At 53.7% G+C, this 50,069-nt stretch carries 48 protein-coding genes, 1 tRNA gene and 1 pseudogene; 29 read left to right on the forward strand and 21 right to left on the reverse strand.

The window, feature by feature from the left end; all coding sequences use genetic code 11:
* Positions 1–48: 48 nt before the first annotated feature.
* The 4 genes from P1S59_08635 (at position 49) to P1S59_08650 (ending at position 5,201) form a co-directional block, all read left to right on the forward strand.
* A complete protein-coding gene (locus P1S59_08635; protein ID MDF1526318.1) occupies positions 49–2,178 on the forward strand; it encodes an adenylate/guanylate cyclase domain-containing protein in 2,130 nt (709 codons plus the stop codon).
* A gap of 61 nt (positions 2,179–2,239) precedes the next feature.
* Complete coding sequence (gene lnt / locus P1S59_08640; protein MDF1526319.1) at positions 2,240–3,823, forward strand: apolipoprotein N-acyltransferase; 1,584 nt, start codon at positions 2,240–2,242, stop codon at positions 3,821–3,823.
* A gap of 53 nt (positions 3,824–3,876) precedes the next feature.
* The gene (locus tag P1S59_08645) at positions 3,877–4,752 is read left to right on the forward strand and encodes a hypothetical protein (protein ID MDF1526320.1); all 876 of its coding nucleotides are present in this window, start codon (positions 3,877–3,879) and stop codon (positions 4,750–4,752) included.
* Complete coding sequence (locus P1S59_08650) at positions 4,647–5,201, forward strand: hypothetical protein (GenBank protein ID MDF1526321.1); 555 nt, start codon at positions 4,647–4,649, stop codon at positions 5,199–5,201. Before P1S59_08645 ends, P1S59_08650 begins: the two co-directional genes overlap by 106 nt.
* Before the next feature lie 47 nt (positions 5,202–5,248).
* Here P1S59_08650 and P1S59_08655 read toward each other — a convergent pair whose 3' ends face one another.
* Positions 5,249–5,722, reverse strand: coding sequence for a cyclic nucleotide-binding domain-containing protein (locus P1S59_08655; GenBank protein ID MDF1526322.1), 474 nt, complete (start codon positions 5,720–5,722; stop codon positions 5,249–5,251).
* A 407-nt stretch (positions 5,723–6,129) separates the two neighbouring features.
* Here P1S59_08655 and P1S59_08660 point away from each other — a divergent pair, with 407 nt between their 5' ends.
* Positions 6,130–6,372, forward strand: coding sequence for a hypothetical protein (locus P1S59_08660; GenBank protein MDF1526323.1), 243 nt, complete (start codon positions 6,130–6,132; stop codon positions 6,370–6,372).
* A gap of 121 nt (positions 6,373–6,493) precedes the next feature.
* Here the strand turns inward: P1S59_08660 and P1S59_08665 are convergent, their stop codons facing one another.
* A complete protein-coding gene (locus P1S59_08665; GenBank protein MDF1526324.1) occupies positions 6,494–6,745 on the reverse strand; it encodes a hypothetical protein in 252 nt (83 codons plus the stop codon).
* 483 nt (positions 6,746–7,228) lie between these two features.
* Between P1S59_08665 and P1S59_08670 the strand changes: the two genes are divergently transcribed.
* Positions 7,229–8,257 (forward strand): aldo/keto reductase, encoded by a 1,029-nt coding sequence (locus P1S59_08670; GenBank protein MDF1526325.1) that lies wholly within the window; start codon positions 7,229–7,231, stop codon positions 8,255–8,257.
* 615 nt (positions 8,258–8,872) lie between these two features.
* On the opposite strand, the gene P1S59_08675 is transcribed toward P1S59_08670, so the two are convergent.
* The gene (locus P1S59_08675) at positions 8,873–9,382 is read right to left on the reverse strand and encodes a CIA30 family protein (protein ID MDF1526326.1); all 510 of its coding nucleotides are present in this window, start codon (positions 9,380–9,382) and stop codon (positions 8,873–8,875) included.
* A 153-nt stretch (positions 9,383–9,535) separates the two neighbouring features.
* Between P1S59_08675 and P1S59_08680 the strand changes: the two genes are divergently transcribed.
* From P1S59_08680 to P1S59_08690, 3 genes are all read left to right on the forward strand, one after another.
* Positions 9,536–9,994 carry a heme-binding protein gene (locus tag P1S59_08680; GenBank protein MDF1526327.1) on the forward strand — a complete coding sequence of 153 codons (459 nt, stop codon included), beginning with the start codon at positions 9,536–9,538 and terminating at the stop codon, positions 9,992–9,994.
* A gap of 7 nt (positions 9,995–10,001) precedes the next feature.
* On the forward strand, positions 10,002–11,357 hold the full coding sequence (locus P1S59_08685) for a deoxyribodipyrimidine photo-lyase (GenBank protein MDF1526328.1): 1,356 nt from the start codon (positions 10,002–10,004) through the stop codon (positions 11,355–11,357).
* A 71-nt stretch (positions 11,358–11,428) separates the two neighbouring features.
* A complete protein-coding gene (locus P1S59_08690) occupies positions 11,429–12,400 on the forward strand; it encodes a DUF523 and DUF1722 domain-containing protein (GenBank protein MDF1526329.1) in 972 nt (323 codons plus the stop codon).
* Positions 12,401–12,774: 374 nt separating this feature from the next.
* Here the strand turns inward: P1S59_08690 and P1S59_08695 are convergent, their stop codons facing one another.
* The 13 genes from P1S59_08695 to radC all read right to left on the reverse strand — a co-directional run bounded on the left by P1S59_08695 (position 12,775) and on the right by radC (position 25,823).
* Complete coding sequence (locus P1S59_08695) at positions 12,775–13,083, reverse strand: hypothetical protein (GenBank protein MDF1526330.1); 309 nt, start codon at positions 13,081–13,083, stop codon at positions 12,775–12,777.
* A gap of 287 nt (positions 13,084–13,370) precedes the next feature.
* Positions 13,371–14,135: a c-type cytochrome gene (locus tag P1S59_08700; protein MDF1526331.1), complete on the reverse strand. Its 765-nt coding sequence runs from the start codon at positions 14,133–14,135 to the stop codon at positions 13,371–13,373.
* A gap of 966 nt (positions 14,136–15,101) precedes the next feature.
* Positions 15,102–15,177 (reverse strand) — tRNA-Phe (locus P1S59_08705).
* A 284-nt stretch (positions 15,178–15,461) separates the two neighbouring features.
* On the reverse strand, positions 15,462–15,854 hold the full coding sequence (locus P1S59_08710) for a hypothetical protein (protein MDF1526332.1): 393 nt from the start codon (positions 15,852–15,854) through the stop codon (positions 15,462–15,464).
* Positions 15,855–16,102: 248 nt separating this feature from the next.
* Positions 16,103–16,924 (reverse strand): ABC transporter permease, encoded by an 822-nt coding sequence (locus tag P1S59_08715; GenBank protein ID MDF1526333.1) that lies wholly within the window; start codon positions 16,922–16,924, stop codon positions 16,103–16,105.
* Positions 16,921–17,850 carry an ATP-binding cassette domain-containing protein gene (locus P1S59_08720; protein MDF1526334.1) on the reverse strand — a complete coding sequence of 310 codons (930 nt, stop codon included), beginning with the start codon at positions 17,848–17,850 and terminating at the stop codon, positions 16,921–16,923. The genes P1S59_08715 and P1S59_08720 overlap by 4 nt, the downstream gene beginning before the upstream one ends.
* Positions 17,851–17,941: 91 nt before the next feature.
* The gene (locus tag P1S59_08725; protein ID MDF1526335.1) at positions 17,942–18,616 is read right to left on the reverse strand and encodes an endonuclease III domain-containing protein; all 675 of its coding nucleotides are present in this window, start codon (positions 18,614–18,616) and stop codon (positions 17,942–17,944) included.
* A 377-nt stretch (positions 18,617–18,993) separates the two neighbouring features.
* Positions 18,994–19,539 carry an RDD family protein gene (locus tag P1S59_08730; protein MDF1526336.1) on the reverse strand — a complete coding sequence of 182 codons (546 nt, stop codon included), beginning with the start codon at positions 19,537–19,539 and terminating at the stop codon, positions 18,994–18,996.
* 132 nt (positions 19,540–19,671) lie between these two features.
* Entirely contained in the window at positions 19,672–20,400 is a 729-nt protein-coding gene (locus P1S59_08735) for an RsmE family RNA methyltransferase (protein ID MDF1526337.1), read from the reverse strand.
* A 90-nt stretch (positions 20,401–20,490) separates the two neighbouring features.
* The gene (locus P1S59_08740; GenBank protein MDF1526338.1) at positions 20,491–20,688 is read right to left on the reverse strand and encodes a 4-oxalocrotonate tautomerase family protein; all 198 of its coding nucleotides are present in this window, start codon (positions 20,686–20,688) and stop codon (positions 20,491–20,493) included.
* A gap of 165 nt (positions 20,689–20,853) precedes the next feature.
* Positions 20,854–21,732, reverse strand: a complete 879-nt coding sequence (locus tag P1S59_08745; GenBank protein MDF1526339.1) for a 50S ribosomal protein L11 methyltransferase — start codon at positions 21,730–21,732, stop codon at positions 20,854–20,856.
* 309 nt (positions 21,733–22,041) lie between these two features.
* Complete coding sequence (ptsP, locus tag P1S59_08750; GenBank protein ID MDF1526340.1) at positions 22,042–24,354, reverse strand: phosphoenolpyruvate--protein phosphotransferase; 2,313 nt, start codon at positions 24,352–24,354, stop codon at positions 22,042–22,044.
* An 875-nt stretch (positions 24,355–25,229) separates the two neighbouring features.
* Positions 25,230–25,823 (reverse strand): DNA repair protein RadC, encoded by a 594-nt coding sequence (gene radC, locus P1S59_08755; protein ID MDF1526341.1) that lies wholly within the window; start codon positions 25,821–25,823, stop codon positions 25,230–25,232.
* A 125-nt stretch (positions 25,824–25,948) separates the two neighbouring features.
* Here radC and P1S59_08760 point away from each other — a divergent pair, with 125 nt between their 5' ends.
* The 10 genes from P1S59_08760 to P1S59_08805 all read left to right on the forward strand — a co-directional run bounded on the left by P1S59_08760 (position 25,949) and on the right by P1S59_08805 (position 35,094).
* A complete protein-coding gene (locus tag P1S59_08760) occupies positions 25,949–26,380 on the forward strand; it encodes a secondary thiamine-phosphate synthase enzyme YjbQ (protein ID MDF1526342.1) in 432 nt (143 codons plus the stop codon).
* Between the two features lies 1 nt (position 26,381).
* On the forward strand, positions 26,382–26,828 hold the full coding sequence (locus P1S59_08765) for a hypothetical protein (GenBank protein MDF1526343.1): 447 nt from the start codon (positions 26,382–26,384) through the stop codon (positions 26,826–26,828).
* Between the two features lie 522 nt (positions 26,829–27,350).
* Complete coding sequence (locus P1S59_08770) at positions 27,351–28,904, forward strand: anthranilate synthase component I family protein (protein ID MDF1526344.1); 1,554 nt, start codon at positions 27,351–27,353, stop codon at positions 28,902–28,904.
* Between the two features lie 111 nt (positions 28,905–29,015).
* Positions 29,016–29,603 (forward strand): aminodeoxychorismate/anthranilate synthase component II, encoded by a 588-nt coding sequence (locus P1S59_08775; GenBank protein ID MDF1526345.1) that lies wholly within the window; start codon positions 29,016–29,018, stop codon positions 29,601–29,603.
* Positions 29,593–30,630, forward strand: a complete 1,038-nt coding sequence (gene trpD / locus P1S59_08780) for an anthranilate phosphoribosyltransferase (GenBank protein MDF1526346.1) — start codon at positions 29,593–29,595, stop codon at positions 30,628–30,630. The genes P1S59_08775 and trpD overlap by 11 nt, the downstream gene beginning before the upstream one ends.
* On the forward strand, positions 30,627–31,409 hold the full coding sequence (locus tag P1S59_08785; GenBank protein ID MDF1526347.1) for an indole-3-glycerol-phosphate synthase: 783 nt from the start codon (positions 30,627–30,629) through the stop codon (positions 31,407–31,409). Before trpD ends, P1S59_08785 begins: the two co-directional genes overlap by 4 nt.
* Positions 31,410–31,785: 376 nt before the next feature.
* Positions 31,786–32,442 (forward strand): phosphoribosylanthranilate isomerase, encoded by a 657-nt coding sequence (locus P1S59_08790; GenBank protein MDF1526348.1) that lies wholly within the window; start codon positions 31,786–31,788, stop codon positions 32,440–32,442.
* Positions 32,426–33,649 carry a tryptophan synthase subunit beta gene (gene trpB / locus P1S59_08795; GenBank protein MDF1526349.1) on the forward strand — a complete coding sequence of 408 codons (1,224 nt, stop codon included), beginning with the start codon at positions 32,426–32,428 and terminating at the stop codon, positions 33,647–33,649. The genes P1S59_08790 and trpB overlap by 17 nt, the downstream gene beginning before the upstream one ends.
* 204 nt (positions 33,650–33,853) lie before the next feature.
* The gene (trpA, locus tag P1S59_08800; GenBank protein MDF1526350.1) at positions 33,854–34,648 is read left to right on the forward strand and encodes a tryptophan synthase subunit alpha; all 795 of its coding nucleotides are present in this window, start codon (positions 33,854–33,856) and stop codon (positions 34,646–34,648) included.
* Positions 34,649–34,863: 215 nt separating this feature from the next.
* Positions 34,864–35,094 (forward strand): cytochrome b5 domain-containing protein, encoded by a 231-nt coding sequence (locus P1S59_08805; GenBank protein ID MDF1526351.1) that lies wholly within the window; start codon positions 34,864–34,866, stop codon positions 35,092–35,094.
* Between the two features lie 240 nt (positions 35,095–35,334).
* Here the strand turns inward: P1S59_08805 and P1S59_08810 are convergent, their stop codons facing one another.
* The gene (locus P1S59_08810) at positions 35,335–38,115 is read right to left on the reverse strand and encodes a bifunctional transaldolase/phosoglucose isomerase (GenBank protein ID MDF1526352.1); all 2,781 of its coding nucleotides are present in this window, start codon (positions 38,113–38,115) and stop codon (positions 35,335–35,337) included.
* A gap of 264 nt (positions 38,116–38,379) precedes the next feature.
* On the opposite strand from P1S59_08810, the gene arsS reads away from it, so the two are divergent.
* From arsS to P1S59_08825, 3 genes are all read left to right on the forward strand, one after another.
* Positions 38,380–39,345, forward strand: a complete 966-nt coding sequence (gene arsS, locus P1S59_08815; GenBank protein MDF1526353.1) for an arsenosugar biosynthesis radical SAM protein ArsS — start codon at positions 38,380–38,382, stop codon at positions 39,343–39,345.
* 358 nt (positions 39,346–39,703) lie between these two features.
* On the forward strand, positions 39,704–40,399 hold the full coding sequence (locus P1S59_08820) for a TVP38/TMEM64 family protein (protein ID MDF1526354.1): 696 nt from the start codon (positions 39,704–39,706) through the stop codon (positions 40,397–40,399).
* A gap of 50 nt (positions 40,400–40,449) precedes the next feature.
* Positions 40,450–41,979: a mercuric reductase gene (locus P1S59_08825; protein MDF1526355.1), complete on the forward strand. Its 1,530-nt coding sequence runs from the start codon at positions 40,450–40,452 to the stop codon at positions 41,977–41,979.
* 39 nt (positions 41,980–42,018) lie between these two features.
* On the opposite strand, the gene P1S59_08830 is transcribed toward P1S59_08825, so the two are convergent.
* Together P1S59_08830 and P1S59_08835 are read right to left on the reverse strand one after the other, a co-directional pair.
* Entirely contained in the window at positions 42,019–42,384 is a 366-nt protein-coding gene (locus P1S59_08830; GenBank protein MDF1526356.1) for a four helix bundle protein, read from the reverse strand.
* Complete coding sequence (locus P1S59_08835; GenBank protein MDF1526357.1) at positions 42,377–42,496, reverse strand: four helix bundle protein; 120 nt, start codon at positions 42,494–42,496, stop codon at positions 42,377–42,379. The genes P1S59_08830 and P1S59_08835 overlap by 8 nt, the downstream gene beginning before the upstream one ends.
* Before the next feature lie 62 nt (positions 42,497–42,558).
* Here P1S59_08835 and P1S59_08840 point away from each other — a divergent pair, with 62 nt between their 5' ends.
* The 3 genes from P1S59_08840 to P1S59_08850 all read left to right on the forward strand — a co-directional run bounded on the left by P1S59_08840 (position 42,559) and on the right by P1S59_08850 (position 45,815).
* Entirely contained in the window at positions 42,559–43,995 is a 1,437-nt protein-coding gene (locus P1S59_08840; GenBank protein MDF1526358.1) for a TIGR04283 family arsenosugar biosynthesis glycosyltransferase, read from the forward strand.
* A 342-nt stretch (positions 43,996–44,337) separates the two neighbouring features.
* On the forward strand, positions 44,338–45,639 hold the full coding sequence (locus P1S59_08845) for a DUF2867 domain-containing protein (protein ID MDF1526359.1): 1,302 nt from the start codon (positions 44,338–44,340) through the stop codon (positions 45,637–45,639).
* On the forward strand, positions 45,621–45,815 hold the full coding sequence (locus tag P1S59_08850; GenBank protein ID MDF1526360.1) for a DUF2867 domain-containing protein: 195 nt from the start codon (positions 45,621–45,623) through the stop codon (positions 45,813–45,815). Before P1S59_08845 ends, P1S59_08850 begins: the two co-directional genes overlap by 19 nt.
* Before the next feature lie 46 nt (positions 45,816–45,861).
* On the opposite strand, the pseudogene P1S59_08855 reads toward P1S59_08850, so the two are convergent.
* Positions 45,862–46,665: pseudogene (locus P1S59_08855) on the reverse strand (methyltransferase domain-containing protein).
* Between the two features lie 193 nt (positions 46,666–46,858).
* Between P1S59_08855 and P1S59_08860 the strand changes: the two are divergent.
* The 4 genes from P1S59_08860 (at position 46,859) to P1S59_08875 (ending at position 49,414) form a co-directional block, all read left to right on the forward strand.
* Positions 46,859–47,080: a hypothetical protein gene (locus P1S59_08860; GenBank protein MDF1526361.1), complete on the forward strand. Its 222-nt coding sequence runs from the start codon at positions 46,859–46,861 to the stop codon at positions 47,078–47,080.
* A 520-nt stretch (positions 47,081–47,600) separates the two neighbouring features.
* Positions 47,601–47,825 carry a zinc ribbon domain-containing protein gene (locus P1S59_08865; GenBank protein ID MDF1526362.1) on the forward strand — a complete coding sequence of 75 codons (225 nt, stop codon included), beginning with the start codon at positions 47,601–47,603 and terminating at the stop codon, positions 47,823–47,825.
* 124 nt (positions 47,826–47,949) lie between these two features.
* The gene (locus P1S59_08870; GenBank protein ID MDF1526363.1) at positions 47,950–48,951 is read left to right on the forward strand and encodes a hypothetical protein; all 1,002 of its coding nucleotides are present in this window, start codon (positions 47,950–47,952) and stop codon (positions 48,949–48,951) included.
* Between the two features lie 109 nt (positions 48,952–49,060).
* Complete coding sequence (locus P1S59_08875) at positions 49,061–49,414, forward strand: hypothetical protein (GenBank protein MDF1526364.1); 354 nt, start codon at positions 49,061–49,063, stop codon at positions 49,412–49,414.
* Between the two features lie 332 nt (positions 49,415–49,746).
* Here the strand turns inward: P1S59_08875 and P1S59_08880 are convergent.
* Positions 49,747–50,069, reverse strand: a 323-nt coding sequence (locus tag P1S59_08880) for an integrase (GenBank protein MDF1526365.1), incomplete at its 5' end; no start/stop codon positions are given.

Genomic DNA, 50,069 nt, shown 5'->3' on the forward strand with positions numbered 1-50,069 from the left:
TCCGCTGCCATGGAGGAGGCATTTACTACAGGGGTTTTACGAATTTAAATGACTGGCTTTACGGGGAAGGGGACAATAAGGAGAGAAGACGCTTTTACCATCATTGTACAGAATAGCCCTATGGACATCGCGAAGGCGCTCCTTGATTTCGGATTGACCTGGCTTCTCGGACTCCTTTTCTTCTTGATCGGGGCCATCGTCTTTTATATGAAACCGGGTACCGAGTCATCCCGGGCTTTCCTGTTGGCGCCGTTTACGGTGGGGATCTTCCTCATTTTTACCTACACCAGCAAGTTAACACCCGATTGGCTGAACATCATGCTCATCTTCAGCTCGACCTTTATTCCAGCAACAGTATTTCACCTCGCTGCGATGTTTCCAGCGGAACAAAAATGGGTCAAAAAGCGCAAATGGATCCTGGTAATTCCGTACTCCATAGCTGCTACACTTTTCATTGCATTGGTAATATCCACAGATATATATACCGATGCTCCCAACTATCTGCTCGACTCAACGGAAATATTCAGGGGCATTGCGTTGCTTTTCTTCCTGGGGTCCATATTATTGGCGGTCATCAGAACGAAAGAACCTCTGCCCCGGACCAGGGCTATTGCTGTTTCCTTCGGGTTACCTGCGCTGATCGTGCCGACTGTACAATTGTTTTCTGGTGTTTTCTTTGACATCAGGATCGTTTCTCATCCGTTATATTACATGCCGTTTTACGTGTTTTTCCCCCTCGCCACCGCTTATGCCATCATCAAACACAACATCTTTGACGTGGATGTTTTCATAAGAAGAACCGTTGGATACAGCCTGATGACCCTGTTTGTGGGTTTGTTATTTGTAGCCATGGCGGTATCAGTGAGACCCATTACCCTGCTCTTCCCCGCGATGGACAAAATATCGGGGCTCTACCCTGTCCTCTTCGCTCTGTTTGTTGTTTTCTTTTTCCGTCCCATTCAAGGCAGGCTGCAGCGGGCTGTCAATAGGCTCTTTTACCGTGAAAAATACGATTACAAAGGTGCTGTGACCACCATCAGTAATGAACTGACCACGGTCCTCGATCTCAATAAAGTCATCATTATGATCATCCATGCAGCCCGTGACGTTATGTCCATAGATTCGGCAGGAGTGATCCTTCTCCAACCGAAAGTAGGTGAATGTCCTGCCCTGTTTGTCCACGACCCCCCGGCAGGCGATAAAGAAGAGAAGATCGAAGATATCTGCTTCGATCTGAACGATCCCGTAATATCCCTGTTGAAAGAGGAGAGGAAACTGGTCACCCGTGATGACCTCCTGGAGAATCCGAAATACAGTGAGGTCAAGGATGAATGTCTCCATCACCTGGATAAGATGAGGGGCTTTATGGCGTTGCCGTTGGTTTTCCAGGATCGCTTGATCGGTATTCTGATTCTGGGACTTAAGAAATCAGGACGGTTCTACAACTTGGAAGACATGGATCTTTTAATCACTCTGGCAGATCAGGGAGCCATCGCCATCGAAAACGCAAAGCGGGCCGAGAGTATGAAGAGCGAGGAAGTCGTGCGGGCTAACCTTGCCAGGTACCTGTCCCCACAGGTGGTGGATCAGGTTATCAGTAAGAACGTAAAAATGGACCTGGGTGGAGAAAAAAAGGTCGTGACTGTACTGATCTCGGACATTCGTGGTTTTACCAGGCTCACGGAAACTCAGCCTCCTGATCGTCTCGTAACTATTATCAATGGGTATTTTACCGAAATGGCGCAGGTTATCTTCGATAACCAGGGATCGTTGGACAAATATATCGGTGATGCCATCGTTGCGAGTTATGGAAGCCTCATAGAGGTCGACAACCCCACAGCCCAGGCAGTCAAAACAGCAATAGATATGATAGATCGAATGACCCGACTGAACAGGAAGTGGGCTGAGGAGTTCGACGGATTGCACATGGACATAGGAATCGGTGTTGACACGGGCGAGGTTTTCCTCGGGAATGTGGGGTCCCCGGATCGAATGGAGTTTACCGTTATCGGTTCGGCCGTCAACAACGCCCAGTTTTGTTCAGATACGGCGGGACCCAACGAGATCCTTCTTTCGGAAACGGCTGCTGCTGCCCTGGGCGCCAAAGTCGGCGTGCGGGAACTGGATGAGTTCCCTGGACAGCCGGATGCACTGAAGATACTGAAAGTGGTGAGGTGACAACTTCAACAGAAAAGCGGCCGCATCTCTTCCCTTCGTTGTAAGAGCCCCTGGGGCCGGGATGAAACATATGCTCGTGGTTGCAGTCCTGTCCATGGTGAGTGCCGCACTGCTCATCCTGTCCTCTCCCGGTTATGGATACTCCTTTCTAGCCTGGGTCGCCTTGGTCCCGCTGCTCATTGTCATAAAAAGTTCCAGGCTTTCGGAATCGTTCATTTATTCCCTGTTGGCCGGACAGCTCTTCTACTTCGGACACCTTTCCTGGATGTACAGCATCGATGGAATCTCACCTGTCATCTTCGCGCTGCTGGGGCTTGTCAATGCCTGGCTATTCGGCCTCTTCGGATTTGCAGCCAGCCTCCTAAAAAGAGAGCGCGCTTTTGACGTCATCCTGTTTCCAGCATTGTGGGCGCTGATCGAGTACCTTCACCACCACCAAGGTTTCCTCTCCCTCACCTGGGGGACCCTCGCCTACACTCAGTATGAGGTTCCCGCTGTGAACTGGATCGCCTCTTTAACGGGTATTTACGGCATCTCTTTTCTCATCGTGTTCGTAAATGCATGTATCGCTCATGCCATTATTAGTCTTAATTTTCAAACTATTGCGAAGGAAAACCAGGGGGGTGCCCAATTCGCTTTCCCCGGTGTCAGAGCACTTTTGCTGCCTGCTGTTGTCATGGTTCTGATCCTTGCCATAGGTATGGTCAGGACTTTCCCTGATGACATTTCTGCCGGCGATTGCATCAAGGCGGGCCTCGTCCAGGCAGGGCTGCCGGGATACAGCTCTTCTACTGATGATGAAAAGAGGGAGGCGTTAAGGCGCCTGAAGCAGTTAAGCCTGGCAGCTGCTGCAGAGCACCCGGCATTCATTGTGTGGCCCGAAACGGCAGTTCCCGGGAAGATCCCTTACGACAGCATCATGGTCAAAATGTTGTCCCGTATTTCCGACGAGTCAGGTGCTTCTCTCCTTGTGGGAGCCGCGGGTTACGATAAGTTCCAGTCCAGCGAAAGGCAGCAGACCGGCATAGCAAACTCCGCTTTTCTCTTTAAACCTGGTGAGAGGATAGTAGGGCGATATGAAAAGATCATGCTCGTACCGTTCAACGAATATCTCCCACTGCGGGGAAAGATAACATGGCCTCGATGGATCGTGGGGTCCAACTGGAAAAATGCCCAACCCGGGAGCGAGATGACCATCCTGGAGGCGGATGGCCTGAGGTTTGGCGTCCAGATCTGCTGGGAAAACCTCTTCCCCGATCACTTCCGGAAGGTTTCAGCTCAAGGGGTGGATTTTATGGTCAGCATTACCAACGAATCTTTCGTCAAAGCTCCTGCCGCCAGGGAGCAGATGCTGGCTTTTAACATTTTCCGTGCCATCGAGAATCATGTCTCCATCCTGCGTGCGGCTTCAACGGGTATTTCAGCGATGATAAGTCCGAAGGGGGAAATAACAGCAATGATTAAGGATGAGCACGGCAAGCCTGAATACGGCGCTGGAATGCTTGTGGATAAGGTTCAGGCCACCTCCCAACGCTCCTTCTACAATCGGCACGGTGACTGGTTCGTTGTTGCACTCGCCCTGCTCATGTGTGTATATTTTTGTTTCTTACTTGGGGAAACACTTTTCAGACTTAAAAACAGGTGATCAGGCTTTTACGGCCTTTGTTGTATTCGTACCCCTGACTGGGGTTCGTTATAATGATCATGGAGAATCCGTGGGGGATCGGTCCGTGGTCGGGTGCGTGGGAGGGTAAAATAGGGAAGCGACGTTTTAACTGTGTGCTGGCTCTGGGATTTTTTGTGTCTTTGGGGATAGGTGGTGCGGCTCTTGGGGATTCGGCCATGGTCCTACCGAAGGGAGTGTCCTCAGTCAACGTCATCTATTACAACTACTTTGACATCGACGAAAGGTACGACCCCGACGGAGATGCAGAGGACATCGCCGCCAACTACAATGCCGACCTTAACAGCACAGTATTCCCTTCACTGGCTCTCCTGGAGGCTTCGGCGGGTGGTCCTCTGCCCGACGGATCTGCCACCCTGGGACAATCCCTGGTCGATTTCACCCTTAAATACAGGTGGTGGGAGATCGCCTATGCATACGGGCTTTCTGACCGGCTGACCCTGGGAATCCTTATTCCTTACAACAACTCTAAAAACAACGTCAATGCCGTCATCGACAGCACAACAGCTACAGTAGGTGTTATCCCCGTAGTGCCATATCTTGTTCCCACACCCCTCGTAGGGGGGCCAGGGACGCCTTTGACCACACAACAACACAACAGGTCCAGGACCTTCTTGGCGCAGGTCTGGACGCGGACGGCAACGGATCGGTGGATATCCCCGGTTTCGGTTACGATCCCGTCGAATCCTGGTCCGATGGCGGTATCGGAGACATCGAACTCCTGGCTAAGTACAAATTGTATGATGATAATGATTGGAGGCTGGCTTTTACTGGCGGTATCCGAATGCCAACTGGAGACGTTGACGATCCGGACAACCTGGTCGACGTCCCCTTCGGTGACGGCACCACCGATCTCATCCTCCGGTTCCATACGGACTACACAGGTGTAGATAAACTTTTCCTGAACGCTACCTTAAAATACGATATCCAGCTTTCCAGTGAGGAGATTAAAAGGGTCCCGGACGATGTCAACCTCCCACTTACGGCCAACAAGGAAAAGGTTGATCTGGATCTTGGAGATGTCCTTGACCTGGAACTGATGGGAAAATATTCCCTGTCCAGGGAGTGGTCTATTGGGCTCAAGTACAGGTACACGGCCAAGGGCAAGGACAAGGTGGACGGGAATTCCGGATTCGCATACTCCTCCCTGGAGGCGGAGACTGACTTTACATCCCACATGGGCTTTCTCCTCGTGGGGTATTCCACAGTGGGGAAATATATGGATGAGAAGACCGGGATTCCCTTTGACCTGAACCTGGCCTACCGGGACAGGTTCGCGGGGACGAACAACGTGACTGTTTCCCAGTTCATCTCTGTTGATTTCAGTCTGTATTTTTGACGCTGATCAGGGAGGATATTAGGAAAGGCAGGCGGTACTCAGACAGGCTATTCCGACGGCTCGGGCGGGTCCTCGCCGTGGATGCTCTCGCAGGTGACGAGGCGCTCGGTAAGGGTTCTGGCGCGGCGGCTCATGGCCTGAAAGATGGAGAAGATGAGGGAGGCGTCATCGTAGATGGCTCTTATCAGCCGGGTCCGGTCGATCTGCAGGATGCTCGTTCGCCCGTCCGCGGTGGCAGTGGCGTAGCGGGGCATGATCTTGTCGTCGGCAAGGGCGGCGATGCCGAAGGCCTCCCCGGGCCCCACCGCCGCGATCTCGACCTCTCTGCCGTTGGGCAGAGTCGTGACCAGGCGGACCTTCCCTGTCTGAACAATGTAAATGGCGTTGTCCATGTCCCCTTCGCGGAAGATAGCCTCCCCGTGAGCATATTCCCTGCCCAGGAGGTCCGCACCTGAATGATTGCTATCAAAACTGGAGTGTTCCACATGTTCTCCATGGACGTCGGCAGACCGCTCGGACATACCGTTTTCTTGCAAGCTTAACTGCTGACATTTTACATGAATTTATCCAATTCGCTAGCAACGTGTCTGTACATCCGTACAGCATTTCCCCTCCCAGGGGTGTTGCATAAATACTTCACTGCAGTTGGGAGTGTTGCAAATATGTAACACTTGACACCCCTCCCATCCCCATTTTCCGACCACGGATGACCCCCTGGTTATCAGGTTTAATATGGATTTTCTTTTACAAAAGCCCCATTTTAAAAGGCCCAGAGCCGGTAACCTTGTAGCGCACCGTTGTCTGGCGGTTGCCACCGCTGAAACGGCACGCATATTGCTCTATACTTCAGATTAATAGGTGAATGAAAACATTCTGCGGAGGCAATTCGCCAGCAGGTATATAGATCGGGGGAAATGTTATGCACAGCGTGAAAAATTATTTGGTTGGATTAAAAAGGTCCATTTTTCACCGGGGCGAAGATTTTGCTCTTGAGGGCGGGATCTCCTTCGGGCCGGGCAGCGGTGACCCCAAGGGCAATTTCTATAACCCCAGACTCTCCTTTTACTGGGAGCAGCCGGATTCAGTCCAGTTGGATGAAGGCTCCAGTGAGGGAAAGCGGATCCTGAGCAGCTGGTTCTCGAAAATGAGTAAACTGAGAAAGACCGCCTGAGAGAACTTCTAGCGCACTTTAATTTCAGATCACAAAAAGTACGTTGTGATTAACAAGCAGGGCCCCTACCTTCCGGTAGGGGCCCTGCTTGTTTGTTTATGATTACTGGTTATTCGAAGCTTTATTCGAGAGGCGTTGTGCCTTCCTCTTCGTAATTCCAGTTCATGCGGCGCTGGAACTCAAGAGCGATCCAGTTCTTGGTGTCCGCGTCGAGTTTCTTGGTGACCGTTCCTTTGTCTGATCCACACGTTTTTACGCGTGCCTCAAGTTCCTTATCGTGCCACTCCTTGGCATCATGTTTTACATCCTTCATGATGTCCTCTTTGGTGCGCCTGTAGTTCATTCCCGGGATGATCAAGTGATCGTATTCCATGATTCTCACTCCCTTCAACCTCTCCTGCTTTAACGACTCCAAACTATGAAAAGAATTGTTCTTCTCGCTCTTTAAATTTAACTCCTACTGACTCGATTACAACAGTATATAATGAATTAATAATATATGGGGTTTCCTTTTTTATGGAAAGGCAGGTACCGAGGGATCCCGCCGTTGTCGGGACCAAACAGCTGGACAACTGTGAAAGCTGAAAACCCAATCTGGTAATCGCTTATGCGGAAATTCAAAAACCAGTTGAATTTGTTGTTTTTCTTCCTGAGTTCCTCTTGATAAGCTACTAATCTGAGGTAGAATTATGTGTGCCCCAGTTTGGGGAATCCCATCCTGAATCCCATCGTTTGCGCTTTATCCAAATGCCCGATCGTTTCGGCAGATCTGCCATTCACACGGGGGTGCTTGATGAAGCGGCTATTTGTTTTTTTGGCAATTCCGTCAATATATTAAAAACAGGAGAGTCAGACCATGAAATACAAACAACTTGGAAGAACAGGGCTGCTCGTTTCGGAACTGTGTTTCGGGACCATGACCTTCGGCGGGAAAGGTTTCTGGAAAGCCATCGGACAGTTGCCCCAGGCCGCTGCCAACGATCTCATCGACCGCGTGCTGGAGGCGGGTGTCAACTTTATCGACACGGCCAACGTCTACTCCGAGGGGGAATCTGAAAAGATCCTGGGAAAAGCCCTGGGGAAGCGCCGCAAGGATGTCGTACTGGCGACAAAAGTGTTCAGCCGGATGGGTCCGGGGCCCAATGAAACAGGGCTGTCCCGCGCTCACATCATGCAGGCTGTGGAAGACAGCCTGACCCGGCTGGGTACCGATTACATCGACCTTTATCAGATCCACGGTTTTGACGCCCTCACCCCCATGGAGGAGACCCTGCGGGCCCTGGACGATCTGGTCCACTCCGGGAAGGTCCGATACATCGGATGTTCCAACCTGGCGGCCTGGCAATTGATGAAAGCCCTCTGGATCTCCGACAAATGTAATCTGCACCGTTTTGAGAGTCTCCAGGCTTATTACACCATTGCCAGCCGGGAACTCGAGCGGGAACTCGTACCGCTCCTGGAGGACCAGAACCTGGGCCTGATGGTCTGGAGCCCCCTGGCAGGAGGACTTTTAACCGGGAAATTCGACCGGGAGGGCAAGGGCCCCGGCAATGCCCGCCGCGCTGATTTTGATTTTCCGCTGGTGGATAAGGAGCGGGCCTTTGACCTTGTGGACGTGATGCGGGAAATAGCAGAAGATAAGGGTGTAACCGTGGCACAGGTGGCCCTGAGCTGGCTTCTGCACCAGCCCGTTGTCACCAGTGTGATCATCGGGGCCAAAACTCCGGAGCAGCTGAACGAAAACCTCGCCGCCCCGGATGTCCAGCTGTCTCAGGACGACCTGGCCCGTCTTAAAGATGCCAGCGAACTGCCTCCAGAGTATCCCGGCTGGATGATCAATCGGCAATCCAGACACCGCTTCCCGGAAACACCGGAAGACGAGTGATAAGCTAAAGGATCGTAGGGTCGTGCCCTGCCGGGTCGAAGCTTTAGCGAAAACCGATGCCGCTCCTTCGACAAGCTCCCATCGACTGAGCTCAGGGCAGGGCAGGCAGAGGACACGGAGGAATACATGATCTGGGGGAAAGAACGGTTCCTGCGAGAGCAGAGCGTAGAACCCAGAACGCAGAATAAACTGACTACGGATCACGGATCACAAATACAGAACGCTGGAAAAAATCTAACCTTGCGTCATTCCGGGCAACGACCCGGAATCCAGCCTGGATTGCCTGTCCCGAGCCCAGTCGAGGGGTCATGGCGAACCCTAAAACAGTCCCGATTTTTTACTCTTCCTCCCCCTATGGAGGGGGACTTCGGAATAAATAGGATAGGATTTCACCATCCCCTCAGTCCCCTCCCCTCAAGGGAGGGGAGGTTGCGGAAGCGGATTCCTGATAGGAGGATTGAGGTGGGGGTAACTGGAATTCAGCCATGTGAAGCGATCTCAGGTTTTTGAGATCTGAGATCTGAGATTTGAGATTCGCCCTTTTTGCAGGGACACTCTTCGATCACGCCATCGGCGTCACTCAGGGCAGGCACGAGGGTTTCAAGTCCGCTCCCGTTATTGACGGTAGGCCTTAATGAACGACACCTTTAAGCGGAAGGGACCTTTCTGGCGTTGGGATATGAGGAGCCCCAGGGCGACAATGGGTGATGGGTCCAGTTCCGGCGCTCCGGGGACTATCTCGCCGCGAAAGGTGGGGACGAACCGGCCAAAGGGGATCTTCAGCTCCTCCCAGACCCCTGGTTTGGTATTAAAAATGGCTCTGTAAATCACAGAGTCGAAACGCGGCTCTGTGGTCACTGAAAGTTTGTATGAATTCCCGTCACCCATAAAAGAGATTGCGAGACCCTGGTAGTCAGACAGATCGAAGTCCAAGTGTCCGGAGCGCACCGATGCGAACCCTCCCCCGTGTTCCATGGAAACCTCGCCGGTAAAAAGGGCGCCTGATGAATCTTCGTAAAGGAAGGCACTGTTGGAAACCCCTCCCATAACCCGGTCGTCGATGGAACCCCACGATGCGGCGGCTTCGGGTGAACTGAAATCGAACAGTGTAAGTAGTTTGTCCATTACAGGGAAATCCTCCTTTTGTTGTGTTAACCTGAACTTAATCATCATTGCAGATGGCTGATGGGAAATACTGCAGGAATGATATTTAAATTAAAAAGCATGGAAGGACTAAACGGCAAGATCCTCACGTAAGGCGGACCCATTTTGGATGAGATGACACTTAAAGACGAAAACCTGATCCTGGTTACCGAAGCTGATGGCAGCTATTTTGACAAGAGCAACCAGATGTTCGGAAATCTCTTTGACTATATCAAGGGTCATAACATCCCGATGTCTGCCCCTGTGGAGGGCAGCGTTGATGAGGAGGCCCGGATGGTCTTCTACGTCGGGCCCGGTGTTGAGGACGAAGGACTCACCGACGATGGGAAGGTCAGGGTTGTCCGTCTTCCGGAGCGCAAGGTTGCCGCCATGGGAGGGCGGGGATCCTACAAGGAGAAAAACGTCCGAAAATACCTGGATCAACTGGAGGCGTACCTTGCCGGGCAATCCCAATACGAGACTGCAGGCCTTGCCTACACTGTTTTCTGGAACCCGCCTTTCATCCCCTGGTTCCTGCGCCACCTGGAAGTGCACATTCCCGTTCGATCCACTGAAGACGGTCCCGGACAGTAGGATTTTGATGATGCCCGAAACACTCGAGGATCGAGTCCACAAGCTCAACGACAGGCCCCAGGGGGAAGGGCCGGTGGTCTACTGGATGAGCCGTGACCAGAGGGCTTCCGACAACTGGGCCCTTCTTTATGCGCAGCAAAAGGCCATCGAAGCGAAAGAACCCCTGCTTGTCGTTTTTTGCCTGGTCCCTGATTTCCTTGACGCCACCATGAGGCATTACGGTTTCATGCTTCGAGGATTGGAGGAGACTTCAACAGACCTGACCAGGAAGAACATCAGGTTCAAACTGCTGGAAGGCGACCCTGTCTACGAAATTGCCCGGTTCGTGGAATCGTCAGGGGCAGGCCTCCTGGTGACCGATTTCGACCCCCTCAGGATCAAGACCAGGTGGCGGACATCCGTTTCTGAAAAAGCAGGAGTCCAGGTCGCGGAGGTGGATGCCCACAATATCGTTCCTTGCCGAATAGCTTCGGACAAGCAGGAGTTTGCCGCATACACTTTCCGTCCAAAGGTGACCAGGCTCCTTGACCGCTACCTGGTACCCTTTCCACGGCTTAAAAAACACCCTTTTGGAGGGCTGGCAAAAGCTGAACCGTTGGACTGGCAGGCCGTCTCACGGAAGCTGAAGGTGGACCGCACTGTGGGGGAGGTCGAATGGATCATACCCGGCGAAAAGGCCGCCAAGGCAGCTCTGAAACGGTTCCTGAAAAACGGCTTACACAGGTACGATGAAGACAGGAACGATCCAGCCATAGAGGGTCAGTCCGGTCTTTCTCCATGGCTCCATTTTGGTCACCTGTCCCCCCAGCGGTTGGCACTGGAGGTGTCATCGTCAGGAGTTCAACCGGAAGTTACAGCTGCTTTCCTGGAAGAGCTCATCGTTCGCAGAGAGCTTTCGGACAACTTCTGTTTTTACAACCCTTTCTACAACTCGGTGGATGGATTCCACGACTGGGCGAAAAAAACCCATAAAATCCATCGAACCGATCCCAGGCCTTACCTGTATTCATCGGACCAGTTTGAAAAGGCCGGGACCCACGATCCGTACTGGAACGCCGCCCAGAGGCAGATGGTCCAGACAGGGAAGATGCACGGCTACATGAGAATGTACTGGGCCAAAAAGATCCTGGAGTGGTCCCATTCTCCCGGGGAGGCCCTTGAGATCGCTATTAAACTCAACGACCGCTATGAGCTTGATGGCCGTGACCCCAACGGGTACACCGGGATCGCCTGGAGCATCGGCGGAGTTCATGACAGGGCCTGGGGAGAGCGGCCGGTTTTCGGCAAAGTGAGATACATGAACGAGGCAGGTCTCAGAAGAAAGTTCAAGCTCGAGCCCTACCTTGCAAGATACAGTGAATAGCTCTTTTCTATTAAAGCCAGGCCAGCCTGTCGGAGAGGCGAGGGGCAAAAGGTTTACGCCAGGAGAGACCGATGACCTATAAAGAGACTGAATGGATTGAAAGGCCGCGGGTGGGGATAAGCACCTGCCTTCTCGGAGAGAACGTTCGTTACGATGGAGGCCACAAACTGGACCGCTTCCTTCGCGACACCCTGGGAACTTTCGTGGATTACGTTCCCGTATGCCCCGAGGTGGAAGCCGGATTTCCCACCCCCAGGGAGGCGTTTCACCTGGAGGGGGATATCAAGCGGCCCCGGCTCGTCACATCCCGCACAAACGTGGACCACACTGAGCGCATGGAGAACTGGGCCATGGAACGGGTTTCCCAGTTGGAGAAGGATAACCTGTGTGGTTTTATCTTCAAGAGCGGTTCCCCGTCCAGCGGAATGGAGCGGGTCAAGGTGAAAAACGAGAAAGGGATGCCTGATAAGAAGGGCATCGGGATCTTCGCCCGCATCTTCATGGAACGCTTTCCCCTCCTGCCTGTGGAAGAGGAAGGGCGGCTGCACGACATGGACCTGAGGGAGAACTTCATTGAAAGGATCTTCACCCTCATGAGGTGGAAAGAGATGGTCCGCACCTCGCCAACCATGGGCAAGCTGGTTGATTTCCACACTCGCCACAAGATGCTCATCCTGTCTCATAACCAGCAGATGTACAGGGAAATGGGCAGGTTCGTGGCAGGCGGCGCGAAACGTCCCGGGAAAGAACTCTACCAGCGTTACGCGGAGTTCCTCATGATTTCCATGAAATACAAGGCCACGCCCCGCAAAAACAGCAACGTGCTCATGCACGCCATGGGCTACTTCAAGGAAACCCTTTCATCAGACGAGAAACAGGAGATGATCCAGGTCATCGACGACCATCGCCTCGGGCTGACACCCCTCATCGTCCCCATTACCCTGCTGAACCACTACGTGCGCAAGTACGACCAGCACTACCTCAGCGAACAGGTGTACCTGAACCCCCACCCCATGGAGCTCCAGCTCCGGAATCATGTGTGAGGCGGCAGTCGGGATGAACTTCATTGCCGCATTCGCGTAAAGCTACGGCGGACAAGCGAACCCCGACCGCTCGATTATACTCACGGCCGACACGCGGATTTTCAGTCCGCTGCTCTACCGACTGAGCTACCTCGGCATTACGTTTGTTGCTCACCATGGTCACCGTCTGAGATCACGCCACCGGCGTGATCTCTAGTCCCGCCAACGGCGGGAAGCTACCTCAGCTGAATCAGACCCCTTTTTCAAGTCCAGACGGCTTTGTCTGTCAAGGGTATAAGCAAATCTCAGATCTCAGAATAACCTGATCCAGGATCGCAATACCCAGAAAGGCCTTTCTTTGGGCTTTGGACTTTGGCCTTTGGGTTACCGAGGTGTCAGCGCTGCTTGACACGTCGGTTCCAGTCCTCGTACGTAAATCCCCGGCAGTCGGGAAGCGTTTCCCTGTAATCCTCACCGAATTTGTGGAGTGTTTTGGGCACCTGCTTCGGAGCCAATTCGTAAAGCATCCCCATGTAGGACCGGCTCCAATACCAGGTGTCGCGGATCTTCCAGAACCAGACGTTGTCGTAATGGAAGATGTCGATGGGAAGGTCGGGAACAAAGGCGATACCCTGGTCCTGAGCTACGCACATGATTTCGGGCATCTGGAAGACCATCGGCGGCTCGGCTGCGCTTGGATCCATGGGCAGCTCAGACGGTGTACTGGCACAACCGGTAGTAAGGAGAAATAAGGTTAATAGAACGAAATGTGGTAAGGATGTCAAAATGCCCTGCCCCGGATAAGTTTTATTTACATGCATCCCTATTTTGTTTGCCGGATTTTGCTTCTTGAGACGACCGGGACGTATTTGGAAATGACCTCGGATTGGAGATTTCATACCCGGAAACAAGTCCGGTATCCAAGGAAAAGCCTGGCCGGAGTTTTGCTCCGGCCAGGCTTCCGGTATCTGGCAGCGAAGTAAGAATGAACCTATTTGAGTGTCAGGGAGAAGGTCAGAATGTCGATCGTTTCGGCATCGGACATCCCCTTGTCGGCCACGGCGGAGGGCATCATCGATCCGGGGTGGCCCCAGCGGATTTTGTGGAGAGTCTCCTGGGGGTTGTCATTGGCTAGCCATCCAACACCCTGGATGCCTTCCTTGCCCTTGTCAAAGTCTCTCTTGTTGCCGTCCTTCCCGTGGCACGCTGCACAGGCCTTGCTGTAGAGGTTGCCGCCGTTCAGGGCGTCCCCCCTGGCAGTGCCGTCGGAGTTTAAGGCAGAACTGATGTCGATCTGACCTTCCCGGATAAACTTCACCAGAGCCCATACGCTATCACTGTTCGATGCGAGAGCATTGATCGTGTGGGCACTGCCTTTGTCAGTGAGGGCGTCGTAAAGCTGCTGAGGGCTCTTGGTTCTCGCACTGTAAAGCCCATCGATCCCGGTGAAATGAGACCCTTTTTTGTAGCGCCCGTCCTTCCCGATGGAATCCCAGCCGTGACATTCCTTACAGCGCCACGTATCGCCTCCGGATTTTTTGGCTTCAGAAGGGTAGAGGGGGTGATTACCCGAGACCTCGACATCAAGGACCTTGAACCATTTGTCATAGAGCAGCCCACCCACCTGGATGTCCGCCGCCGTATACCCTTGGGGGACCGATTCGGCCATGGCCGCATCTGGGATGTGGAAGATCAGGGCTCCCAAGGTAAAAACCACAGCCGTGAAAGCCACTACCACAATGTTTTTTCTGTTCATTATGGAACCTCCTTTTGGGGAAAAATCCGAGGCAACCTCCACTGTGAAAGAAATCCACGGTTCTCCGATTACTGATCCGAACAACGAAAGCCCTTGCTACTGGCCGCATTTCACGGATTTTTCAGGGAAATGATGGTAAGTCCGCTTATTATAGACGAACAAAATGATATGACAATCAAATAGTTTTCTAGAATAATACTTTATTAACTTATTAGGCCATCAGGTTGGGGCACCCCTTGGGGTCACACATTTAAGAGGCACCTGTCAAGGCACAAAGAAGTTTTTATAGCAGGGGCTTGTCCCCTGCTTTTCATTCCTGATATCAGTTCTCTCGTTGCGCCCTTGATTTCTATTAATTAGGTGTCAGCCTCAGCTGCATCAGTCACCCATCAGGATCAAGGCCATCTCATCAGCCCCTGTCACATTCCGTGACCCGGAAAAACTTCGGTACCGTACCGTGTCCATAAATATTGTTCAGAAATATTCGCTTCCCGTTCGCGTCCACCACTCCAAGATAATTGTTGTTTGCATGTACATCGATTCCAGCATACACTTGCATCAGGCACCTCCTATCGATAGGTTATGAACCACTATGATTATCAGACCTCAGATTCTCAGGTTTTTAGGTTTGAGGTATTTCTAATCTGGCGGACAAGATTCGATGTCATAGATTTTTGCCCGCCTTCGCTTTCAGCTTCGCCGTGGCACCATAAAACTAAAGAGGCCCTACCAAAAAGGTGGGGCCTCTAAGTTTTTGGGTGGCTTGTCAGGTCGAAGCTTCAGCGAAGACCGATGCCGAGGGAACACGCCGTTGGCGTGTTAAACTACATCTCACCGCGTGGCCGGGCGGCCAAGCGGTTCTCATCCGTATCCAAAGTGCAGGCCCGTCTTCGCTTTCAGCTTCGCCGTGGCACTCCTGAAACTAAAAGCCTCCAGCACATAGCACTGGAGGCTTAAGTTTCAGGGTGGTGCCGAGGGACGGAATTGAACCGCCGACACGCGGATTTTCAGTCCGCTGCTCTACCGACTGAGCTACCTCGGCATTGGTCAGACCCCCTTATCTATGACAGATGACTTTGTCTGTCAAGGGTAAGAGCGAATAAGCGATGTAGAATTCAAAACTCAAAATTAAAGATTCAAGATCTACCCTGCTTGCCAAGTCGTGACTAAAGCGAAGACTGGTGAAACAGCTACCTCTGTAAAGCTTCGTTACGGTAGGAAAGAGCGACTGGATTCCGGATACTCACACTATGGCTTATGTGATTTCCGGAATGACAACAAGTGGTCCTCACACGCTGCACTTTACACTTTGCACTCCAAGCGGCGTCAAGGCCCCTGGGTGCGTCGGTACCAGTCCTCGTAGGAGTATTCCTCACAGTCGGGAAGGGTGGTTCTGTACTCCTCACCGAATTTGTGAAGCTTTTTCGGGACCTGCTTCGGAGTAAGTTCGTAGAGCATGCCCATGTAGCTTTTACTCCAGTACCAGGTGTCCCGGATCTTCCAGAACCAGACGTTGTCGAAGTGAAAGATGTCAATGGGGAGGTCGGGCACAAAGGCGATGCCCTGGTCCGGAGCGACGCACATGATTTCCGGCATCTGGAAGACCACCGGCGGTTCAGCTGAACTGGGATCCATGGGCCGCTCCTGAGGAGTCCCGGCACAGCCGGCAGACATCAGGATAACCAGCAGCAATGAACAGGAATATAACCTGATTCGCATTTACGACCCCCAAGATGACAGGTAAAACCTTCAACTCCTATTGTAGCGGAAATAAATCCGAAATCCAAAATTCGAAGAAACAAAACCTTAACGCGGAGGGCCGCTGGAACGCCAACTTTAAGGCATTATCGCAGGGGGCCGCGGTTAAAACGCGGATCTGGAATTTTGTTCAGAATTAACTGCGTAACTCTGCGATTCAGCCTGGGAGTGGCTGATCTGCGTACTCTGCGTTAAAGCTTTTGCCTCATTTATAGAATAAGGCGCTTACGTATGGACCGCAGCGCTATGGTAAAAGCGATAGCGAAGAACGCAAACAGCCACAGGAGGTCAGCGGCGATGACCCACCCCACCTTGCCGGAGAAAAGAGCGCGGCTGGCCGACACTCCGTGTGTGAGGGGAAGGAACCAGGCGAAGGTCTGAGCCCAGGTCGGTAGATTGGTGATAGGAAAAAAGATTCCCGAGAAGAGGAACATGGGGGCGATGATAAGGGTGAAGTAGTAGGAGAAAAAATCGTAGGATGGGGCCCTGGCGGTGACGATCATGGAAAGGGATGAAAAAAGAAGCCCGATGAGGAAAACCAGGACCAGTGCCAGGATGGACCAGAAACTGGTTACCAGGCCGAACAGGGCCATGACCAGGAGCATGGCAGTGCCTGAGAGGAGACCTTTTGTGGCGCCCCACAGGATCTCCCCCGCTACGATATCCTCCAGGGATACGGGGGTCGCAAGGATCGCGTCGTAGGTGTTCTGACGGGTCATGCGGGTGAAGGATCCGAAGGTGCACTCAAAGGTGGCGGCGTACATGGCCGTGGAGCAGATCAGGCCAGGTGCCAGAAACTGTATGTAGGGGATACCGTCAACATTACCCACCATGCGGCCCAACCCCCAGCCCATGGCAAGGAGATACAGGAGAGGCTCCCCCAGGTTGCCCAGGATGCTGGCCTTGTAGAATTTGGTCCACACCTTGGCATCCCGGTACCACACCGTAACAGTTCGCCAGCTGAGGTTGCCCAGCAGCCTTTCTCCCTTCCGGATCATGATCGGCCGGCCGGTGGAAGTGGGTTCGCTCACTCTCTCAGGTCCCTTCCTGTCAGACGCAAAAAGACATCCTCAAGGGTGGCGCGTCGGTGGAGGATGGTCCGGTTCGATTCCAGGGCGAGCCCGGTGAGAACCTTTGTGGCATCCGTCGAATAGAGATACAAGGTGTCCGCCGAGCATTCCACCTCGGTACCCTCGGGGATCACCCCGCCGATGGCGTCCAGGCAGCTTTCCCTGTCCTCATCGTCCCGCAGACGGATCTCTACCACCTCGCTGCCAGCGTATTTGGTGATGAGATCTGAAGGCGACCCTTCAATGAGGATCCGGCCATGGTCCATTATCACCAGTTTGTCACAGAGCTGCTGGGCCTCGTCCATGTAATGGGTAGTGATAATGAGGGTGACCCCCTGGGACTGTAGCTGGCGCAGCTTGTGCCAGATGACGTGGCGGGCCTGGGGATCCAGACCAGTGGTGGGTTCGTCCAGAATGAGCAGCTCCGGTTCGTTGATAAGACCGCGGGCGATGAGGAGTCGGCGCTGCATGCCCCCCGAAAGCTGTTCGATGGGACTGTGAGCATGATCGGCCAACTGGACGAAAGCCAGCAGCTCCATGGCCCTGCTCCGGGCTTCTTTGTAAGGTATGCCGTGGTAGCGGGAGTAGATGAGAAGGTTCTCGAGCACCTTAAGGTCTGCGTCCAGATTGTTCTCCTGGGGCACCACCCCGATACGTGCTTTGACCTTCCTCGCGTTGGCCATAACCTGCATGCCCAGCACAGACAGGGACCCTTCCGTAACCGGCAGATGGTTGGTGATCATCCTCATGGTGGTGGTCTTACCGGCGCCGTTGGGGCCCAGGAACCCGAAGCACTCGCCTTTGCCCACATTAAAGGAAATACCGTCAACTGCGGTGAAGGAACCGAAGCGCTTTGTTAAATCTGATGCGGTAAGAACTGTAGTCATGGTATTAGATCCAAAATCCCTATTAATCCAAGATCCAAAAAAGTTATATTTTCGTCGTCCCTATTCTGAAAGGTTAACCGATTTCCACCCATTACTCCCACACACCCATACTCCCATACCTGCAAAAGTCCCGCAACGAACACTCAATGCAGAGTGGGACTTTTGTTTTGCACATGAGTTTACAGTGCAAAACAATTAAAGCGTGGTACTCGTTGAACATCTGGACATCGTGTTCAATGTTGTCCATGAAAAGGCTCTGAACTTCGTGGTACTTTGCCTTTTCGGTACATAAACCCAGCCGTGAGAAAAGCCGTATCGTATAGGCATCTACGACGAAAACAGGGCCCTGGAGGGCGTAGAGGAGAATGGAATCAGCGGTTTCCGGCCCGATACCGTTCAGGGAGAGAAGCTCTGCCCTCAGTTCACCGGTATCGCATTCTCTCATACAGGACAGGTCACCCGGATACCGGTCCATCAGAAATTGGCAAAAACTCCTCAGCCTGGCGGACTTCTGACGGAAATAGCCGGTAGACCGTATGGCTTCCTCCAGACGATCCGGAGTAAGGGAGAGGATGCCTTCCGGCGTCAACTCGCAGACCTCTCTGAGATTTGCCATGGCCTTTTCAACGTTTGTCCAGGAGGTGTTCTGAGTCAGGATCGCCCCCAGCATGACCTCGAAAGGGGTGTCGGCAGGCCACCACGATTGGGGGCCGTACTCTTCCTGGAGACGAGTGTATATCTGGTAAAGGAGATCAGATTGGCTCATGGGCGGGGGGGAGTATATCTCATATCTCAAATCTCAGATAATCAAGGCTAGATGGTATCATTTTTATATTTTCTACCGCCAATGTTGATAGAGTCGCAAAAAGTCCAATCCGGGACTTTTCGCTCCACGGAAAGGGAAAAGCGTCATTTTCCCTTTCCTTACAAATCAATGACTTACGGAGTGAGTCATTGATTTGGGCGCCCCGCGCGGGGCGCATTGATGACTTTTTGCGAAGTCATCAATGTTTGATCTCCTAATATATCTGATCAGCCCTGAGAGTTGTTTACTGATGGATGTCACCTTTTCCCTGACATGATTGCCTCCTCATGGATTGCGGTGAATTATGAGGTAGGACATTTGAGATCTGAGATCTGAGATTAGATCTTTATTACTTCCGTTCCAGCGATCTTATCATGCCAGGCCTGATTCTTTTTATCCCACAGGGCCCAGAGAAAACCGAGAAAAGTCATGAAGAAGACGGAAACGGTGTAGCCGAGAGTCCGCAAAAAGGCGCGTCTGTAGCCGACCGGGGAACCATCTGTGAGCTGGACCCGGATCCCCATCAGCATTTTCCCCAGGGTCTGTCCCCCTTCCCCCGTTAAGAGGGTGAAGTAAAGTAAAAAAAGAACAGTTGAAAGGAATAGAGCGATATCCAGGTGGCCCATCCCTGGCTCGGTACCGCTGCCAATCCTGTAGGCGAACCTTACGATGTCCGCGATGATACTGAGTGTGAGCCAGTCAATGGCAAAAGCCGCCAATCGCCGGAAGAACCCTGCCCTGACCACGAACTGTTCCTTCCGGGTGAACTGCGTTCCGATCATCCCGGAGGGGGTGGACAATGAGCCTCTCAAAGGCTTTTTACAGGATGTGCAAAATATTGTGCCGTGGTTAATGGCTCCGCAGGAAGGACAGGTACGGGTCATGTAATATACTCCTCGGGAAAGGTCTAATCTCAAATCTCATATTTCAAATTACAAACAAACCGTAAAAAGGCCAGTTATTCGTCGATGGAATGCGCATTAATCTGTATTTCTGAGATCTGAGATCTCAGATTATTACATGTCTCCCCACAGATACTGAAGCAAGGCGGCACCGGCAGTGACAGCGGTTTCCGTGCGAAGGACTCTGGAACCCATCCCGGCAACCGTAAACCCTTTATCCTTGAGCAGCTCCACCTCATCGACGGTCAGGCCGCCCACGGGACCTATGACCATAAGAGCGGATCCAGGAGGATCGATCCCCTCCGTCACCTCTTTCAGATGCCTGACAGTTTTTTCTTCCCAGAAGACCACTGAAAGGTCGTGAAGGTCGGTATCAAGCTCTTTTAATGGTAACGGCTCGGAAATGACGGGGAAGCGGGACCGTTCACACTGTTTGCAGGCTGAGACAACAACACGCTGGAGTCTGGGGAGCCTTTTCCACCCCCCCTTGATCTTCACTTCGGTCCTTTCGGTGATCAGCGGCCAGAAGGCTGAAGCGCCAAGCTCAGTGCCCTTCTGTATCGCCCAATCGAAACGGTCACCCGGTACGATCCCCATGGCAATGGTAAGCCTGAATGAAGGGATGGGCTCAACTTTCCTGTCCGAAAGTGTGAGGGTACCCTTCTCTTTCTCCATAGACTGGACCAGGGCGTTCCATGAGACTCCCTCACCATCCACGATCTTCATCGCGTCTCCGGTACCCAGTCGGAGAGTCAAGCGGGCGTGCCGCAGTTCATCGCCGGTGAGGGTACCGGTATCCCCTTTGATGTCAGCGGGAGGAATGTAGAAAGTATGTAAGGACATAAGGCTACCCAAGTCGCTCGTTCGTGCGTTAATGCGTTAAGCGTGCTTGCGATCAGATCCTACTCACGTACCCACGTACGCTCTACTCACTTACGGATTTCGCCTGTTACTAACGCTCTCCCCACCGATGCCCCAGTTGTCGGTGTCCACTTCGTCGATGACCACCACCGTGGTGGCAGGGTCCTTGTTCAGGACCTTTACAAGGAGATCCGTGGCACCTTTTATTAGGGCGGCCTTTTGTTCGGCGGTGGCGCCGTCTTTGGTGATCTTGATGTTAACAAAGGGCATGGAAATCCTCCGGATTTCAGTTCCATGTTCCAACTTCCAGGTTTCAGGAAAGACAATACAAGAAGAGGAATAGTACCTCATGGAGGTTGTTTTATAGAACAGATATTAATTGTCCTAATGGGTCTGGTTTGAGTTTCCAATGCTAAATACGAAATCCGAAACCCCTTACTCGTTTCCAATTGGGGAAACGAGTAAGGCCGCCACCCACACCTTCTCGTTCATGATGCGCTCCACCCTGAGGCCGCACCGGGTAAACGCCTCCATAACCTCTTCACTCTCATCTTCCAGGAGGCCTGAGATGATCAGGATCCCGCCAGGTTCAAGGTGCTCAGCCATGTTTGAAGCCAGCCTTTTGAGCAGTGATGCGGAAAGGTTGGCTGTGATGATGCTGTATAAACCTTCAGCGGTTTCGATGCCTCCCTCCGCCACCCGGACACGATCATCAGCGTTGTTGTTTTGAACATTGTCACAGGCTATAACAGCGGCCATGGAATCGATGTCCACCGCGAGGACATCCCCAACGCCGAGGAAGGCCCCGGCAATGGCCAATATGCCGGACCCGGTTCCCAGGTCGAACATCCGTTCTGGAGCCTGGTCGCCGATACAATCATTGAGTAATACCAGGCACATCCTGGTTGTGGCGTGGCTCCCGGTTCCGAAGGCCAATCCCGGGTCAAGAACGACCTCCTGGTCACCGGTGGGAGTACACCACGTAGGTCGAATTACAAGCCTGTCTGAAATGCGCACGGTAGTGTGCTGGGACCGGAAGACAGCCATCCAGTCCTCTTCCGGAAGCTCCTCAATTTCGTATCGCGAGTCATCAGGAAGCAGCTTCATCTCCACGAGGTCGCTCAACTGTTTCTCGATCCGCAGCAGGTGGTCTTCCCTTTCACCAGGTTCCAGAAAGGCGTCTATAACGCTAAGCCCGGATTCCGTCCGGAGGCACACGCCCCTACCGGTCAGGGTTGTGAGGAAATCTGATACGGGATCTTCCCTCTCCGGTGGAACTCTAACGGTAACCTGTGTCCAGATGCGCTGATCCATCTTTACATCTTAACACAACACCATTAATCCCACGAAAACGGCGTGAAACATCGGTTCAGCTTGACATTGGCTCTGATTTGTGCTCTATTTCACATCGAAGGGAAGGGCGCTTCTCTTCAGGGGGGGACCCGGGGTAGAGATATCCCGGGTTTCTTATGTCTGCATGCTAAAACCCGGGATCAGCTTTCAGAAGACAGTAATCAGACTAAATCTCCAGTAAGTAATTCAGGAGCGCATATTTGCATCTGATTGGAAGATTGTTATTTGTCTGGCTACTGGCTACTCAGAGAAACACTGAGCAGTCATTGCTCAGTGTTTCTCTGACGGCTTAAACACGACCTCCGCCTGGATCATCTTCTCAAACCTCGACAAGATCCTCCTCACATCGGCCGACGTTCCTAACTTCAGAGCTCGGCGGGCAGCGCGCAGGCAGTCCTCGTGCCGGATAAGGCGGATGGACCGTTTGATAAGAGGTATGGAAGAGGCGTTCATGGAAAGCTCGTTGATTCCCAGGCCTATGAGCAGTGGTGTCCAAAGTGGATCCGCTGCTATCTCCCCGCAGACAGCGATGGGCACCCCCGCCTCCCTTGCCGCTCTGGCGGAGATGGAGATGAGGTTTAAGACGGCCGGGTTCATAGTGTCATAAATGTGGGCTACCCTTTTGTTGTTCCGGTCCACCGCGAGTGTGTACTGGGTGAGGTCGTTGGTACCCAGGGAGAGGAAATCCACCTCCCGTACCAGAACCCCTGCCAGGAGGGCTGCGGAGGGAACCTCGATCATAAGTCCAATCAGTACGGAGCCGTTGTAAGGGATCTTTGAGGACTTGAGCTCCATCCTGGATTCATCCAGGAGCCTCCGGATCCCTTTCACCTCCTCAAGAGTGGATACCATGGGTATGAGTATGCTCACCGGCCCGTGGCGGGCAGCCCGCATGATCGCCCGGATCTGGGTCTTGAAGATGTCCACTTTCTCAAGGCACATCCTGATGGACCTCCAGCCCAGGAAGGGGTTTTCCTCAACGGGGAAATTCAGATAGGGGATGTTCTTGTCACCTCCCACATCCAGGGTTCTGATGTTGACCATCTTTCCCTCCGCCCCCTCCACCATGGTCCGGTATATCCTGTACTGTTCGTCCTCGGTGGGCAGGATGGGGCGGGCCATGAACGGAAGTTCTGTGCGGTAAAGGCCGATCCCCTCTGCACCGTAGTATTCAATAAATTTAAGATCGGACAGCAGACCGACGTTGGCCATCAGATCAACTTTATACCCGTCAAGGGTTACAGCCGGCAGCTCCTTTTCGCTGACAAGCTCCACAACGTGCTTTGTATAGTCCTTCAGCAGTCGCTTGTATTCTTTTACGATGTTCTCGTCCGGGTTTATGAATATATTGCCTGTGTTGCCGTCCACGATGATGTAATCACCCGGTTGTACGACCTCGATCAGTTCCTCAACCCCCACCACGCAGGGTATCCCGAGGGAACGGGACAAAATGATGGCGTGGGAGGTGTGGCCCCCGGCCGATGTGGCGACACCCTGGACCTTTTCCGTGGAAAGGACGGCAGCGTCCGAGGGGGTGATCAATCTGGTGATGAGGATGCCTTCTTCGTGGAAATGGAGAGAGCCTTCCCTGGATTGGTCGGAGAGCAGGCGTATCACTCTGCGTCCCACATCCTCAATATCAACGGCTCTGTCCCTGAGATACTGGTCATCCATATCCTGAAAACTTTTCAGATATCCTGCCAGAACACTTTTGACTGCGTATAGCGCAGTCGTTCCGGAATCGATAACTTCGGAAACCTTCTGATTAAAGCCCTGGTCTTCCAGCATCATCAGGTGGATATTGAATATTTTGGCATCTTCCTCACCCAACTGCTCCTGCACACGCTCACGGAGATCCGCTATCTCTCTTTGCCCGGCTTCAGCTGCCTCTCTGAACTTTTTCTGCTCTCCCTCCGGATCATCCGTATGCTCTTCGACGATATAGTGAAAATCGTCGGAGATCTCCATGAGAACAGCAGGCCCCATGGCGATGCCCGGGGTGGCAGAGGTTCCGCGCAGGACGAGGGGGGAGCGCTCAGGTTCGGGAGAGGATGAGGTGCCCAGGCTCCCCGTTGTTAACTCACGCAGAAGCCTCGCATTGACCACGACTCCCGCAACCTGGCCCGCTATGGTGTTAAAAAACTGCAGCTCCTGGGTATTATAGGTTTTGTTTTCGAGGTCCTGGACCACCAGAACGCCGATGGGACTCTTGCGGCTGATGAGGGGGACACCCAGGAAGGTTTTGAACTTTTCCTCCCGGGTCACCGGGAAGTACTTGAAACGGGGATGCTCGTGGGCGTCTCGAACAAGAAGGGAGGTCATGCTTTGGAAAACCAGCCCCGTGAGCCCTTCGGAGGGTTTCATTTCAACTTTCCTTATGGCTGCTGGGTCCAACCCTTCTGTCGCTACCAGAACGAGCCGGTTCTTTTCCTCATCATACAGGTACAAAGAGCAGACATCGGTGTCCATCTCCATCTTTACCAGTGAAACAATGTTGTCTACTGTTTCCCTGAAATCGTGAGAATCACCGATCACACGGGTGATGCGGTCGAGCAGGCCCATCTGCAATTTAACAGAGCTCACGTAGGGTTGTTCCTTTCCGGCGTCATTCTCAGGATATTTTCCACAAAATGAATATCCTGTATTCGATAGCTTCAATATACCTTGAATTGCCTTTCCTTGCCAAGGAAAGGCATGGCGATGCCACTTGTTTTTCGCATCGCCAGTGTCTGGAAAGGGCAGAACGCAGCACGCAGAACGCAGGACGCAGGGCGAAGGGCGCAGAACGACGGACGAAGGGCGTTGAAACCTTCCGATTTGAGGACTGAACAACTGAGCGACCTGGCCAAAAACTGCCATCCGGAACACAGAGCGCAGATTAAATCAAATTAGGCCGGATTTAACAGGGATAAAGGGGATGCAGGGGATAAGAAAAATCTGTAACGGCGTATCGGGGAAAGAGCACAAAGGAAGAAATAAGTCGGTTGTGAAAAGGCATTGGAATCTGGATGTTGGACTGTTTTTTCCTGCACCCTGCACTTTGCACACTGCACTGATTCTCCCATCCCTTTCATCCCCTTCATCACTGTAAAAAGGGCGAATCTCAGATCTCAGATCTCAAAAACCCGAGATCGCTTCACATGGCTGAATTCCAGTCACCCCCACCTCAATCCTCCTATCAGGAATCCGCTTCCGCAATCTTCCTTTCCCTTGAGGGGAAGGGACTGAGGGGCGGGTGAAATCCTATCCTATCTATTCCGAAGTCCCCCTCCATAGGGGGAGGAAGAGTAAGGAATCGGGACTGTTTTAGGGTTCGCCATGACATCTAGCCCGCATTATTCATGATGGTGATGAGATGTGAGCTAACTGTGTGGCAAATATGGATAAATGGGAATGGCACGATAAACCTCGTGAATAGTCCGGGCTAGACACTAGCTGACAGGATGTGCTCCTGCCAACTACAACGCGCCCGCGTCCGAAAAAGAATAATAAGACCGCGCGGCTACGATCACGTGGTCCAGCATCCTTACCCCCATGAGGGAGGATGCCTGGCTTATCCTTTCGGTGAGAAGCCTGTCTTCCAGTGATGGTGTCGGATCTCCCGATGGATGGTTGTGGAGGCATATGATGCTGGGGGCGGACCTGATAACCGCCTGCCTGACCACTTCAGAGGGATGAATATGGACAGTGTTGACGCTTCCCAGGGCACAAAGGTCCTCGGAAAGGATCCTGTTGCGTGTGTTCAAGGTGAGAACCATAAACTGTTCTCTGGGCAAAGAGACCAGCCGGGGACGGAACAGGTCATACACATCTTTGCTGCAGGAGATAGACAGCCCCTCAGCAGGTTCATAAACCAGCTGCTGGAGCAGCTTTGGCAAAGCCAGGATCGCTTCAGCCCTGCGCGGGCCGATGTGCCGCATCCTGAGAAGACTTTGTCTGTCCAGGTGAAGAATATCGCTGATGCCGCAGTGGCGCAGCACCTCCCTGGCCGCCCGGTGGCCTATTATGGGTGAAAGGGTGGTTACTCCCGTCCTGTCATCTTTCCGGGTCATTCATATCCTCCAGTGTGCTGTTAACCCATCAGGATACCGTTAACGAAATGTGCCCTGAATAGACTTTTGTTCGCTCATCCGATATAACGCCATTCAAGATGAGTGCCATAATCCCTAGGTCGTTGATTATTAAGGATGAGATCCCTGTTGTTACCAGTGGTGAGCTGGACGTAGTAGATATCACCGGGGAGATCGGGCAGTCCATCAACAGGTCTGGTATCAGTGATGGGGTGGCCCATCTTTTTGTAGCGGGGGCCACGGCGGCTCTTACCACCATCGAGTACGAACCCGGGGCTGTTGCGGACCTGCAGCAGGCGATTTCAAGGATGGTCCCCATGGAAATGGAGTACGCGCACAATGCCAGATGGGGAGATGGTAATGGGCACTCCCACATAAGAGCGGCTATGCTGGGTCCTGATATCACTGTACCGGTTCGTAACGGAAGTCTTCTGCTGGGAACCTGGCAGCAGATAATCCTGGTTGAGTTCGATACGAGGAGCAGAAACCGGAAAGTCCACCTCACCGTTATGGGGGAAGGTACTCTCAAAGAGGTTTAATATGAAGATCATGGGAACTGATGACCTGAAAGGATTTCTCCGCTTTGCCACGAACCCGCAGAAGCAGACGGAGAATGACCGTATTACTCTAACTGTTCTGGATGTGGAGCAGATCGTGGGGGAAGGCAGGATCGACCCTGTTGAGGGTAAGTCTGAGCAGGCAAGGCGGGTCAAGAGGCCCTTAAGAAAATCATCCCAGGATCCGGCCGGTAACTGGGATCTGGTTCAGGGGGCCTACTGGGTGACCTACAACGAGACAGTTGAGATACCCGATGGAAGTGCCCTTATCCTGCAGCCCCACGAGGAGTTGACGAAAAACGGCTTGTGGCACCCGACCCTGGTGGCCAGGGATTGGGCAGATGTCCCGGGGATCCTTCTTGTGGTCACGGCAAGAGGTGTACGGCTTATGGAAGGTTCGCCGATCTCCACGGGGTTTATTGTTGAGTGAACCGTGAACCGTGAGCCGTAAAACCTGGATACTTAGACACCTAAATACGAGACCATTACTGCAAAGTGTGGGAAACAGTCCACAATGTACTGCCTCGGTAACCTCCTGTTTTTCAATATATTATAGCCCTTTAGCCCCGATTATCACACTCTCTCGTTTAATGCCTTGCCTGAATATCTGGATGCTGATCTTATCCCAGGGTCAAAGGTTCCCTCTGCGTCCCTTTGCCTGTCCCGAGCATGTCGAGGGGCGACCTCTGCGTTTCAGATTTCAACCTGGTTCTTCAGAAGTGAACTTGACTTTATCGCGGGCGTTTGGTATTTGCATTACATCATGAATATCAAAGACCAGTTCAACAGCGCATTCAATGCTAATTGGTGGTGGCACAGGAAAACTCCAGGGGAGCGTCCGTGCCGTTGATCCGGTAATTTGTACCAGATGACTAAACCGCGGGTTCTCTCGAACCCGCGGTTTTTTTTGGGGTCGCGGGTAACGCGGCCCCATTTTTTTCTGGAGGAGATCATGGAACCAGCTGCTCAAGCTTCCGATAAAAGGCTTTCGCTCACAGGCGCGGCCATGGAGCTGTCCTACGACCTTGGCGAAATGCCTCATCTGTACAGGGCACTTTCCGCCTTCGACCCTGTCGCTTTTCTCGAGAGCCGTGAAGGGACCGAGAAGAACGCCAGGTACGGTATTGTCGCCGCGCGGCCTTTGCTGACTGTCACGGGGAAAGGCAGCGATTACGAGGTCGTGGATGATTCGGGTGTGAAAACCGCTCACAGTGTCCGAGACCCTCTGCAGCTGCTTCGTTCATTGCAGCCCGATGTCCATCTGCCGGATATGCTGGACCACTACCGTTATGTCGCAGGGTGGGTGGGATCCCTTGGTTATGAGGTTTGTGAGATGTTTGAAGGGATCGAGCGGGCCCCGGCTGACGATATTGATCTGCCCGATACAATTTTCTACCTGCCCTCCCTGGTGATCCTCAAGGATGCCACGATCCGGCGGCTCACCCTTGTGTGCGTCGAAAGGAGTGAGGCTGCGGCTCGGCAATTGATGGAAGAGGTGTCAAATCTTCTGGCGGAACATCCTCCCGAGGATGCTCCTGTTTTGAACGGTGAGGAGAGGGTAGCTACGACCAGCTTCCCGGAAGCGGATTTTTTAAGCGCGGTATCAGAATCCAGAAGGCTTATTCATGATGGGGAACTGATCCAGGTTGTCCTTTCCAGAAGGTGGGAAGTGGATGGAGCCCCGGATCCGGAAGCTGTTTATGGGGTGCTGTCTGACCTTAACCCATCCCCCTACCATTTCTACCTCAAAATGCCCGGTGGAGTTCTTTTTGGAGCTTCCCCCGAGCTGCTGGTTCGGAAGGAGGACGAGGTCCTTACCGTTCGGCCAATTGCCGGGACAAGACCCAGAGGTTCCAATAAAGAGGAAGATGCTGCTCTTGAAAAAGAGATGATGGAAGACCCCAAAGAGAGGGCCGAGCACACCATGCTGGTTGATCTGGGACGGAACGATCTGGGTCGTGTGTCTGACCCGGGCAGCGTTGAGGTTACCAGGAGGATGCTTGTTGAGCGATATTCTCATGTCATGCACCTTGTTTCAGAGGTCAGGTCGCGAATAGCCGAAGGCAAAGACTCCTTTGATGTGGTTCGGTCCTGCTTTCCGGCCGGGACTGTCTCGGGGGCACCCAAGATCAGGGCCATGCAGATCATAGCTGAACTGGAACCGGTGGTGCGGGGGCCTTACGCGGGAGGCGTGGGATATTTCGATGTGCGCGGCAATATGGATTTCTGCATTACCATAAGGTCTATCTTCTACTCTGGAGGAAAGGCATACATTCAGTCAGGAGCCGGGATCGTCGCCGACTCGGTTCCCGAGCGGGAGCGGGATGAGATCGCCCACAAGGCGGCCGCTATGGTAAGGGCGTTTGGGAAAGTGAGGTTTGAAGAGGAAACCAGGGCGCAGGGCGTAAAACCATCGCGTGGTGCGGAAAGACGGGAGCCAGAAGCCGGGAGCCTGGAGCCGGGAGAAAACCCGACTGAGCGACAGCCTAGGCGAAAAGACTACTGATTAAAATGCAGAAGTCAGAACTCAGGGACGCATCCTTTTATTTTATAAGGTTCTCTACTGGATCCTGACTCCTGGGTACTGGATCCTGATGCGACACAAAGGAGCAATACAATGGTCTTCATTATCGATAACTACGATTCGTTTACCTACAACATTTACCAGTCCATCAGCACCATGGCGGACCGTGTGGAGGTTGTGCGGAGCGATAAAATAACGATCGGGGAGATGGAAAAGATGCCCATCACCCACCTTGTGATATCCCCGGGGCCCGGACGCCCTGAAGGAGCCGGGATCAGTATGGAGGCGGTGAGCGTTTTTTCCGGCCAGATCCCGGTTCTGGGTGTTTGCCTGGGTCACCAGACTATCGGTCAGGTCTTCGGTGGACGGGTTGTCCACGCCGGGCAGCTCATGCACGGGAAATCCTCCCTCATATCCCATGCGGGCAACGGCTTGTTCGCGGGGTTTCCCAACCCCTTTGAGGCCATCCGGTATCACTCTCTTGCTCTTGAAAGAGAGACGCTGCCTGAAGTCCTGGAGGTAACCTCATCATCGGATGACGGTGAGATCATGGGTGTCCGACACCGTCTTTATAACGTGGAGGGCGTCCAGTTTCACCCGGAATCCTTCGGCTCGGTGGGTGGCGATGCCATTTTTGAGAATTTTCTCATGTCAAGTGGAGGTGTGCGTCATGCTGCGTGAAAGCCTGAATAAAGTTGTTGAAGGACAGAGCCTGGATGCGGAAGCCATGACAGCTGCTGTCGGTGTGATCATGGAGGGACAGGCCACCGGAGCCCAGATCGGAGCTTTCCTTACCGCGCTGCGGCTCAAGGGAGAGACCGGGGAAGAGATCGCGGGCGCAGTTACGGCTTTGAGGGATAGGAGTGTAAAACTGCCGGGCATTAAGGATGGCAAGGGTAACGGTCTTATCGATACCTGCGGAACCGGGGGAGACGGAGCAGGTACAGTGAACGTTTCCACCCTCGCGGCGCTGACGGCCGCTGGAGCGGGCGCCCGTGTGGCCAAGCACGGCAACAGGTCGGTGTCGAGCCTGTGCGGGAGTGCGGACCTCCTGACGGCGCTGGGAGTTCGCATCGATGTCTCTCCAGAAGTGGCGGCCCGGTGCCTTAAAGAGGCTGGTTTCGCCTTCCTCTTTGCTCCTCTCTATCACCCGGCCATGAAATCGGTAGCTCCTGTGCGCCAGGAGATGGGCATCCGGACCCTTTTTAATCTCATCGGCCCCCTCTGCAACCCGGCTGGTGTAAAACACCAGGTCATGGGCGTTTACTCTGAGGATCTGGTGGAGCTTATTGCCGGAGTTCTGGGTAAGCTGGGGTGCGAAAGAGCCATGATAGTGGCCTCCAAGGACGGTCTCGATGAGATCTCCGTGTGCGCCCCCACCACCATTGCCCACCTTTACCAGGATGGGACCATTGAGGTAACAACGGTGGACCCGGATGATCTTGGAATAAAAACCCATCAGCTCGACTCTCTTAAAGGCGGAGAGCCGGAGCACAACGCTGTATTGTCTTTGGAGTTGTTGAAGGGGGCACACGGTGCGGTAAGGGACGCGGTTATCGTCAACGCCGGTGCAGCCCTCGTGGTTTCCGGGAAAGTCCCTGACATGCAGGAGGGGATGAAAATGGCAAAGGAGTCCATCGATTCCGGCCGAGCGTTAAATGTTCTGGAGACAGTGAAGGGCATAACCGCTTCAGAGGGTTTAACATGAGCAGCTTTCTTGAAAAGGCGGCTGTTTCCGCCCGATCCAACCTTGCAGACTGGAAAAGGAGGTTTCCGGACCCCGCAGCCATGGATCGGGTTCACCCCCCTGTATTTCTGCCTCCGGGGGGCGACAGATGCGGCGTCATTGCCGAGGTCAAGAGGCGAAGCCCCTCCCGAGGAGACATTATGGGCCAGGCCGATCCGGTCACCTTTCCGGGGTACTACACCAGGGGAGGCGCCGAAGCCGTGAGCGTTGTCGTGGAAGAACAGTATTTCGGCGGCTCTCCTGAACTGTTTGGTGAGATCTTCCGGCATGCCTCCCTTCCTCTCCTGTGGAAAGATTTCGTGGTCGATCCTTATCAGATCCATCTCGCCGCAGGGCTTGGAGCTTCGGCGGTACTGCTGATTGCGGGAATGCTTTCCGATGCTGAGATGACTTCTTATATGGGTATTGCCCGGGAGGATGGTTTACGAGCGCTTGTGGAGGTGCACGACGGTGCCGAGCTTGAACGTGCTGTTGATGCTGGTGCGGACCTTATAGGGGTCAACAACAGAAACCTTATCACTCTCCAGGTGGATATTGAGGTGTCAGAGCAGTTGGCCGGGAAACTTCCGCCGGGGGTACAGTCGGTCTCGGAAAGCGGGATCCGGACTCCCGAGGATGTGGCGCGGATGGCGACCCTTGGATACCGGGCGGTCCTCGTCGGCGAATCCCTGGTGACGGCGGAAAATACGGGAAAACTTCTGGAGGAGATGGTGGAAGCTGGGAAACACGTACGTGCGTAGAGCGAAGGGCGTAGGGCGGGGAGACACGTGCGTGCGTAGAGCTTGCGTGCGTAGAGCGAAGGGCGTAGGACGGAAAATGCGTAAAGATGGGGAGAGTGGATGAGAGGGAGAGGGGGAGAAACCTGGAACCTCCTATGTTGTCATTGCGAGGAACACCGAGGTGGTCGAGGGTGACGCGGCAATCTGAAGTCAAAAACAAGATCCGTCTCGCGCAGAGCCGCAGGGTTCGCAGGGGAAACCAACAGCCCGGCAGGATTTAACTCTGATCTGGTTTGAACTTTACCGCGTTCTCTGCGTCTCTAGCGATCACGCCGAAGGCGTGAGAGCGGGCGAGAAACAGTTTTTTTTGAGATATGAGATTTGAGATGGTGAAAATATGAGTTGTCTCAAAGTAAAAATTTGCGGGATCACTCGACGACAGGATGCCCTGGACGCATGCGAAATGGGAGCCGATATCCTGGGTTTTAACTTCGTGCCGGCTAGTCCCCGATACCTGAACCCATACACAGCCAGGGAGATCATATCCCGGCTGCCGCCTTTCGTGACAATAATGGGTGTCTTCGCCGATGAGGAGCTGTCTGTTCTGAACGACGTGACGACCTTCCTGAAACTTGACGCGGTGCAGCTCCATGGCAGTGAAGATGGCCAATATTGCCGCATGGTGAAAGGTCCGGTGGTCAAGGCGATCCGGGTGTCTTTGCCATCGGATCTGGAAGGGCTGGACGAACTCGATGTTTCAGCATATCTTCTGGATGCCAGAGTGGAGGGTCTGCTGGGTGGATCAGGCCAGACGTTCCCCTGGCAGTTGGCAAGGAAGTTTTGCCGGGAGCAAAGGGTTTTCGTAGCGGGAGGACTGACCCCGGAAAATGTGGGCGATGCCGTTGGAACCTTGACCCCTTACGGGGTGGATGCTGCCTCCGGTGTGGAAACCCAGCCCGGGATCAAGGATCCTGTTCTCATGGAGCGGTTCATCAGAGCTGCCAGGTGCGCCGGTGTGGAAAACGGAGGAGGATGTAGTGAAACTGCTTCTTGAAAACCCTGACCAGGAAGGCTTTTTCGGGCCCTTCGGAGGGATCTATATGCCGGAGATCCTGATGCCTGCCGTAAAGGAACTGGGCAGCGCCTTCGAGGAGGCCCGGGCCGATGAGACCTTCAACCTTGAGCTTGCCAGGGTCCTGAGGGAGTTCTCAGGGAGGCCGACCCCTCTTACCACTGCGGCTCGCTTTGCCGGATCAGGCCAGGATCTTGTATTGGAGCTCAAGAGAGAGGACCTTAACCACACGGGCGCCCACAAGATCAACAACACTCTCGGCCAGGTGATGCTGGCGGTGCGGATGAAAAAGACGCGGATCATAGCGGAAACCGGTGCCGGACAGCACGGTGTAGCGACAGCCACTGCGGCTGCTCTTTACGGTCTGCCCTGTGTTGTTTACATGGGGGTGGAGGATGTCCACAGGCAGGCCCCCAACGTGGAGAGAATGAAACTTCTTGGAGCCGAGGTCAGGCCTGTGCACCAGGGAGCGGGGACGTTAAAGGACGCTGTCAATGAAGCCCTCAGGGACTGGGTTCGCAACGTTGACGACACCTACTATGTCCTGGGCTCTGCCGTGGGTTCGCACCCTTACCCGGTCATGGTCCGGCATTTTCAGTCTGTCATCGGCAAGGAAGCCAGGGAGCAGTTTCAGGATAAATACGAAGGGCTGCCGGATGTGCTGGTGGCATGTGTGGGGGGAGGCAGCAACGCTGTCGGTCTTTTCCACCCCTTCCTGAACGACCCGGTGCAGATGATAGGCGTGGAAGCCGGAGGTACCGGGTCCTCACCGGGAGAGCACGGAGCTTCATTGGGTCTGGGTAGTCCCGGTATTTTCCACGGCAGCCTCAGTTATCTTCTCCAGAACGATGACGGGCAGGTCGTCACGGCCCACTCGGTGTCGGCAGGTCTCGACTATCCGGGGGTGGGCCCCGAACACAGCTACTGGAAAGATGAGGGGCGGGTGACCTACGAAAGGGTGAGCGATGAAGAGGCCCTGGAGGCCACGGACCTGTTCACCCGGGAGGAGGGGATCCTGCCGGCTCTTGAGACCGCTCACGCCATTGCCTGGATCTACCGGGAGAGGAAATCGCTCAAGGGCAAGAAAGTCCTTCTGTGTCTCTCCGGCAGAGGGGACAAAGATATGGAGACGCTTCTGGAAAAACAGGGCGCAGGGCGCAGGGCGCTGGGCGAAGGGGAGAATGGGTGATCCTATTGAAAGCGGTAAAAGCTGTAACGCAGAGAACCGCAGAGGCGGCCCGCTGGTAGGCCGCACATCCCGCAGAGAGCCGCAGTTAAACCTGGTTTTGTTTTAAACCGCGGTCTACTGCGATAACGCCAGGAGAGTGGCGTTCCCGCGGCCCCCTGCGTTAAGGCTTTAATTCTTTGAGTTTAAGAGTCGGAAGGAAAGTAAATGGAACGCATAGCGAAAGTATTTGCAACAGGCCGAAAAGCGCTCATCATTTACCTCACCGCGGGATACCCTTCCATCGGGCTGGACGAGGAGTTGGCCTTCACCGCTATCGACGCGGGGGCTGACATCCTGGAGCTTGGTTTTCCCTTTTCGGATCCCATCGCGGACGGGCCCCTTATTCAGGAAGCGTCCCATAAGGCGCTAGATAACGGGATGACCCTGGCCGGTGTCATTGACCTGGCGGCCAGGATCAGGGCGAAGAGGGATGTCCCCATTATCCTCATGGGTTACGCCAACCCGGTCCATCACATGGGGTACGATACCTTCTCGGAAAAACTCGCCCTGGCTGGAGGCGACGGTGCCATCATCCCCGACCTGCCTATGGAAACAGCCGCTCCGCTGCGTGATGAGATGAGGAAGAACAAATTGGCCCTCATCCCCATGGCGGCACCCAACACACCTCCTGAAAGGCTGAACTCCATTATCGAATCAGGGAATGGATTTCTCTACCTTGTTTCCATGGCGGGTCTCACTGGCGACGCCCTGAATGGCACTGCTGCATGGAAAGGGATCGCATCAAAGGCAAAAGAAACTGGCCCCCTGCCTGTCTGCGTTGGTTTCGGCATCAGAACCGGCGAGGATGCCGCCGAGGCCGCCCGGTGGGCGGATGGAGTGATCGTGGGCTCGGCCATAACCCAGGTCATCAATGAAGCCGGGAGCCCGGAGGAGGCCATGGCTGGCGTACGGGAACTGGTAGAAGAACTGGCAGAAGGGGTAGCGCGGAGGAAGGGGTAAAAATCGTTTGACACGGGGACACGGCGACACGGGGATGAAGAGTATGGGCATATGGAGGTAAGGGAGTATGGGGGTAAATACTCCGTCATTCCGGGCCGAGGGAAACGAGGACCCGGAATCCAGTTTCTGTAAAAACAATATATTTTGAAACGCAGAATACGCAAAAGAACTCTTGGATCTTGGATTTTAGATTTTGGATCAAAAGGAGGGGTTATATGAAGATCTTCAACAAGGAAGAACTGGCAAAATTCGACGGCAAGGAAGGCCGGCCGGCCTACACCGCTTACCTCGGGAAGGTCTACGATCTTTCCAAGACCCACGAGGCCGAGCACGGGGATCACTACGGCCACCCCTTCGGCCTGGACCTTACCGACGAGATCGACGAAGCGCCCCATGATGATAATCTGGTGTTTCTGTTTCCAGTGGTGGGGGAATACAGGGAATAATCCAGTTCCCGGGAACTGGATTATTGAACGCAGCACGCAGAACGCAGGAGAAGATCAAAAGCTAACAAACCACAGCGCGCAACTCGTGGGGGTCAGGTCCTGCCTCCTGATGTCTTTCTTATCTCTGATAATATGGCTCACTCGAAACATTAAACATTAAAAACCACTTCAAGATTCCCTGTTGACATAGTATTCGCAAAGATCTTTGATTTCCTTCATCCTTCATTCTTCATTCTTAGTTCACCCCATCTTCTCCTGCAGCAGCCTTATCCCAGCCACCATATCCCCCTTGATGTGGAAACGGATCACCCGTCTCCCCGCGTCAAGAAGTGCCTGGCGGTCGCCCATGGCCTGGGCGGCCTTGAGGACTCCGAAGGTGATGGAGGAGGCGTCCTTTCCTGCCTCGTCGGGGATGGGCAGGTCCTGAGCGTCGTCCGCAGTGATCTGAATGAACAGGCCGTTGCCGCTGTCGCCTTTGTGGAGCTGTCCAGTTGAATGGAGGAACCGGGGGCCGAAACCCACCGTCGTTGCGAGATGGTACTTGTTTCGTATGGCATGTCTGAACTCACCCAGTGCCAGCGCCGTCCTGGGAACAGGGTTGACGTAGGCCTGAAGGGCCACGTAATCCCCCGGCCGGGATATGGCCAGAAATCCCTCCACGGATTGACCGAGAGTGTCGGCTGGAAGATCGGAATAAACATCGATCCCCTTTTCTGACAGGGAAGGCGTCAAGGTGGGAAGGCGGCCCGCTCTTCGGTATTCATCCAGCATCCGTTTGGACTGTACTTTGGCTGATTCCACATTGGGCTGGTCGAAGGGGTTGATCCCCATGATGTGTCCCGCGACAGTGGTGGCCACCTCCCAGCGGAAAAACTCGGATCCGATATCATACAGGTCTGCCAGATTCAGGCGAAGGACCGGTTGCCCATCTTTCTCCAGAGCACTCACCATGGTGTCATAGGTATGGTCATCGGAAATTTTAAGGTAAACGAACAAACGGTCGTTTCCATAAACATCAGGGCTTCCGGGCAGTTCTCCATCAACGGGTACGATGCCCTTGCCCTCTTTTCCAGTGCTCTCGGCAAGGAGCTGCTCGAGCCAGGCTCCAAGGGACCCGATAGAAGGTGAAGCTATGAAGGTGAGCTTGTCGACGCCCCTGTTGTGCAGAGCCCCCATGACACCGCCCAGTATGGCACCTGTATTGTTGGGACGGTTCCCAGGACCACAATTGCCGGCCATATCCGCTGCCCGATCCAGCAGAAGGTTGATGTCCAGTCCCATGAGAGCGGCCGGGACCAGTCCGAAGTAGGACAGGGCGCTGTATCTTCCTCCGATGTTGGGATCGTTGGCAAATGTTTCCCTGAACCCGAGTTCCAGCGCCAGGGTCTGAAGAGCACTTCCCGGATCTGTTATAGCGATAAAATGGCTGCCTGCACGGTCGGGCCCAACAACCTGGGCGGTACGGTTGTAGAAGTATTTGAAAAGGGACAGCGTCTCGGTTGTGGTTCCTGATTTGGTGGAAACGATGAAGAGTGTTTTTGACAGGTCCAGGTTCTGAATCAGGTCCAGGATGGCCGCCGGATCAGTGCTGTCGAGCACCCTGAGTTTAAGATAACCGTCCAAGGTCCCGAAGGTCCTTCGAAAAAGATCCGGTGCCAGGCTGGAACCACCCATGCCAAGAAGCAGAGCGTCCGTGTATCCCGCCTCCCGAACATGCTCTACCGCATCCTTGATCTGGCCGGAGACAGCCCGCATATTCTCGTAGCTGTTCAGCCAACCGAGGCGGTTTGATATCTCCCGGGGAACATCCTTCCAGAGGGTGTGATCGTGGTTCCACAGGCGGTCAATTACCTGGTGCTCCCTGAGACCTTCCAGGGTTTTGTCCACAGTGTCCTGGTAAGCGGCGGCGTTTACCGAGAAGGCCGATCTGACCGATCTCAGGCTCGCTGCTTTTTTACCGATCCCCTCAATAAGGGAGTCGAAGGAGTCGGCAAAGGACTTGACGCCCTTTTTCAGAAGCTCTGCAGTTATTTGCTCGATGCTGATACCCGTGTCTGCAAGACGTTCCATGTGGACGGCTGCTTCATCGATGGCATCGGATAGTGCGGCTGAGGACGTACCGTGATCCAGAAACGCCTGGAGGGTTTCCATGGGCACGGTGTTCACCGTGTGCCGGCCGATGAGAGCATCGACATATACGGTGTCCGGGTAGGCGGGATTCTTACTGCTGGTGCTCGCCCATAGAGGGCGCTGCAGCCGTGCCCCGGAAAGAAAAAGCCTGTCCCAGTCGGGTTCTGAGAATATCTCTGTGAACTCAGTGTAGGCAAGCTTCGCGTTGGCGATGGCAGTGCGGCCCTTCAGATTCGCGTTGCCGGCATTATGGAGCAGTTGGTCCACAGCTGTGTCCACCCTGCTGACGAAAAAGGAAGCTACAGAGGCGATGGAATCAATGGGACGACCTTCTGCGGACCGTTTCTTGAGTCCAACGATATAGGCCTGAGCGGCATCCCGGTATTGTTGAAGGGAAAAGATGAGGGTTACATTGACGTTGACCCCCTTGAGAATGAGCTGCTCTATGGCTGATATTCCCTCAGCGGTGGCAGGAACCTTGATCATGATGTTAGGCCTGCCGAGGGATGTGAAGAGCCTCATCCCCTCGCGAACTGTTCCCTCGGTATCGTGGGCGAGTTCCGGACTGACCTCCAGGCTGACATAGCCGTCATGCCCTTCGGTGCGATCGTAAACAGGCCTGAAAAGGTCGGCGGCCATGCCGATGTCTTCCCTGGTCAGTTCGTCGTATATTTCCCATGATGAGCAGCCTTCGTTCATCAGGATGGCCAGAGACCTGTCGTAATCGGTGCTTCCGGTGATAGCCTTCTCGAATATGGTGGGGTTGGAAGTGATGCCGGTGACACCCAGGTCGATAAGTTTGCCGAGTTCACCGGAGGTGATAAAAGACCTCCTGATGAAGTCGACCCAGATAGATTGGCCAAGTTCGTAGGTTTTCTGGATGTTGTTCATTGCGATCTCCGCATCTGTTTACTGTTCATGGTTCACAGTTCACGGTTCACTGTTTTTATTAGCATAGTTCACCTGCACCCCATGGGCAAGGATGTCGGTAAGAAGTTATGAAATTGTTAAGTGTTGTTTGCGGCAGCGTGATATCATTTGCCATATTGTTTTAAGGTGTACAGCTGGGTAATATATTAGATTGAACATGTATTTAGGATCAGGATGTTGGGACCCTGACATCCATGGTCATATTTCATCAAGGAGGTTGGATCGATGAACCAGTTCGAGAAAATTGCTACCGAGGGCAGGAGTGAGGGTCTTTACGCTGATGGAATAGATACCATGCAGGTCAATGTCGGGCTGCGATGCAACCAGGCTTGCGCTCATTGCCACCTTTCAGCTTCGCCCGAAAGTAAAGAGATGATGAGTTGGCCTGTCATGGAAAAGGTGCTGCAGATAGCCGAGTCCATAGCTCCCGGGACTGTGGACATTACCGGAGGTGCTCCGGAACTGAACCCCCACTTGAAGGGCTTCATTCAGGGTCTGTCCGTCCTGGATATCCGGTCCCAGGTGCGCACTAACCTCACCGCGCTTTTGGAAGCCGGCAATGAGGATCTCATCGGGTTTTTCAAAGATCATCGAGTGCAGCTGGTTGGGTCACTCCCCTGTTATCTGGAGGAAAATGTCCGGGCGCAGCGAGGAAATGGTGTGTATGAAAAGAGTATCGAGGCGACCAGAAGACTGAATGCTGCCGGATACGGGATCGATCCCGACCTGCAGCTCAACTTTGTCTACAATCCCGGTGCGGCTTTTTTGCCCGGGGACCAGGCTGCTCTTGAAAATGATTACAAGAGAGAACTTAAGGACAGGTTTGGAGTCTTTTTTACAAACCTGTTGACGATCACCAACATGCCCTTCGGCCGTTTTGGGGAGAAGCTTGAAAAGGAAAACCGCCTGGAAAACTATGTAAAGCTCCTCTCCGATTCTTTTAACCCGGCAACTGTACCTGCTCTTATGTGCCGCCGCCAGATCAGTATCGGCTGGGACGGGACCCTGTACGATTGCGATTTCAACCTGGCGCTTAACATGGTCATGAACCACGGGGCCCCGGATCACATAGACAAGTGGAACCTCGATGATGTGGTAGGAAGAAGGATCGTGACCGGCGCGCACTGCTTCGGGTGTACTGCGGGTCATGGGTCCTCCTGCGCGGGAGCCTTGGCCACCGAGCCTCAATAAGCAGCCATTTACTTTGTTCTTGCTCATCGCCAGTCCTCGACGTATTTCATATACGCCTCCGGCTGGCTCTTCTCTCGGGCCTCGTATCTTGCCATTTCTTGTGGCTCAGGGAGAAAATTAAACCCGAATTATTAGAGGCAGGGCGGGGAAGGGCAGGAGCCAGTACCCAGGAGTCGGGAGCCAGGAAGAAGGGCGGTATCTAGGTATTTAAGTATCCAGGTATCTGGGTGTCTTAAGTAGGAGCCACCATGACCGTCATTCCGGGCAGAGCGACTTGTCACGGCATAGCTTTGAAGAAGCAATGACGGAAAGCGAGGACCCGGAATCCAGTCGAACTTATCGTCTTTGGGGAAGAACTATGGAAAACCAGCAGAAAAAACATTTACCCATAAAACCCATCCTCCTTATTGCGGCAGTCGTCGTGATCGTTATTATTTCATCAAAATTGGGAGTCGGCGAAAGGTTAGGCGCTCTTCAGGGCTGGATCAGGTCCCAGGGTGTTTTAGGCCCTCTTGTGTTTACCGCAGTGTATGCAGGGGCCACGGTGGCGGCCCTGCCCGGGTCGGCATTGTCCATTCTTGCAGGCGCCATTTTTGGCCCGGTGGTCGGTGTTATTACCGTCATTTTTGCCGCGACTTTAGGAGCCAGTTTGGCCTTCCTGGTGTCCAGGTATTTTGCCCGCCGCTCCATCGAAAAGTGGCTGGAGGGCAACGAGAAGTTCCGCAAGCTCGATGATCTCACTGCAAAACATGGTGACATCATGGTGGCCATCACCAGACTGGTTCCCATCTTTCCCTTCAACCTCCTCAACTACGGGTTCGGTCTGACAAGGGTACGCTTCCGGACCTACGTCGTATGGTCCTTTGTGTGCATGCTTCCGGGCACCATTCTGTATGTGGTAGGCTCGGCGGCGGTGGTCAAGGCGTTACGTGAAGGAAAGGTGCCGTGGATCCTGGTTGTGGTAGTGGCTTTGATCCTGGGAATTATCGCGGTGCTCAGCCGTCAGGCCAGGAAGAGGTTAAGGGAAGGTGAGGAAATTGAGAACAAGACTTAGTCTTAGACTAAGACTAAGTCTTCAACACATCAAGTCCAAAGAGGTCAATCATGAGCCAGGAACCGAGAATCACGCCCCAGGACGAATATAACAATTTGCTTGAAAACAATGTCCATCCACCTGATTGGGTCAACCCCAAGCCCGCTGCCCGTTACAACCTGGTCGTCATCGGGGCGGGAACAGCCGGTCTTGTGACCGCAGCCGGAGCTGCCGGTCTTGGGGCCAAAGTGGCTCTTGTTGAAAAAAACCTCATGGGAGGAGATTGTCTTAACGTGGGCTGCGTTCCCTCCAAGTGCCTCATCCGGTCTGCGCGGGCGGCGGCTGATGTTCGGGATGCTGGAGATTTCGGGATCGACGTCGCGGGCGGTTACGAAGTGAATTTCGGCAAGGTCATGGAAAGGATGCGTCGTTTGCGATCCGGCATCAGCGCCAACGATTCGGCCAGGCGTTTTTCCGAGGAACTCGGGGTGGACATTTTCCTCGGTGAAGCAAGCTTCACCGGCCCTCAAACGGTAGGCGTGGAAGGTAGGGAACTGAGGTTCAAAAAAGCTGTCATCACCAGCGGCGCCCGGGCCTTTGAGCTTCCCGTTGAGGGGTTGGCTGAGGCAGGTTTTCTAACCAACGAAACAGTATTTTCCCTGACCGAGAGACCCGCTCGCCTTGCCGTTATCGGGGCCGGCCCTCTGGGCTGCGAACTGGCCCAGACCTTCCAGAGGCTGGGCAGCCAGGTTTCGATCATAGAAATGAGCCCGCAGGTTCTGTCACGGGAAGACCCGGACGCGGCCAGGATGGTCGAATCTTCCATGTTAAAGGACGGGATCGAACTGCTGCTGTCATGCGATATTAAAAAGGTTGAGAAAACAGGCGAGGGCAAGGTTTTCAGTCTTGAGTGTCAAGGGCAGGCAAAAACGCTGGTGGTCGATGAGATCCTCCTTGGAGTGGGGCGGGTTCCCAATGTGGATGGACTTGACCTGGAATCAGTGGGAGTGAAGTACGACGCGCGCAGCGGCGTTAAGGTGGATGATTTTTTGAGAACGACCAATCCTGAGATCTATGCCGCGGGCGATATCTGCTTCCCTTACAAGTTCACTCACACTGCCGATGCCATGGCGCGTATCGTAATTCAGAACGCCCTTTTTAAAGGCCGTAAAAAAACCAGCGCCTTGACGATCCCCTGGTGTACTTACACCGACCCCGAGATCGCCCACGTGGGCATGTACGAAGCGGATGCCATGAAAGCAAGGGTCCAGGTGGACACCTTCACTATACCCATGTCCGATGTGGACAGGGCCATCGCGGAGGGGGAAACGGGGGGGATGGTGCGGATCCACGTGAAAAAGGGGACGGACCGGATTCTGGGCGCCACTATCGTTGCCCGCCACGCCGGGGAGATGATCAGCGAGATATCGGTGGCCATGAAGGCAAAAATGGGGCTCGGGGCCCTGTCCGGTGTGATCCACCCTTACCCCACCCAGGCAGAGGCCATTCGTAAAGCTGGTGATGCGTATAATAGGACGAAATTGACTCCGTTCGTAAAGAAGCTGTTTGGGGCAGTGCTGAAATGGCAGAGGAGGGGGTAACTATATCAGGAGCCAGTACCCGGGAGCCGGTAAATAAAATCAACCGTGGTTCCTTTTAATGCCCTTTATATAGGATTCAAGGATCTTACTTACAACTTCAATCCTCTCCAAAGCAGCTTTAGTTTCTGCATAATCCAAATCTTCAATGAGAATGAGAAAATACCTGCACTCTTCAAGGGAACTCTGGGATATGTTCAGATATCGTATTTTTTCTGCGGCTGTCCTTTTCTTGAAGCCTTCGGCTATATTAGCGGGTGCTGAAACCGCGGCCCTTTGTATTTGAGACGTTAAACCATGATAGAGTCGCAAAAAGTCCAATCCGGGACTTTTCGCTCCACGGAAAGGGAAAAGCGTCGTTTTCCCTTTCCTTACAAATTGATGACTTTTTGCGAAGTCATCAACCATATAATTCGTATTTGAGAAACGTACGGTTCAGACCATAGATGGAAAGGACCAATCCATGGGCTTTCTGCCACAGAATCAGATCACGGAACTCTTTAGCTGGTGTGTGTTTCATTATTTTTTCTCCATGATGCATTGCAGTTGCCTGCCTTCTCGATTTCACCATCGATGTAGGCAATGCAAAATACCTGCCGGTACTGTAAGGAACGTTCCCTGGTTTTCTCCTGGCTCCTGGCTCCTGGCTCCTGGATACTCGGTGCTATGAAATTCCATCTCATTATATTTACTCGCTTCCCAATTCCCGGACGCACCAAAACCCGCCTCATCCCCGCCCTCGGTCCCGAGGGTGCAGCGGACCTTCAGCGGCAGATGACCGAACACACTCTGGCTGTCATGGGTCCCCTCAATAGTGAGGCAATTCAGCTGCAGGTCAGATATGAGGGCGGCGAAGAATCCGACATGAAGAAATGGTTGGGGGAGGACCTTTCTTTTGTACCCCAGGGCGAGGGTGATCTGGGAGACTGCATGAGGCGCGCCTTCGCGGATTCCTTTAAAGAGGGGTTTGAAAAGGCCGTTATTGTCGGCACAGACTGTCCGTCCCTCGGTGCCGATGATGTAGCGGAAGCGTTGGATCTGTTGGAGGAAAACACCCTTGTCCTCGGGCCGGCCGCGGACGGCGGATACTACCTCATAGGGATCAGGTCCGATGCTCCCCAATGGCTTAATGAGCTTGTTTTTGAAAACATTCCGTGGGGGACAGACCAGGTGTTTAACACCACCGTGAACGTTCTTGCCGAAACGGGTCTTGATGTGGGACTTCTGAATGAAAAAGCAGACGTAGATGAACCTGAGGATCTTGTGCATTGGGATGAGGAACTCGGGAGCCAGGAGCCAGGAGCCGGGAGCCAGGATAAAGCGAACCTTTCCATCTCAGTGATAATACCCACATTGAATGAGGAGGAGCGGATCGGGGAACTACTTGGTTGGCTTAAGAAAACAGATGTGGAGATCATTGTGGCTGACGGGGGGAGCACCGATGGAACTGTGGCTGTTTGTGAGAAAGCCGGGGTCAAGGTCGTTCAATCACCTGGAGGGCGGGCGGTCCAGATGAACGCCGGGGCGTCGGCAGCCTCAGGAGATGTCTTTCTCTTCCTCCACGCTGACACGAAACTTCCGGACCCGTTCGAGGACCGAGTGAGTGCGGCCATTTTGAAAGGTGCTGTGGCAGGGGCTTTTCTCTTCGGTACAGACAGCGATAAAGCCTCCATGAACGTCCTCGAAAATATGGCCCATTTCCGTACTTACCGCATGGGCATGGTTTACGGGGACCAGGCCATCTTCGCGACAAGGGAGGCGTTTTTCCGGGCCGGTGCCTACCCGGATCAGCCTATCATGGAAGACTACGAACTGTGGAAACGTCTGGGAAAGGTGGGAAAACGTGCAATCATCCCTCTCCCGGTAAGCACCTCTGCCCGAAAATGGGAGCAGCACGGCACATGGCGGCTCGCACTGATCCATCAAGTGATCATGTGGCTGTATCTGCTTGGAGTAAGCCCTGAGAGGCTGGCGAGGTGGTATAAGACAAGAATGCAGAACACAGAACGCAGAACGTAGAGAAACCTTTAGTTGTACGATCCATCGGCTTGACCTTATTCTGCCCCCACACCCCCACACCCCCACGCCCCCACGCCCTCGCGTCACCGAGTCACCGCGTCCAATGGTCTTCAATCCCTCCCCGTGTCTCCGCGTCATCGCTTCTCCGTGTCAGGCGCTCTCGCATCTTCCTCGCTCCTGCTTTTCAACATACTCCGTACTGCCCATTCCCTCCCCATAAAGCACATCGATTTACTCAACAATTTTGTGGTAAAATTCAAATAGAGGGCGCAGGCCGCATCCAAAAGGAACCATCTGGCTCGGGTATTTTTCAGCCAGGACCCTCAAGAAGGAATGGTGATCGTGAACGTTGAACCGCAGACACCGGAGAACCGTCTGATTCTGCTTACGGGAGCCACCGGCTACATTGGGGGGCGTCTTCTTAAGGCTCTGGAATCAAGGGGGGAGAGGGTCCGTTGTATTGTTCGTCACCCGTCTTATCTTGAGGGACGGATAGGGCCGAAAGCGGAGGTAATCCGCGGTGATGTGTTCCATCGAGACGGTCTGGCAAGAGCGCTTGAGGGCATTGATACCGCTTTTTATCTCGTGCACAGCATGGGGACAGGAAAGCGCTTCGATAAGCGGGACCGCGAAGCTGCCAACAATTTCGGTGAAGCGGCCAGGGCTGCCGGGGTCCGGCGCATCATTTATCTTGGCGGGCTGGCCCAGGGGACATGCCATTCATCACACCTGCGCAGCCGTCTTGAGGTCGGCTGTGTTCTCAGGGAAAGTGGGGTTCCCACGATCGAGTTCCGGGCGTCAATCATAATAGGCTCCGGGAGCCTTTCCTTTGAGATGGTTCGATCCCTGGTTGAGCGCCTCCCCATAATGATCACCCCCACATGGGTCCGGTCCCTCGCCCAGCCTATCGCTGTAGAGGATGTCATCCAATATCTGCTTGAGGCCATGGATATACCCCTGGAGGGCAACGCTGTTTTCGAAGTTGGCGGCGCCGATCAAGTGTCCTACGAAGGGATCATGCGGGAGTACGCCAGGCAGCGAAATCTGAAAAGGATCATGATCCCGGTTCCTTTTTTTTCACCTGAGGCAGCGAGCTACTTCCTGGCGCTGGTGACGCCTCTTTATTTTCCGGTAGGCCGCAAGCTTATCGCTTCGGTCAAGAACGATACCGTGGTCATGGACCAGGCAGCCCTGGTATTTTTTTCGGTAAGACCCAAGGGACTGGAAGAAGCCATATCAAGGGCTATCGGGAACGAAGACCGGCAGTTCGCTGTCACCCATTGGTCCGATGCCCTTGCCGAAAACAGCAACGAACACCATCTTTGGGGAGTTGCTTTCGGACCTCGACGTGTGGACTCCTACAGCAGGGTCATGGAGTTTCCCCCCGAGGAGGTTTATTTACCTATCCAGCGTATCGGGGGGGAGAATGGTTGGTACACCTACCGCTGGCTATGGTGGACAAAGGGGTATCTGGACCGCTGGCTGGGCGGTGTTGGCATGCGGACTGGACGGCGGGATCCCTATGACCTGCGGGTCGGCGATGCCATCGATTTCTGGCGGGTGGAAAAGCTTGTTCCGGGCCGCCTTCTCCTGCTTTTTGCTGAGATGAAGCTTCCGGGTAGAGCGTGGATTTTTTCCAGATAACTCCCCATGAGAAAGGCTCAGAGGTCCGAATAACGGCTGTCTTCGATCCAAAGGGTATCTGGGGCAGGTGGTACTGGTATACGGTGTCTCCTTATCACTATCTGGTGTTCACGGGCATGTTAAAAGGCATTGCCAAGGCAGTGGAAAGCAACAGGAAGGAATCAACGACGGCATGACACCAACAGGTCGAAAATATCTATCGTGATCTAAGTTGAAAGAAAATTACTTAACTGCTTGCGCCTTGAAAAAAGTGTAGCAGAACGTTCCTCCAGGTTCCGCGGTCCTGTGAAGATCTCTTATCCCCTGGTCGAAAGTCTTCTGGTCAATGAGAGTTTCATCTGCCAGTTTATGACGCACCCCCTCCACCACTGCGGTGAAGGTGTTTCTGGTAAACCCTTCTGCGAGGGCGGGCCGGCTGTCATCAGCGTATATTACCCTGGGGGTCACATAGGGGTCCGTAAAGCCTGCCTGGACCATGAGGGGGTAGAGGCTTCGGCCAATATTAGCGTTTCCTCCCGAGCGGGCCTGCAGGAGAATCAGGCATTCGATGGCCTTTCTTGCTGCCTTGCTGTCCGGATGAAAGTATGCTGAACCGTGGTCACCTTCGATGACCGTCATTGTGCCCCCATCCTTGAGCACCCGCTTGAGCTCCATGAGTGTTTTGACCTGATCGCTCATGTACTCGAGGACGAAACACACGAACACATGATCAAAGGAGTCGTCTTCAAATTAAAGGGCATTTATGTTCTGGAGTTGGAACTGAACATTGCCGATGCCCTTGGCCTCTGCAAGACCTTTAGCCTGGGCGAGGGTCTCTTCCGAAATATCCACCGCGACGAATCGAGCCCCGGGACTGCGTTTTGCCAGGACAGCGGTCTGGGCACCCACACCACACCCGGCCTCGAGCACCTTGTGCCCGGCAGGGTAGAAAGTGTCAAAGTGCAGCAGGTCTGTCAGTGCCGAGGCCTGGTCGTGCAGCCGCTGGCCCTCCTCTGGTGCATATCCGTGCACACACCCTTCGCCCATTTTTTCTCCAGAAGGTGAAGAATGAATATGTTGAGCCCCTCTCGCAAGGTGTCCCGAAGAGACTTTTTTGGCCGGGTTTCCAGTTTAGCCCATAGACGTTACAACCTCCAAACGCGAGCTATAATAGGCTAATAAGAGGGGAATTAATACCGTTGCTAAAATGGGTGTGGCCGCCGGTTCCGGGAGGTGTGATATGCTGAAATTGGACCTTGACCGCGAGGAGCGGGAGGTTCTGGTGGATCTGCTGGAGACCAACTTGGCCGACTTGAGAATGGAGATCGGTGATAGTGTCCCTCTTGCCTACCGCGACATGTTGAGAAAAAAGAAGAAGGTTCTGGAGAAGACGGTGGCGTGCCTGAGGAGAGAAAGGTTTCTTCGAGTGGAGCCGATGGACCCCAAGGTGCCCCGGGTCTGAGGGGCAATCTGTTTTAACGATGAGTCAGGAACCGGCTAGTAAACTCCGAAATTCAGATAAACTATCTTCTGCCGGACGTTTTTGCCGTAATAGCAGCGCCAGTTCCCTCCGAGAGATCAATTCAGCCCCAGCTTTTCCGGCGCGGCTTATCTCCCCACGGCGAATATCGCAATGCTCAGCATAAGTGGAGGCTCGATGGAGCGGCCTGCGTACGCCGATAACCTTTAAAAAGGCGCGAAGCTCTGCCCGCCCGGACTTCCCGCACAGATCGGAAACGAGATGAGCCCAGCCATCACCGTTGGGTTTCTCCATAAATACCGCCACCGACAACCTCCATCTCCATGCCCTCACTCACAATCGTGCCCGTTCCTTTCATCGTGGTCAAGGGGGGAAGAATAAGATCCGGGAGATATATTGTCCATGGATCTTATTCCAGGGTCTTGTGTCTGGTGTCTAGTGTCTGGTAACTATATCAGGTGCCAGTAGGAAAAATACGGAATGGTGCGTTAATACTGGAGCCATGGGTGATTTACCTGAAACCCGAAACCGGAGCGAAACGACTATGCCCCTCTACGAATTTAAGTGCAATAAATGTGGACATACCTTTGACAAGATCCTGAGCATTAAGGAAATGGAAACAGTCAAGCTTAACTGTCCGAAATGTGGATCGGATGACATCAAAAAGCTCATGTCCTCCGGAGGCGTCAAAATAGGGCTGGGAGGCTATTCGGGGAAAATAAGGTAGCATTCAGTACCCAGTACCCAGTACCCAGGACACAATACCCAGGAGCCAGGACATTGAATACTTTTACGATATGACTTGGCGAAGATGTGTGATCATATTGGCGACACTTGCTATGGCGGTATGCTTGGCAGGATCATCTTTTGCTGAGGCCATGCCGCCGGAGGAGGTGTCTGTCACAGTCTCAGCCGATGTCTTGCCGCCGGAGGACGGACGATACACCGGTCCCTGTATGGGTGATGAGGCGTTCGGGCGCACCTGGCTGGACCGGACTCACGCATACATTACGGAAATGCTTTGCCAGCCATCTGTGTGGTTCGATGGATTTTTCGGAAATAACAGGGCGGGTGAAGAGTGGCCGGGAAGTCTCATTCGCTGGCAGGGGGCCTATCGCCTGGATGAGCGGATGGACGAAACGGGCTATCGTTCGGAATTCAGGGCCAGCTTTCGGCTTCCCCGTATGACCAGCAAGTTCAGGCTCACCGTGGCGTCCGAGAGCGACAGCGACCCTGCGGATGTCCATCCCGACGACAGCCCTATAGCAGCGCCCACCGGTAACGGCAAATCGCCCGACAGCGGGGTGACAGCAGGCTGGAAATACTACCTTACAGATGTGAAAAGGGCCCGCATCAGTCTCGGGGGGGGCGTGAAGCTGGAAAATCCTTTAAAATCCTACCTACGCCTTCGGCTGCGTTACACTCAACCCCTGGGCAGTTCCACCCTCTTCCGGTTTACTCCCATTGTAACCTGGGTCAGCGAAGAGGGCCTTAACCGCTCACTGCGGCTCGACCTGGATCACAGACCCAGTGAAAAGATCCTCCTCAGAGCTTTACAGTCCTTTTCGCGCAAGGAACTGGACCCCGGAACCTCCTGGGGAACCACCCTCACTTTGTTCGGTAGCCTGACATCAAGTACAGTTTTGGCGCTGGAAACGTCTGCCACGGGACTCTCCTACCCGGAGAACCACGTGGAGCGCTACCGTTTGCTCTCCCGGCTTCGGTCCAATTATTTCAGAAAGTGGCTGTTTCTGGAGCTTGAGCCGGAATATTATTGGCCTGTTGATGATCTGGGCGAATATCATCTGTTTCGAGCGATCACCTTTCGGCTGGAGATGCAGTTCTACAGCTGAGAGTGTGTCTGTTCGCACCACTCATCGGTGCTGCACATCGGCGTAGCCTGCCGGTAATCCTTTGGTTATACAGTCTAAATCGATGTCGAGCTTCCAGAGGAGGTGGATAATGGAGAACCTGAAAGAAAAGGTTCACAGCAGGGGACGGAAAGAGCGTCGTGATGGACTAAAGCGAATCACGACAATCGGCTGGGGGTTATTCTTCATCTGGCTCGGGTTTGTCCTGATGATCCATGCCGGGTCGGGGCTTATCCTTCTGGGAGTGGGCATTATCAGCCTTTGCATGCAGGTGGCGAGGAAGTACTCGGGGTTTGATTCAGACGGATTCTGGATCGTCGTGGGAACCCTTTTTGTGCTCGTGGGCCTCTGGGAAATGTTCGACATCAAGATGCCCTTTATGTCGGTGCTTCTTGTGATCATCGGTGGTGTGTTCCTTGTTTCGGCGATCAAGGGTAAGGGGTGACACGGTGAAGCGACGATAAGGGAGTATGGGAGTGAGGGGGTATGGGAGTAAAACCTGAAACCTGAAACCTGAAACCTCAACCGCAGGTTGGCGTCATCGCGAACCGTTACTCATGTGACCTGTCACGGCATAGCCGAAGGCGACGACGGAAGCGATCCCGGTTGCCATATAGACGATTTTTTTAAACGCAGAGTTCGCTGTTTGTCGCGGCGTAGCTCAAAGCGAAAACGGAAAGGACCCAGAGGAAACCTTTGATCTTGGGGGTTTGAGCAATCAGGTGAGGCACATCAGTATATTCCAACCCGAAGATGCGTCTGAAGGGTAGGTCTGAATCAACCGGCAAGTAAACGTTCATCGATAGATTCAAAGAGTTGTTGTCTTGCCTCTTGCAGGCGCTTTGCCGCTTCATTATCGCTATGGAAACCGAGGATCTGGATCGGGAAAGTTTCAAGCAGAGCCGCCAGCGCTGGGATCATGAATTGCTCGGAGATCCGTTCGACGGTGAACACCACTTCGAGCTGGGTTACTTCATCCACCGCATTGATGTGATAGAGGCCCTTTCTCCCGTCCAGATCTCCTTGGTGGACCGTATCGATGCGGATAAATCCCGGTCGTCCTTGCGGGTCGGGTTTGCGTCGGATACCGATCCTGTTTT

It is taken from the genome of bacterium (genome assembly GCA_029210965.1).
Taxonomy (GTDB): Bacteria; BMS3Abin14; BMS3Abin14; order BMS3Abin14; family BMS3Abin14; genus JALHUC01.

Bases quoted from the DNA above. Each gene is read 5' to 3' on its own strand.
- P1S59_08785 (MDF1526347.1), top strand. From the start codon at position 30,627: ATGAGCAGCTTTCTTGAAAAGGCGGCTGTTTCCGCCCGATCCAACCTT.
- P1S59_08680 (MDF1526327.1), top strand. From the start codon at position 9,536: ATGACACTTAAAGACGAAAACCTGATCCTGGTTACCGAAGCTGATGGC.
- P1S59_08835 (MDF1526357.1), bottom strand. From the start codon at position 42,496: ATGAAACACACACCAGCTAAAGAGTTCCGTGATCTGATTCTGTGGCAG.
- P1S59_08710 (MDF1526332.1), bottom strand. From the start codon at position 15,854: ATGCGAATCAGGTTATATTCCTGTTCATTGCTGCTGGTTATCCTGATG.
- lnt (MDF1526319.1), top strand. From the start codon at position 2,240: ATGAAACATATGCTCGTGGTTGCAGTCCTGTCCATGGTGAGTGCCGCA.
- P1S59_08840 (MDF1526358.1), top strand. From the start codon at position 42,559: ATGCAAAATACCTGCCGGTACTGTAAGGAACGTTCCCTGGTTTTCTCC.
- P1S59_08745 (MDF1526339.1), bottom strand. From the start codon at position 21,732: ATGGATCAGCGCATCTGGACACAGGTTACCGTTAGAGTTCCACCGGAG.
- arsS (MDF1526353.1), top strand. From the start codon at position 38,380: ATGAACCAGTTCGAGAAAATTGCTACCGAGGGCAGGAGTGAGGGTCTT.
- P1S59_08810 (MDF1526352.1), bottom strand. From the start codon at position 38,115: ATGAACAACATCCAGAAAACCTACGAACTTGGCCAATCTATCTGGGTC.
- P1S59_08720 (MDF1526334.1), bottom strand. From the start codon at position 17,850: ATGACTACAGTTCTTACCGCATCAGATTTAACAAAGCGCTTCGGTTCC.
- P1S59_08635 (MDF1526318.1), top strand. From the start codon at position 49: ATGACTGGCTTTACGGGGAAGGGGACAATAAGGAGAGAAGACGCTTTT.
- P1S59_08765 (MDF1526343.1), top strand. From the start codon at position 26,382: ATGAAGATCATGGGAACTGATGACCTGAAAGGATTTCTCCGCTTTGCC.
- P1S59_08665 (MDF1526324.1), bottom strand. From the start codon at position 6,745: ATGGAATACGATCACTTGATCATCCCGGGAATGAACTACAGGCGCACC.
- P1S59_08730 (MDF1526336.1), bottom strand. From the start codon at position 19,539: ATGACCCGTACCTGTCCTTCCTGCGGAGCCATTAACCACGGCACAATA.
- P1S59_08820 (MDF1526354.1), top strand. From the start codon at position 39,704: ATGGAAAACCAGCAGAAAAAACATTTACCCATAAAACCCATCCTCCTT.
- P1S59_08725 (MDF1526335.1), bottom strand. From the start codon at position 18,616: ATGAGCCAATCTGATCTCCTTTACCAGATATACACTCGTCTCCAGGAA.
- P1S59_08770 (MDF1526344.1), top strand. From the start codon at position 27,351: ATGGAACCAGCTGCTCAAGCTTCCGATAAAAGGCTTTCGCTCACAGGC.
- P1S59_08825 (MDF1526355.1), top strand. From the start codon at position 40,450: ATGAGCCAGGAACCGAGAATCACGCCCCAGGACGAATATAACAATTTG.
- P1S59_08860 (MDF1526361.1), top strand. From the start codon at position 46,859: ATGCTGAAATTGGACCTTGACCGCGAGGAGCGGGAGGTTCTGGTGGAT.
- P1S59_08690 (MDF1526329.1), top strand. From the start codon at position 11,429: ATGACCTATAAAGAGACTGAATGGATTGAAAGGCCGCGGGTGGGGATA.
- P1S59_08865 (MDF1526362.1), top strand. From the start codon at position 47,601: ATGGGTGATTTACCTGAAACCCGAAACCGGAGCGAAACGACTATGCCC.
- P1S59_08790 (MDF1526348.1), top strand. From the start codon at position 31,786: ATGAGTTGTCTCAAAGTAAAAATTTGCGGGATCACTCGACGACAGGAT.
- trpA (MDF1526350.1), top strand. From the start codon at position 33,854: ATGGAACGCATAGCGAAAGTATTTGCAACAGGCCGAAAAGCGCTCATC.
- P1S59_08650 (MDF1526321.1), top strand. From the start codon at position 4,647: ATGCCAACTGGAGACGTTGACGATCCGGACAACCTGGTCGACGTCCCC.
- P1S59_08805 (MDF1526351.1), top strand. From the start codon at position 34,864: ATGAAGATCTTCAACAAGGAAGAACTGGCAAAATTCGACGGCAAGGAA.
- P1S59_08675 (MDF1526326.1), bottom strand. From the start codon at position 9,382: ATGGACAAACTACTTACACTGTTCGATTTCAGTTCACCCGAAGCCGCC.
- P1S59_08740 (MDF1526338.1), bottom strand. From the start codon at position 20,688: ATGCCCTTTGTTAACATCAAGATCACCAAAGACGGCGCCACCGCCGAA.
- radC (MDF1526341.1), bottom strand. From the start codon at position 25,823: ATGACCCGGAAAGATGACAGGACGGGAGTAACCACCCTTTCACCCATA.
- P1S59_08685 (MDF1526328.1), top strand. From the start codon at position 10,002: ATGATGCCCGAAACACTCGAGGATCGAGTCCACAAGCTCAACGACAGG.
- P1S59_08735 (MDF1526337.1), bottom strand. From the start codon at position 20,400: ATGTCCTTACATACTTTCTACATTCCTCCCGCTGACATCAAAGGGGAT.
- trpD (MDF1526346.1), top strand. From the start codon at position 29,593: ATGCTGCGTGAAAGCCTGAATAAAGTTGTTGAAGGACAGAGCCTGGAT.
- P1S59_08830 (MDF1526356.1), bottom strand. From the start codon at position 42,384: ATGGTTGATGACTTCGCAAAAAGTCATCAATTTGTAAGGAAAGGGAAA.
- P1S59_08670 (MDF1526325.1), top strand. From the start codon at position 7,229: ATGAAATACAAACAACTTGGAAGAACAGGGCTGCTCGTTTCGGAACTG.
- P1S59_08875 (MDF1526364.1), top strand. From the start codon at position 49,061: ATGGAGAACCTGAAAGAAAAGGTTCACAGCAGGGGACGGAAAGAGCGT.
- P1S59_08695 (MDF1526330.1), bottom strand. From the start codon at position 13,083: ATGGATCCAAGCGCAGCCGAGCCGCCGATGGTCTTCCAGATGCCCGAA.
- P1S59_08655 (MDF1526322.1), bottom strand. From the start codon at position 5,722: ATGTCCGAGCGGTCTGCCGACGTCCATGGAGAACATGTGGAACACTCC.
- P1S59_08775 (MDF1526345.1), top strand. From the start codon at position 29,016: ATGGTCTTCATTATCGATAACTACGATTCGTTTACCTACAACATTTAC.
- P1S59_08700 (MDF1526331.1), bottom strand. From the start codon at position 14,135: ATGAACAGAAAAAACATTGTGGTAGTGGCTTTCACGGCTGTGGTTTTT.
- P1S59_08645 (MDF1526320.1), top strand. From the start codon at position 3,877: ATGATCATGGAGAATCCGTGGGGGATCGGTCCGTGGTCGGGTGCGTGG.